Source organism: Staphylococcus sp. HMSC06C11 (genome assembly GCF_001808345.1).
In the GTDB taxonomy this organism is placed as follows: Bacteria; Bacillota; Bacilli; order Staphylococcales; family Staphylococcaceae; genus Staphylococcus; species Staphylococcus capitis.
Map to the genome: position 1 here is coordinate 1 of NZ_KV793047.1, position 57671 is coordinate 57671.

53 protein-coding genes and 1 riboswitch (1 of these 54 running past the window's edge) are annotated in these 57671 nt (G+C 32.1%); of the genes, 32 read left to right on the plus strand and 21 right to left on the minus strand.

Annotated elements, in window-relative coordinates; translation table 11 throughout:
- Positions 1-220: 220 nt before the first annotated feature.
- From HMPREF3154_RS08405 to HMPREF3154_RS08420, 4 genes are all read right to left on the minus strand, one after another.
- The gene (locus HMPREF3154_RS08405) at positions 221-787 is read right to left on the minus strand and encodes an LOG family protein (RefSeq protein ID WP_070474715.1); all 567 of its coding nucleotides are present in this window, start codon (positions 785-787) and stop codon (positions 221-223) included.
- A 13-nt stretch (positions 788-800) separates the two neighbouring features.
- The gene (locus tag HMPREF3154_RS08410; protein WP_030059130.1) at positions 801-1247 is read right to left on the minus strand and encodes a YaiI/YqxD family protein; all 447 of its coding nucleotides are present in this window, start codon (positions 1245-1247) and stop codon (positions 801-803) included.
- Positions 1248-1253: 6 nt separating this feature from the next.
- Entirely contained in the window at positions 1254-1940 is a 687-nt protein-coding gene (locus tag HMPREF3154_RS08415; RefSeq protein ID WP_030059127.1) for a hypothetical protein, read from the minus strand.
- Positions 1941-2215: 275 nt separating this feature from the next.
- Positions 2216-3088 (minus strand): undecaprenyl-diphosphate phosphatase, encoded by an 873-nt coding sequence (locus HMPREF3154_RS08420; protein WP_002433118.1) that lies wholly within the window; start codon positions 3086-3088, stop codon positions 2216-2218.
- A gap of 225 nt (positions 3089-3313) precedes the next feature.
- On the opposite strand from HMPREF3154_RS08420, the gene HMPREF3154_RS08425 reads away from it, so the two are divergent.
- Positions 3314-4942 (plus strand): ABC transporter ATP-binding protein/permease, encoded by a 1629-nt coding sequence (locus HMPREF3154_RS08425; RefSeq protein WP_002433172.1) that lies wholly within the window; start codon positions 3314-3316, stop codon positions 4940-4942.
- Between the two features lie 2 nt (positions 4943-4944).
- On the plus strand, positions 4945-6636 hold the full coding sequence (gene cydC, locus HMPREF3154_RS08430; RefSeq protein ID WP_030059125.1) for a thiol reductant ABC exporter subunit CydC: 1692 nt from the start codon (positions 4945-4947) through the stop codon (positions 6634-6636).
- A 106-nt stretch (positions 6637-6742) separates the two neighbouring features.
- Here the strand turns inward: cydC and mgrA are convergent, their stop codons facing one another.
- Positions 6743-7183 (minus strand): global transcriptional regulator MgrA, encoded by a 441-nt coding sequence (gene mgrA / locus HMPREF3154_RS08435; RefSeq protein WP_002433445.1) that lies wholly within the window; start codon positions 7181-7183, stop codon positions 6743-6745.
- Between the two features lie 224 nt (positions 7184-7407).
- On the opposite strand from mgrA, the gene HMPREF3154_RS08440 reads away from it, so the two are divergent.
- From HMPREF3154_RS08440 to HMPREF3154_RS08460, 5 genes are all read left to right on the plus strand, one after another.
- Positions 7408-8334 (plus strand): CobW family GTP-binding protein, encoded by a 927-nt coding sequence (locus HMPREF3154_RS08440; protein WP_030059123.1) that lies wholly within the window; start codon positions 7408-7410, stop codon positions 8332-8334.
- Positions 8335-8351: 17 nt separating this feature from the next.
- Positions 8352-8636 carry a hypothetical protein gene (locus HMPREF3154_RS08445; RefSeq protein ID WP_002433193.1) on the plus strand — a complete coding sequence of 95 codons (285 nt, stop codon included), beginning with the start codon at positions 8352-8354 and terminating at the stop codon, positions 8634-8636.
- A 142-nt stretch (positions 8637-8778) separates the two neighbouring features.
- Positions 8779-9720, plus strand: coding sequence for a malate dehydrogenase (gene mdh / locus HMPREF3154_RS08450; protein ID WP_023350692.1), 942 nt, complete (start codon positions 8779-8781; stop codon positions 9718-9720).
- Between the two features lie 203 nt (positions 9721-9923).
- Positions 9924-11480: an SLC13 family permease gene (locus tag HMPREF3154_RS08455; RefSeq protein ID WP_030059120.1), complete on the plus strand. Its 1557-nt coding sequence runs from the start codon at positions 9924-9926 to the stop codon at positions 11478-11480.
- 140 nt (positions 11481-11620) lie between these two features.
- Positions 11621-12994 (plus strand): cryptochrome/photolyase family protein, encoded by a 1374-nt coding sequence (locus HMPREF3154_RS08460; RefSeq protein WP_030059118.1) that lies wholly within the window; start codon positions 11621-11623, stop codon positions 12992-12994.
- A 90-nt stretch (positions 12995-13084) separates the two neighbouring features.
- On the opposite strand, the gene HMPREF3154_RS08465 is transcribed toward HMPREF3154_RS08460, so the two are convergent.
- Complete coding sequence (locus HMPREF3154_RS08465) at positions 13085-13363, minus strand: hypothetical protein (RefSeq protein WP_002433221.1); 279 nt, start codon at positions 13361-13363, stop codon at positions 13085-13087.
- Positions 13360-13977: a DUF1361 domain-containing protein gene (locus HMPREF3154_RS08470; protein WP_002433397.1), complete on the minus strand. Its 618-nt coding sequence runs from the start codon at positions 13975-13977 to the stop codon at positions 13360-13362. Before HMPREF3154_RS08470 ends, HMPREF3154_RS08465 begins: the two co-directional genes overlap by 4 nt.
- 804 nt (positions 13978-14781) lie before the next feature.
- Between HMPREF3154_RS08470 and norA the strand changes: the two genes are divergently transcribed.
- From norA to HMPREF3154_RS08520, 10 genes are all read left to right on the plus strand, one after another.
- Positions 14782-15951 carry a multidrug efflux MFS transporter NorA gene (norA, locus tag HMPREF3154_RS08475; RefSeq protein ID WP_002433129.1) on the plus strand — a complete coding sequence of 390 codons (1170 nt, stop codon included), beginning with the start codon at positions 14782-14784 and terminating at the stop codon, positions 15949-15951.
- A 258-nt stretch (positions 15952-16209) separates the two neighbouring features.
- The gene (locus HMPREF3154_RS08480; protein ID WP_070474644.1) at positions 16210-16689 is read left to right on the plus strand and encodes a hypothetical protein; all 480 of its coding nucleotides are present in this window, start codon (positions 16210-16212) and stop codon (positions 16687-16689) included.
- A gap of 139 nt (positions 16690-16828) precedes the next feature.
- The gene (ybaK, locus tag HMPREF3154_RS08485; protein ID WP_030059113.1) at positions 16829-17311 is read left to right on the plus strand and encodes a Cys-tRNA(Pro) deacylase; all 483 of its coding nucleotides are present in this window, start codon (positions 16829-16831) and stop codon (positions 17309-17311) included.
- Between the two features lie 219 nt (positions 17312-17530).
- Positions 17531-18289, plus strand: coding sequence for a DeoR/GlpR family DNA-binding transcription regulator (locus HMPREF3154_RS08490; RefSeq protein ID WP_002433491.1), 759 nt, complete (start codon positions 17531-17533; stop codon positions 18287-18289).
- Entirely contained in the window at positions 18286-19206 is a 921-nt protein-coding gene (gene pfkB / locus HMPREF3154_RS08495) for a 1-phosphofructokinase (protein ID WP_030059112.1), read from the plus strand. Before HMPREF3154_RS08490 ends, pfkB begins: the two co-directional genes overlap by 4 nt.
- A gap of 5 nt (positions 19207-19211) precedes the next feature.
- Complete coding sequence (locus tag HMPREF3154_RS08500) at positions 19212-21194, plus strand: PTS fructose transporter subunit IIABC (protein ID WP_037548336.1); 1983 nt, start codon at positions 19212-19214, stop codon at positions 21192-21194.
- A 200-nt stretch (positions 21195-21394) separates the two neighbouring features.
- Entirely contained in the window at positions 21395-22576 is a 1182-nt protein-coding gene (gene nagA / locus HMPREF3154_RS08505) for an N-acetylglucosamine-6-phosphate deacetylase (protein WP_049428796.1), read from the plus strand.
- Positions 22577-22812: 236 nt separating this feature from the next.
- Positions 22813-24165: a hemolysin family protein gene (locus tag HMPREF3154_RS08510; RefSeq protein ID WP_002432987.1), complete on the plus strand. Its 1353-nt coding sequence runs from the start codon at positions 22813-22815 to the stop codon at positions 24163-24165.
- A gap of 199 nt (positions 24166-24364) precedes the next feature.
- Entirely contained in the window at positions 24365-25204 is an 840-nt protein-coding gene (locus tag HMPREF3154_RS08515; RefSeq protein ID WP_070474647.1) for an aldo/keto reductase, read from the plus strand.
- Positions 25205-25419: 215 nt separating this feature from the next.
- Positions 25420-26529 carry a glycosyltransferase family 2 protein gene (locus tag HMPREF3154_RS08520; RefSeq protein WP_023350684.1) on the plus strand — a complete coding sequence of 370 codons (1110 nt, stop codon included), beginning with the start codon at positions 25420-25422 and terminating at the stop codon, positions 26527-26529.
- 52 nt (positions 26530-26581) lie between these two features.
- Here the strand turns inward: HMPREF3154_RS08520 and HMPREF3154_RS08525 are convergent, their stop codons facing one another.
- The 8 genes from HMPREF3154_RS08525 to queC form a co-directional block, all read right to left on the minus strand.
- The gene (locus tag HMPREF3154_RS08525; protein ID WP_030059107.1) at positions 26582-27631 is read right to left on the minus strand and encodes a sensor histidine kinase; all 1050 of its coding nucleotides are present in this window, start codon (positions 27629-27631) and stop codon (positions 26582-26584) included.
- A 2-nt stretch (positions 27632-27633) separates the two neighbouring features.
- On the minus strand, positions 27634-28323 hold the full coding sequence (saeR, locus tag HMPREF3154_RS08530; RefSeq protein ID WP_030059105.1) for a response regulator transcription factor SaeR: 690 nt from the start codon (positions 28321-28323) through the stop codon (positions 27634-27636).
- Positions 28298-28771, minus strand: a complete 474-nt coding sequence (locus HMPREF3154_RS08535) for a DoxX family membrane protein (protein ID WP_002433139.1) — start codon at positions 28769-28771, stop codon at positions 28298-28300. The genes saeR and HMPREF3154_RS08535 overlap by 26 nt, the downstream gene beginning before the upstream one ends.
- A 51-nt stretch (positions 28772-28822) precedes the next feature.
- Positions 28823-29260, minus strand: coding sequence for a DM13 domain-containing protein (locus HMPREF3154_RS08540; RefSeq protein ID WP_030059103.1), 438 nt, complete (start codon positions 29258-29260; stop codon positions 28823-28825).
- Positions 29261-29540: 280 nt separating this feature from the next.
- On the minus strand, positions 29541-30140 hold the full coding sequence (locus HMPREF3154_RS08545; protein WP_002433459.1) for a hypothetical protein: 600 nt from the start codon (positions 30138-30140) through the stop codon (positions 29541-29543).
- A 99-nt stretch (positions 30141-30239) separates the two neighbouring features.
- A complete protein-coding gene (gene queE / locus HMPREF3154_RS08550) occupies positions 30240-30953 on the minus strand; it encodes a 7-carboxy-7-deazaguanine synthase QueE (protein WP_030063457.1) in 714 nt (237 codons plus the stop codon).
- A 3-nt stretch (positions 30954-30956) separates the two neighbouring features.
- Positions 30957-31376 carry a 6-carboxytetrahydropterin synthase QueD gene (queD, locus tag HMPREF3154_RS08555; protein WP_002433142.1) on the minus strand — a complete coding sequence of 140 codons (420 nt, stop codon included), beginning with the start codon at positions 31374-31376 and terminating at the stop codon, positions 30957-30959.
- Between the two features lies 1 nt (position 31377).
- Positions 31378-32049, minus strand: coding sequence for a 7-cyano-7-deazaguanine synthase QueC (queC, locus tag HMPREF3154_RS08560; protein WP_002433505.1), 672 nt, complete (start codon positions 32047-32049; stop codon positions 31378-31380).
- A 141-nt stretch (positions 32050-32190) separates the two neighbouring features.
- Positions 32191-32237: riboswitch (PreQ1 riboswitch) on the minus strand.
- 118 nt (positions 32238-32355) lie between these two features.
- Here queC and HMPREF3154_RS08565 point away from each other — a divergent pair.
- The 6 genes from HMPREF3154_RS08565 (at position 32356) to ltaS (ending at position 39189) form a co-directional block, all read left to right on the plus strand.
- The gene (locus HMPREF3154_RS08565) at positions 32356-32943 is read left to right on the plus strand and encodes an anthranilate synthase component II (RefSeq protein ID WP_049428783.1); all 588 of its coding nucleotides are present in this window, start codon (positions 32356-32358) and stop codon (positions 32941-32943) included.
- Entirely contained in the window at positions 32933-34087 is a 1155-nt protein-coding gene (gene pabB / locus HMPREF3154_RS08570; RefSeq protein WP_030063462.1) for an aminodeoxychorismate synthase component I, read from the plus strand. The genes HMPREF3154_RS08565 and pabB overlap by 11 nt, the downstream gene beginning before the upstream one ends.
- Before the next feature lies 1 nt (position 34088).
- Positions 34089-34691: an aminotransferase class IV gene (locus HMPREF3154_RS08575; RefSeq protein WP_070474649.1), complete on the plus strand. Its 603-nt coding sequence runs from the start codon at positions 34089-34091 to the stop codon at positions 34689-34691.
- 270 nt (positions 34692-34961) lie between these two features.
- Positions 34962-35672, plus strand: a complete 711-nt coding sequence (locus HMPREF3154_RS08580; protein WP_002433099.1) for a 5-oxoprolinase subunit B family protein — start codon at positions 34962-34964, stop codon at positions 35670-35672.
- Complete coding sequence (locus HMPREF3154_RS08585; protein WP_002433206.1) at positions 35656-36660, plus strand: 5-oxoprolinase subunit C family protein; 1005 nt, start codon at positions 35656-35658, stop codon at positions 36658-36660. Before HMPREF3154_RS08580 ends, HMPREF3154_RS08585 begins: the two co-directional genes overlap by 17 nt.
- Positions 36661-37248: 588 nt before the next feature.
- Positions 37249-39189 carry a polyglycerol-phosphate lipoteichoic acid synthase LtaS gene (gene ltaS, locus HMPREF3154_RS08590; RefSeq protein ID WP_002433215.1) on the plus strand — a complete coding sequence of 647 codons (1941 nt, stop codon included), beginning with the start codon at positions 37249-37251 and terminating at the stop codon, positions 39187-39189.
- A gap of 178 nt (positions 39190-39367) precedes the next feature.
- On the opposite strand, the gene HMPREF3154_RS08595 is transcribed toward ltaS, so the two are convergent.
- Positions 39368-40183, minus strand: coding sequence for a ZIP family metal transporter (locus tag HMPREF3154_RS08595; RefSeq protein WP_002433109.1), 816 nt, complete (start codon positions 40181-40183; stop codon positions 39368-39370).
- A gap of 121 nt (positions 40184-40304) precedes the next feature.
- Here HMPREF3154_RS08595 and HMPREF3154_RS08600 point away from each other — a divergent pair, with 121 nt between their 5' ends.
- The 6 genes from HMPREF3154_RS08600 to HMPREF3154_RS08625 all read left to right on the plus strand — a co-directional run bounded on the left by HMPREF3154_RS08600 (position 40305) and on the right by HMPREF3154_RS08625 (position 48643).
- A complete protein-coding gene (locus HMPREF3154_RS08600) occupies positions 40305-42194 on the plus strand; it encodes an ABC-F family ATP-binding cassette domain-containing protein (protein ID WP_172969465.1) in 1890 nt (629 codons plus the stop codon).
- Between the two features lie 10 nt (positions 42195-42204).
- Positions 42205-43986 carry a DNA helicase RecQ gene (recQ, locus tag HMPREF3154_RS08605; protein ID WP_176744663.1) on the plus strand — a complete coding sequence of 594 codons (1782 nt, stop codon included), beginning with the start codon at positions 42205-42207 and terminating at the stop codon, positions 43984-43986.
- A gap of 292 nt (positions 43987-44278) precedes the next feature.
- Positions 44279-45256 (plus strand): ABC transporter ATP-binding protein, encoded by a 978-nt coding sequence (locus tag HMPREF3154_RS08610; protein WP_030063472.1) that lies wholly within the window; start codon positions 44279-44281, stop codon positions 45254-45256.
- Positions 45249-46763 carry an ABC transporter permease/substrate-binding protein gene (locus tag HMPREF3154_RS08615; RefSeq protein WP_070474656.1) on the plus strand — a complete coding sequence of 505 codons (1515 nt, stop codon included), beginning with the start codon at positions 45249-45251 and terminating at the stop codon, positions 46761-46763. The genes HMPREF3154_RS08610 and HMPREF3154_RS08615 overlap by 8 nt, the downstream gene beginning before the upstream one ends.
- 146 nt (positions 46764-46909) lie before the next feature.
- Complete coding sequence (gene hisC / locus HMPREF3154_RS08620; protein ID WP_049428777.1) at positions 46910-47965, plus strand: histidinol-phosphate transaminase; 1056 nt, start codon at positions 46910-46912, stop codon at positions 47963-47965.
- A gap of 144 nt (positions 47966-48109) precedes the next feature.
- Positions 48110-48643 (plus strand): 5' nucleotidase, NT5C type, encoded by a 534-nt coding sequence (locus tag HMPREF3154_RS08625; RefSeq protein ID WP_002433463.1) that lies wholly within the window; start codon positions 48110-48112, stop codon positions 48641-48643.
- Between the two features lie 174 nt (positions 48644-48817).
- Here HMPREF3154_RS08625 and HMPREF3154_RS08630 read toward each other — a convergent pair whose 3' ends face one another.
- The 4 genes from HMPREF3154_RS08630 to HMPREF3154_RS08645 all read right to left on the minus strand — a co-directional run bounded on the left by HMPREF3154_RS08630 (position 48818) and on the right by HMPREF3154_RS08645 (position 53089).
- Positions 48818-49744, minus strand: a complete 927-nt coding sequence (locus HMPREF3154_RS08630; RefSeq protein WP_002433375.1) for a diacylglycerol/lipid kinase family protein — start codon at positions 49742-49744, stop codon at positions 48818-48820.
- Between the two features lie 143 nt (positions 49745-49887).
- Positions 49888-51393 (minus strand): peptide MFS transporter, encoded by a 1506-nt coding sequence (locus HMPREF3154_RS08635; protein ID WP_030064705.1) that lies wholly within the window; start codon positions 51391-51393, stop codon positions 49888-49890.
- Between the two features lie 314 nt (positions 51394-51707).
- Complete coding sequence (gene queF, locus HMPREF3154_RS08640) at positions 51708-52208, minus strand: preQ(1) synthase (RefSeq protein WP_070474659.1); 501 nt, start codon at positions 52206-52208, stop codon at positions 51708-51710.
- Positions 52209-52222: 14 nt separating this feature from the next.
- Complete coding sequence (locus HMPREF3154_RS08645) at positions 52223-53089, minus strand: DMT family transporter (protein WP_002433090.1); 867 nt, start codon at positions 53087-53089, stop codon at positions 52223-52225.
- Positions 53090-53876: 787 nt separating this feature from the next.
- On the opposite strand from HMPREF3154_RS08645, the gene nrdI reads away from it, so the two are divergent.
- The 3 genes from nrdI to nrdF all read left to right on the plus strand — a co-directional run bounded on the left by nrdI (position 53877) and on the right by nrdF (position 57424).
- Positions 53877-54275 carry a class Ib ribonucleoside-diphosphate reductase assembly flavoprotein NrdI gene (gene nrdI / locus HMPREF3154_RS08650; protein WP_023350668.1) on the plus strand — a complete coding sequence of 133 codons (399 nt, stop codon included), beginning with the start codon at positions 53877-53879 and terminating at the stop codon, positions 54273-54275.
- The gene (gene nrdE, locus HMPREF3154_RS08655) at positions 54238-56343 is read left to right on the plus strand and encodes a class 1b ribonucleoside-diphosphate reductase subunit alpha (RefSeq protein ID WP_070474664.1); all 2106 of its coding nucleotides are present in this window, start codon (positions 54238-54240) and stop codon (positions 56341-56343) included. Before nrdI ends, nrdE begins: the two co-directional genes overlap by 38 nt.
- Positions 56344-56455: 112 nt before the next feature.
- Positions 56456-57424 carry a class 1b ribonucleoside-diphosphate reductase subunit beta gene (nrdF, locus tag HMPREF3154_RS08660; RefSeq protein ID WP_002433452.1) on the plus strand — a complete coding sequence of 323 codons (969 nt, stop codon included), beginning with the start codon at positions 56456-56458 and terminating at the stop codon, positions 57422-57424.
- A 156-nt stretch (positions 57425-57580) separates the two neighbouring features.
- Here the strand turns inward: nrdF and HMPREF3154_RS08665 are convergent, their stop codons facing one another.
- A protein-coding gene (locus HMPREF3154_RS08665; protein WP_030064710.1) for a CHY zinc finger protein crosses the window boundary here: on the minus strand, positions 57581-57671 show its 3' end. The gene runs 224 nt beyond the window's last position; only the last 91 of its 315 coding nucleotides appear in the window; the start codon falls outside the window, past its right edge — the gene reads right to left on this strand; its stop codon occupies positions 57581-57583.

A 57671-nucleotide genomic window follows, 5' to 3' on the forward strand; every position in this document is an offset into this window, starting at 1 on the left:
ACAAAGTGAAGGTTAGTAGTTCTTAGTGCAATTGGGAGCGAGACAGAAATCAGTAAATATTGATTTCGTTGTCTTGCCCCCGCAAGTGCGATTAGGTTTTGAAGTACCATTTCTAAATGTGCTTCAAAGCCAATCGCATACTGCGATACAAACATAATAAGATGAAACCTTTTTAATATCAAAACGCGTCTATAGAATAACCTATAGACGCGTTATTTATTTAATCGTATGTACGTACGCCAAGTGGTTTGTAATTATTGAGACCTTCTAACAGCGCTTCTTTAGTATCAAATAATGGTGCTAATTTTTGATATTTTTTATCAATAAAGCCTTCTTTTATCATATGGTCAATGAATGCTTGTAAAGGCTCAAAGAAGCCATTTAAATTAAAGACACCTATAGGTTTTTGATGAATACCAATTTGCGCCCAGCTATACATTTCGAAAAATTCTTCAAGAGAACCAGCACCTCCAGGAGCCATAACAAAGGCATCTGCTAATTCTGTCATTTTATTCTTTCTTTCATGCATTGAATCCACTAAAATAAGTTCACTTACTTTTTGACTCGTGATTTCTCGCTCATCTAACATCCTAGGCATAACACCAATAGCTTTACCGCCGTGATCTAGGACACCATCTTGAATAGCACCCATTATTCCTACTGATCCAGCTCCAAATACAAGTTCGTAGCCTTGTTCTGCCATATACTTTCCTAACTCATAAGCTTCTTTTACATATGAAGGATCTTTACCTTTGCTTGCTCCACAATAAACTGCAATTCTTTTAATCATGTGAGACCTCCTAAAGTTGTTTAATAACATTCGTAAATGTTTGTTCAAATTTTAATCTGTCATTCTTAGTAAAAGGCGGAGGACCTTTATGTCGGCCACCTTGCTTTCTAATTTGTGCATTAAGATAACGTTGGTCTAACAGAGTTTGAATATTATCAGCACGATATATACTTCCTTTATGATGCATTACAATATGTACTTTGTCTATAAGTAAACTAGCTAGGCCATAATCTTGAGTAATGACAATATCTTCCTTTCTAGCTAATTGTACAATTTTATAATCAACAGCATCTGTCCCATCGTCAACATACACAGTTTTTACATGTTCAGGCTGAATTTGATGAGAAAAGTGACTAAAACTTCTTAAAACGTTAACAAAAATGCCTGTCCCTTTAGTTAATTCAATCACTGAATTAACAACAGGACAAGCATCTCCATCTATGATTACTTTGACCATTAACAACTAACCTTGAGTGTTATCAGATTCTTTATTTTGTTTTACAACGCTGCCAGCCACGTAATCATCATATTTTTTAAATTCTTTTTTTCTAGCCTTTTTCTCTGCTTCTTGTTGTTTTTCTTCTTGTTTGTGACGTTTTTCAATATTTTTTTGAAGCTTTTTATCTAATTTTTTTACATCTTTACGATTATCTTTTTCAAGTTTTTCGCCTTTTTTCTCAGTTTTATCGTCCAACTTGCCTGGAGTAAGACCTACTTTTTCTTCGTACTTTTGAGATTTTTTCATATCTTTAATACGTTGCTTTTTATTTTCTTCACGTTGCTTTTCTTCTTCTTTATGACGTTTCTCAATATTTTTCTGAAGTTTTTTATTCATTTTTTCTGCTTCTTTACGATTTTGTTTAGCTAGCTTTTCGCCTTTTTTCTCGATGTAAGCAGGGTCGTTTTCTTTGGCGATTTTCTTCAATTCACGTTTGTTATCAAATTCTTGTTTTTTATCGCCCACATATTCTTTAACATCTGAAGCCTTGTTTGAAATAGTTGAAGTAGCTTTTGATGTAGCTTTAGTTGTAGCATCAGTAGCTTTACGTACATCAGGATGTTCTTTAATACGTTTACGTTCAACGACTAACGGTACAATAACAATAGGTAATACATTGATTAAAGTCTTAATGAGTCTCTTTTTGTCCATACTCGTTGCCTCCATTAATTTTACTATTCTTTTCCATACCCTATGATACATCATACTAAACGATTGTTATCAATGGAAACCGATAATTTAATTTTGGAAAACTAAAAAACACTAGCGAGTTTAATATAAACCTACTAGTGTTTATTGAAAATTATTAAATGAGTACTATCTAAAGTTAGCAACACTAAGGATTAAAAATCCAAGTGAATAGAGGATTACAATGAACAGAGTCCATTGCATAAGCAACACTAAGGATTAAAAATCCAAATGTTGCTTCAAATTCCTTTGCCAATGCCAAAACCAAAGTAAAGGATTGCAATAATTACAACTAATACGATTCGGTAAATCGCAAATGGAATTAATTTAACTTTATTTATTAAATGTAAGAATGTCTTAATAGCAATTAAACCAACTATAAATGCTGCTAAGAATCCTAGTAAATAGAAAGGTACATGAGCTAAGTGAATATACTCATAGTGTTTTAGTAAAGATAAACCACTTGCTGCAAGCATAATTGGTACTGACATTATAAATGTAAAATCTGATGCTGCTTTATGATTTAATTTCATAAATACACCAGTTGAAATCGTAGAACCAGATCTACTGAAACCTGGCCACATTGCTATAGCTTGCGAGATACCAATGACAAATGCTTGGAAATAATTAATTTGATCTACTGTTTGAGGGTGTTGAACCTTCTCAGAATATTTATCAGCTAAAATCATGTAGATTGCACCAATGAATAAGCCAATCATTACAGTAGGAACACTGAATAAATATTTTTCAATTAAATCATCAAATAAGAACCCTAAAATACCCGCTGGAATCATACCTACTAATACATGCAATAAGTTCAAACGCTTAGGTTGGGAACGTCGTTGAACACTGCCTTCATTTTCGGGTTTATGATGACCTATATGTAATATTTCTAAGAAACGATCACGAAATACCCATGCCGCTGCAAAGACAGACCCAAGTTGTATAACAACTTTGAAGGTAAACGCAGATTGTTCACCTAAAAATTTAGTGGACTTTAACCACATATCATCAACTAGTATCATATGTCCTGTAGAAGATACAGGGGCGAACTCAGTAAGTCCTTCGACGATACCTAAAATGATGCCTTTTATCAATTCAAGTAAAAACATAATTTACCCACTTTCGTAAAACATTTATTTATTCTTTCATTTTTCAAAATTACCATATTATCATAGCATATTAAATTAATATGGTGGTAACCTAATCATCAACACTGGACCAAAGTATGACATAATAATTATTTTAATAATTGAAACAAAATACTCAAAAAAAGAATGAGCGTATTAATTTAAATTTCTAACAAACCTTTTATAATGAAAGTAGGTGAGATTATTGTGAAAAAACTAACAAATTTAGTATTCAAATATAAAATATATCCCGCACTCATGTTAATCATGAGCGTTTTTTTATCTATATCGGTAGTTATTCAAAATGTTTCTATTGCCAAATTACTAAATCATATGTTGTACCATCATAAGCATTCACTTATAGGACTTTTTATACTGATTTTAGTTATTCTTCTAGCACGTGCAACTTTCAATATGTTGAATCAACGTATCGGTGATCATATGGCTACTAAAGTGAAATATGATTTAAGACAACAAGTGATAAATAAAAATAGTACACGAGCAATTGGAGAACAAATGAATATTTTAACAGAAAGTATTGATGGTATTGCACCATTCTTTCAAAGTTATTTGCCACAAGTATTTAAATCAATGATGATTCCAGTCGCGATTATAGTCGCTATGTGTTATGTACACTTATCAACTGCAATAATTATGATGGTTACAGCTCCATTTATTCCTATGTTTTATATCATTTTTGGTTTGAAAACAAGAGATGAGTCAAAGGACCAAATGACATATTTAAATCAATTTAGTCAAAGGTTTTTAAACACTGCCAAAGGTTTAATTACGCTTAAATTATTAAATCAAACTAAGAATACTGAAGCGCGCCTTTATGAAGATAGTACTAAATTTAGAGATTTAACTATGAAAATTTTAAAAAGTGCATTCTTATCAGGATTAATGCTTGAATTTATTAGTATGTTAGGTATTGGTCTTGTGGCGCTTGAAGCGGCGTTAAGTCTAGTCGTATTCAATAAAATTAACTTCATTACAGCGGCTATTGCAATCATTCTAGCTCCTGAATTTTATAATGCTATTAAAGATTTAGGACAAGCGTTCCATACTGGTAAACAAAGTGAAGGTTCGAGTGATGTTGTTTTCGAGTTCTTAGACTCTGAAAATAAACCACCACACCCACATCCAAATATAGAGGCTTATCAAAAATCACAGGTCAAAGTAGAAGACGTGTCATATCAGTACTCAAATAGTAATCAGAACGCTCTTACTCATATTAATATGGTGATACATTCAGGTGATAAAATTGCAATTGTTGGTCCAAGTGGTGCAGGTAAAACTACGTTAGCTCATATTCTAAGTCAAATTAAAACGCCAACAGAAGGCAGTGTATCATTTAATAATGAAGATACACGTATCGGATTTCTGAGCCAAAATCCTTATATTTTTACAGATTCCATTAAGAATAATATAGCGATGTTTAATAATGAAATTTCTGATAAAACTATTATTCAAGTTTTAGAAGAAGTCGGTCTAAAAGATAAAGTGTTATCTCTGAAAGATACTATTTATACACCAATTGGAGAAGGTGGCGAAATGCTATCTGGTGGCCAAATGAGACGAATAGAGTTGTGTCGGTTATTAGTGATGAATCCAGATTTAGTTATATTTGATGAGCCGGCTATTGGTCTAGACATTGAAACAGAACGTACAATCCAAAATGTAATTCAAAATCATTTTAAAGATACTACGATGATCATTATTGCTCATCGTGATTCTACAATTAACAAAGCTCAACGTCGTATTTATCTAGAAGATGGGCATCTTATAAAAGATGACACGACGATATCAGTATCGCAAAGTGAGGTGGATGAATAAGCATGAAATCACAAATTCATTTTCGAAAAGATAAAGATTTACTTCTAGCTATTTTGGTTGGGGTAGTAGGTGGACTTGTGGCGTTAGCAATGTTCTTTTTAAGTGGTTATATGGTGACACAAAGTGCATTAGGCGCACCCTTATATGCATTAATGGTTCTAGTGGTTTCTGTAAAAATGTTTGGCTTCCTAAGAGCGATTACACGATATATTGAGAGATTGTTATCACATAGAACGACTTTTACTATGCTAAGAGATGTAAGAGTACAGTTTCTTAAAAAATTAATTCCAGCAGTACCTGATATCTATCGGAAATTTAATTCTAGCGACTTAATTTCTCGTATGGTAAGCCGAGTAGAGGCGTTACAAAATATTTATTTAAGAGTTTATTATCCCCCAATAGTGATAGGTTTAACTGCAATCGTGTCTGTAATTACATTTATTTTCATTTCACCGATGCATTCATTTCTTATTACGTTAAGTATGATCCTCACTCTTTGTATAGTTCCATGGCTAAGTGCTAAAAAAGCACGAACACTCAAAAGACAGGTAGCTCTACATCAAAGTCACTTTCTACAGCGTTTTTATGATTATAAAGAAGGTGATGATGAATTAAGACGCTTTCGCCAAAGAGATGAATTTAAAACAGATGTCTTACAACGTTTGAAACAATATGACACTATGCAATCAAAAGAACGTCGTTTTCTATCTTTATATGATTATATGTTAAATATTATAGCGATGATTTCAATATTTCTTAGTTTAGTTATTGGCGTGCAACAGATTCAATCTGGACATTTGGATGTCGTTTATTTAACTAGTATTGTTCTAATGATATTAACTTTATTTGAACAGGCAGTACCAATGAGTAATGTTGCATATTATAAAGCTGATACTGATCAAGCGCTTGATGAAATAAATGATGTTATCAGTGTCCCTCAATCTAATGAGTTACATTCATTGAATCATGCAGATACGACAACGCCATTGTTTGAAATAAATGATGTCACCTTTGGTTATTGGAACCAACAAACACCAGTGCTCAACAATATTGATTTAACTATTCAAGAAGGTGAGAAAGTAGCTATCATTGGTCCGTCAGGTTCCGGGAAAAGTACTTTACTACAAGTCATGTTAGGTCTATATCATGTTGATCAAGGTACTGTAAAATTAAAACACCAAATAGTTACTGATATTAATGAGGAAGACAAGTATTATAAGATGAATGGTATGTTACAGTCTCAACATATATTTGATGGGACGGTACGAGATAATTTATTTTCAGAAAAAGAGGATGCTATATTAAAACAAGCTCTTCAATCTGTAGGACTTGGGTACCTGGATCTAGAAAGAAATGTAACATTAGATGGAGAAAATTTATCTGGTGGCGAAAAACAAAGGTTGAGCTTAGCTAGACTTTTACTCAGAGATTCAGCTGATATATGGATTTTAGATGAACCAACGACTGCATTAGATTTAGAAAATACTACTAAAACGATGAATTTAATTGAAGCATCTTCAAAAACGTTAGTTATTGCCACACATGATTTAGATGTGCTTCCACGTTTTGATAAAATTATAGTTATGATTGATGGAGAAATTAAAGAAAGTGGTTCTTATGAAAGTCTATTAGAAGGTAATGGCTATTTATCTCAGATGATTGAGATCAACCATAGTTCTAAAAATGTACATTAATAGCAAATAAAGTCGTATCGGTAATCGATACGACTTTGTCTGTTGTTTCATTAAAATGTATATTAATTCCTTAGTTTAACTTTAATTTCATGACAGAAACTTTCTATTATTCTTTCGTTTCAGTAAATGCATCGATGACTTTACCTAATAAGCGATTAAGTTCTTTGACTTCTTCTTTAGATAAAGATGAAGCTGTTGCAACTTTCTCCGATGCTGTGCTTAATTCAGGTCTAATTGTTTCGCTCTTATCTGTTAAGTGAATAAATACTTCACGTTGATCCACTTCAGAACGTTCGCGTTTAATTAAATCAACTTGTTCCATTCGTTTAAGTAATGGTGATACAGTCCCTGTATCTAGTGCTAATTCTGTAACGACTTTTTTGACATTAACAGGTGACTCGTCCCATAAAATCGTTAATACAAGAAATTGTGGGTAAGTTAGGTTGTACTTTTTAAAGACTTTGTTAGAGTAGTAGCGATTAACTTGTCTTTGAGCATTGTACAAACTAAAGCATAGCTGCTCTTTTAAATTATGTTGATCAGACATTAAAGTTCTCCTCCAGACATTCTATCCGTTTTTTCTCTTTTTCGGATTGGAATCCGTCTATGTTGTACAAAATATAATTTATACAACACTTTGATTCAATGCCATGCTAAAATTAAAGTATGCTTAAAGTTTAGAAGATATCTTACATTAAATCAAGTAAAAAGATAATTAAATATATATGTTATCATTTTCAAAAATGCTTGTAATAGAAAAGGGAATATAATATGAGAAATAATAAAGATGAAAAAATAACAATTTCTATCATTAGCGGATTTTTAGGTAGTGGTAAAACTACTTTACTGACACATTATATTAGTGAAATATTAAAAACTGATGAGAAAGTTAAAGTTATTATGAATGAATTTGGCTCATTAGACGTTGATGGTAATCATTTAAGTAATATCGTAGATGTACGTTCAATATTGAATGGCTGTGTTTGTTGTGATTTAAAAATAGATTTAGTGAATCAAATTGAATCACTTGTACAAGGTAATGAAACGGATCATATCATTATTGAAGCTACAGGTATCGCACATCCTATTGAAATTATAATGGCCTGCCAAGACCCACGAATTGTAAAGTATGTACGCCAACCACAAGTCATTGGTGTCGTTGATGCAGAGCGCTTTATAAATAGAATGCAGTATTCGGAGTCAACGATGAGATTAATGGAAGAACAGCTTGAAGTGAGTCATATATTAATTGTGAACAAAACAGATTTGATTAGCGAAGACAAACAGCAACAATTAAAAGATGAATTAAATCTAATCAATGCACAGGTTCCAATTATTTTAACAAGTTATGGAAAGGTAAACATCGATGAAATATCACAATTTCGTGACGATCTCGTAACGACACACACACATTCACATCATCATGGTATAAATAGTATGCAATATACGTTTAGTGGACCAATTGATCGGCAACTTTTTTATCAATTTATTTTACGCTTACCTGATAACGTTTTACGTTTGAAAGGATACGTTCAATTCCGTGATACACCAAATGAAACTTATGAATTCCAGTATGCATATGGTATGCCAGATTATGGAGTTATTGATAAAGATTTGCCTCTAACCATTGTAATTATTGGAGAGCAATTAGACGTTAATAGGCTAAAAAATAAGCTCGATATGATACAATTTTCATAATTAAGGAGAGTATGGTTATGAATAATGAAGATAAACGTGAACAACAAATTAAATTTGAGAAAAACTTAATCACATTTCCTTATTTAGGATTTGCTATAGTTGTGTTGTTATTTAATATTTTTTATCCAGATATTAAAGTATCTATGGCTCTATTTGGATTATTCTTTGCATATAATTTAGGACTACTATTTATTGCTTTCATCAGACATTTCAAACGCACGTTAATTTTAACTTTAGTATTAACTGTTCTAAGTGGTGCAGCTTTCTTCACATTATTATATGTGTTTGGTTTAAGACATTAATTGTTGTTTAATCAAAAGTTTATTTAGTAAAAATGAATAATGATATTTGAGAAGTTTTGTTATTTCAATGTTATACTTTAATTGAAATAACAAAGCTTTTTATTTTTTAGATAGATAAATATAAATTAGGAGGCTATTGTTCATGAATACTAGAAGAAAAGTTTCAATCATTGGAGCAGGAAACACTGGATCAACTTTAGCTTTTGTATTGGCTCAAAAGGAATTAGCAGATATTGTAATGATTGATCGTCCGCAATCAGAGGGATTTGTTAAAGGAAAAGCATTGGATATTTTAGAAAGTGGACCTATTTTTGGATTTGATACAAACGTTCAAGGTTCTGTTGAAATTGAAGATATTCAAGATTCAGATATCGTCGTGATGACTGCAGGAATACCACGAAAACCTGGAATGACAAGAGATGATTTAGTCCAAACAAATGAAGAAATAGTTTATCAAACATCTCTTAATATAGCGAAGTACGCACCTAATGCTACGATTATTGTATTAACCAACCCAGTAGATGCTATGACTTATACTGCATTAAAAGCCTCAGGTTTTCCAAAAGAACGTGTAATTGGACAATCTGGTGTTCTTGATACAGCTCGCTATCAAAGTTTTATTGCTGACGAATTAAATGTTTCAGTAAAGGATATTAATGGTCTTGTGCTTGGAGGACATGGAGATACAATGGTGCCACTTGTGGAATCAACTCAAGTTAATGGCGTACCAGTCAAAGATTTAATTGCGGAAGATGTTTTAGATCGTATTGTAAAGCGAACAAGAAAAGGCGGAGCTGAAATTGTAGAATTATTAGGTAAAGGTTCAGCATATTATGCACCAGCTACGGCTATATATGAAATGATAGAAGCTATTTTAAAGGATCAAAAACGCTTGTTGCCAAGCATTGCATATTTAGAGGGTGAATATGGATTCTCAGATATTTGTTTAGGTGTTCCAACTATTCTTAGCAAGAAGGGTATAGAAAAAATTGTTGAAGTCAATTTAAATGACAAAGAACTAGAACAATTAAAATATTCAGCTGAGTCAGTCGAAAATGTGAAAAATGCATTAAAAAATAAATAGGAAGTTGAAATAAGCCGCTTTTGCATGGTTTCTAATCTTGCAAAAGAGGCTTATTTATCATTTTGATTTTAAAATTTGTGCTAGTTATTTATTACAATTTACAAATATTTTGATGATTATGTGTATTTTATCACAACAGTAACTTATTAAAGCGCTTTCTTGATATAATCTAAGTGAAATCATAGTTCAAGGAGTTGATAGGGATGACTAAAGCGAAACCACAAACACATTCACAAAATCAGAATCAAAACACTCAAAGTAACAAGGGTTATAAACCTATATGGATTATTATAAGTTTTGCTTTACTGATTGGAATCTTACTATTACCAACGCCTTCTGGTTTACCTATTATGGCGAAAGCAGCGTTAGCAATATTAGCATTTGCTGTGATTATGTGGGTGACAGAAGCGGTTTCGTATCCAGTATCTGCCACACTCATATTAGGTTTAATTATTTTATTACTGGGATTTAGCCCTGTTCAGAACTTATCTGAAAAGTTGGGGAATCCTAAAAGTGGAGATGCTATTTTAAAAGGAAGCGAATTATTAGGTACAAACAACGCGCTTACTCATGCTTTTAGTGGATTTTCAACATCTGCAGTTGCACTGGTAGCTGCTGCATTATTCCTTGCCTCAGCTATGCAAGAAACCAATTTACATAAACGTTTAGCATTAATAGTTCTTTCAATAGTTGGAAATAAAACCCGGAATATTGTTATCGGTGCGATAGTAGTATCTATTGTTTTAGCTTTCTTCGTACCTTCAGCTACCGCTCGTGCTGGCGCTGTAGTACCTATTTTATTAGGAATGATTGCAGCTTTTAAAATGAGCAAGGAGAGTAAGCTTGCTTCTCTACTAGTTATTACTGCAGTACAAGCAGTATCCATATGGAATATTGGTATAAAAACTGCCGCTGCTCAGAACATTGTAGCTATTAATTTTATCAATCAAAATTTAGGGCATGATGTTTCTTGGGGAGAGTGGTTTTTATATGCAGCACCATGGTCTATTTTAATGTCTGTAGCGTTATATTTCATTATGATTAAAGTAATGCCTCCAGAAAGAGATTCAATAGAAGGTGGAAAGGAATTAATCAAGAAAGAATTAAATGAACTAGGTCCTGTGAGTGCTAGAGAGTGGCGTTTAATCGCTATTTCAATTTTATTACTCTTCTTTTGGTCTACTGAAAAGTTATTACATCCGATTGATTCAGCATCAATTACGTTAATTGCATTAGGGATTATGTTAATGCCTAAAATCGGGGTTATTACTTGGAAAGGTGTTGAAAAGAAAATTCCTTGGGGTACCATTATAGTCTTTGGTGTAGGAATTTCTCTTGGTAATGTTTTATTAAAAACTGGTGCGGCACAATGGTTAAGTGACCAAACATTTGGGTTAATGGGGCTTAAAGGATTACCAATTATTGCAACAATTGCTTTAATCACATTATTTAACATATTAATTCACTTAGGGTTTGCCAGTGCGACAAGTCTATCATCTGCTTTAATACCAGTATTCATTTCATTAACATCAACACTTCATTTAGGCGATCATGCAATTGGCTTTGTGTTAATTCAACAATTTGTAATTAGTTTTGGTTTCTTGTTACCTGTAAGTGCTCCGCAAAATATGCTTGCATACGGTACCGGAACATTTACAGTCAAAGATTTCTTGAAAACGGGGGTACCTTTAACGATTATTGGTTACATTCTAGTAATAGTGTTTAGCTTAACCTACTGGAAATGGTTGGGCTTAGTTTAAAAGATAAATTATAAAAAATAAGTAACATTTTATAGGCTGAGGCAAATGATTGTCTCAGTCTATTTTAATGAAATTCTCGTTGTGTTCAAGTCCTCTTTTCAGGGTAAATTAATAAAAAATTATGTTAGGTGGTAACAATCATGGCATTAGGAGTCATCTTAAATAGAGTCTTTAGAACGGATAACAATCCTTTATTTGAATATGTCTATCAAAATATAGAAGATATAGATCAATGCTATTACATTATTCCTAAAGAAGATTTTGGTAATGAAGCAAAAATGAAGCGTAATTATTATTATGGAACATTACAAAAATTTGTTCATGCGCTCTATGAAAACGATATTCAACCATTTCTAATGGATTATGATGAATTGGTTGATTTCTTTAAAGAAAAAGGAATCAATGAAGTGGTTATTGCTGGCGATATAATGAGTTATCACAAGGAAGAGTATGACATTTTACATCAGAGAGAAAATTTTAAAAAAGAAGATATATCGGTAACAACAATAAGAGCAAATCATTATTTTAAACCAAGTAAAACACGAAATAATAAAGGTGAACCTTATAAAGTATTTACGAGTTTTTATAAAAAATGGCGCCCTTATTTAATGAAAAGAACAGTTTATAATTATGATATTAAAGATTTAGCTAAAGTAGGGGTTAAATCAAAACAAAAATTAAAAGGGGACTATAGTCAAAGTGGTATAAGTGAGGAAACTGCCCAGTACAAATGGTCTGATTTTCTAGATAAAGACATAGAAGATTACGATTCAAATCGTGAATACTTGCCTGAAGTCCTTACGAGTCAATTAAGTATATATTTAGCATATGGAGTGCTCGATATTATTCAGATATTTAATGACTTACTAGATGGTTATGATAAAGATGAACAAAATTATGAAGCATTTATTCGTGAATTAATTTTTAGAGAGTTTTATTATGTCTTGATGACTCAATATCCTAAGACAGCACATATTGCATTTAAAGAAAAATATCAAAATTTGAATTGGTCTTATAATGAAGATAATTTTGATTTATGGAGAAAAGGTATGACAGGATTTCCGATTATTGATGCTGCAATGGGAGAACTTAACACTACAGGATATATGCATAACCGAATGAGAATGGTTGTGTCACAATTTCTTACAAAAGATTTATTTATTGATTGGACGTGGGGCGAAGAGTATTTTAGACAAAAGCTAATCGATTATGATGCTGCTTCAAATGTGCATGGTTGGCAATGGTCTGCTTCAACAGGAACAGATGCTGTGCCATATTTTAGAATGTTTAATCCAGTGCGACAAAGCGAACGTTTTGATAAAAAGGCATTATATATTAAAAAATTTATACCGACACTTAATGATGTTGATGCTAAATATTTACACGATACCTATAAACATGAGCGCCAAATTAAAGAACAAGGTATTGAGTTAGGAAAAGATTACCCAAAACAAATGGTAAATCACAGTGAGAGCCGAGATCATGTAATGTCGGAATTTAAAGCAATGGAATAAAAAAGTGTAAACAATTGAAAAATCACTCCATAAATGAACTTTATGGAGTGATTTTATGTAATTTCTGAGTTTTTCACACGTGCCTTTGTGTTAGCTTAATCTAAAAAGACAAATATAAACTGCTACATATTCAAAGAAAGTAATAATATACATATATTTGAGTCTAAGCTTAACTTTGAAAGGAACATCCCAATTTGGATAATGTCTTTCATAGTAAGCAATCTGCATGATAAATAGTCCTATACCTAATGGTAAAAACATGAGTTGAATACTTTTACTATAATTAAATCCAACGTCGTGCCAGAAATGACCAATAATGAGCTGTAAAATGATGAGAATGACGATTAATAATATAATACTGAATATCATTTTTGTAGTCTCACCCCTTTTACAAATAGAACAATCGTACTTTGCATGATTACCATTAAAAGTACAAACATGAACGTTTTAATATTAAACACAGAGAGTACTTGGGTAAAAATCTTTAAAGGTTCATCAATTAAATAAACCGTATGAAGTCTTAAAAATCGGCCGATATATATGCCTAATCCATTTAAGAACATAAGTACAATGATAAGTGTACGATTTAACCATAAGTGAGAAGTTAAATGTCCTATTTCCATAAAGATTAAAATCATAACATATATCGCTAAGAAAACGCCTAACATGAGGTAAGTAAAGTATACCCATTCAGTGAGATTCAACCCTACAAGAAAATTAAATTGAAATTGGTTCAAATGTATTAAATCTGTAATCATATAAAACGTATTAGGTACTAAAAGTAAAAATATCAATCCAAAGACAATAAATAATGGCCATTCGAATGCTTTCTTTGGTTTAAATAATTTTAAAAGTAAGCAAAGTTCAAAGGGCACATAGGCTAAAAATAAATTTAATGTCATGAAATTAAAAACTCTTGTTTCAGCAAGAGAAATAATAAATAAAATTATAAAGTATATCCTTGCAATGTAACGTGGTTGCATTATCATGCACTACTTTCTTAAAGATTTTAATAATTAATTGAATTGTCGAGTTTTAATGGTAACTGTAAATGCTTGTCATATCAAATAATATGAGGTTCACATAAAAATGTAGCCACAAATTCTTTCTAGAACTTGTAGTATACGAGTATTATAGATTTAATAAATTAAGTCCTATGACTAAATGATGTTTTAGATTAATAGCTATAGATGTCATTGTCATCATTCTTTATGCAGTAGTTGATATTTTAGCTATATAGAGATATACACGATGTGATTCATAGGTTTAAGGTATGAAAGTAGCTTATAAATGAGCAAATAGTTTATCATCAATAAATGAGTTATTATGTGATAAAGTAATTCATTCTAAATTTCATTGATATCTTTAGATTCTTATTTTTGAGCCTTAAAATTAAAAGTTTAAAGTCACCTTATCGTACTTGCTTCTAAATGACTCACTGCTCATAATCTTTCATTTTATTGTGCAATGTCAGTGATTGAACCTACACTATTTTCATCTCTCTAATCAAAGTACATGGTACTGCTATTCATTTGATGTTCCATCATTATAGACTTTTATTTATATTTATAGCAACTTAATTATACTAAACACAATTGCAAGGCGCTTAAAACATTAGGAATATTTATTGTAAAATGTTAATGAAATATTATACAATGTAGAAACTTTAAGTTAATTAAACAAGACGCATTAATAAGTACATTTTTAATTTGATAGATAACAGATATTTTCAAACGTCGTGAATTAAAATGAGTTTTCAGTCTTACATGTAGAGAGGAGGGCATCTTATGAGAAAGCAATTATTTACATTGTACTTTAATATATTTCTAATTTTCTTAGGAATTGGCCTTGTTATCCCAGTATTACCAGTTTATTTAAAAGATTTAGGTTTAAAAGGGAGCGATTTAGGAGTATTAGTTGCCGCATTTGCACTGTCACAAATGGTTATTTCTCCATTTGGAGGTACTTTGGCGGATAAATTAGGCAAGAAACTCATCATTTGCATAGGCCTTGTTTTATTTTCAATTTCAGAATTTATGTTTGCTGCTGGACAGACTTTTACTATTCTTATGATTTCACGTGTGTTAGGTGGATTTAGTGCAGGAATGGTAATGCCAGGCGTCACAGGCATGATTGCTGATATTTCTAAAGGCGCAGATAAAGCTAAGAATTTCGGGTATATGTCAGCCATTATTAATTCTGGCTTTATATTAGGACCTGGGTTTGGTGGATTTCTAGCTGAAATCTCACATAGATTGCCGTTCTATTTTGCAGGATCTTTAGGAGCTATCGCGTTTACAATGTCTCTCGTTTTAATTCATAATCCTAAAAAAGAAACGACAGATGGCTTTCATCAATATCAACCTGAATTATTTACTAAAATCAATTGGAAAGTGTTCATTACACCCGTTATATTAACGTTAGTTTTGGCATTTGGTTTGTCAGCTTTTGAAACATTATTCTCATTATACACTTCTGAGAAAGCCAATTATTCACCTAAAGATATCTCAATTGCGATTACGGGTGGGGGCATCTTTGGTGCTGTATTCCAAGTTTTCTTCTTTGATAAATTTATGAAGTATATGACTGAACTTAATTTTATAGCAAGCTCCTTACTCTATTCAGCAATAGTTCTTGTGATGTTGATACTAGCCAATGGTTACTGGACAATTATGGTAATTAGTTTCATTGTATTTATAGGTTTTGATATGATTCGTCCAGCTTTAACGAATTATTTCTCAAATATTGCAGGTGATCGCCAAGGATTTGCTGGAGGTCTTAATTCCACTTTTACCAGTATGGGTAATTTTATTGGACCTTTAGTAGCAGGAGCCTTATTCGATGTAAACTTAGAGTTTCCATTATATATGGCTATAGCAGTTTCTTTAAGTGGTATTGTAATTATCTTTATTGAAAAGTGGCTAAGAACTAGGCGTAAGCAATCACAATCTTCATAAAAATATAAATCATTAAACACTCTAAGATTACGAAAAACGTACAACTTAGAGTGTTTTGTTAATTTATAGACATTGAGAACCGTAAATTTTAAGTACCTAAATAAGTTTATATGCGTCTTTTATGTAACAAAAGTAACAACTTCATTAATATAAATGTTACAAACATTACAATCTATTTAAATTGTAACCTACATATCTTTTTTCAAAAATTAATATGTTAAGATAGATGAAAATCTTAAGAGAAATGTGGGTAAGGGGATGAATTTGAAAAATATATTATTGAGTGTTGTAGCCGTAATACTATCAATTTGTTTAGTAGGATTAATTTTCCTAGCTACAAACCAAAATGCTTTAGCAAAAGTATATCAAACGATATGTACATTTTCAAAAGTAAATAAAGTCTCTTATATCGAAGATACATTTAATTTACATTCAAACTATACGGCTAAAGCATCTGAAAAAGATAAGAACGATAAAGATAATGAGATAACGTATAATAAATTCAATAATAAAACTACAAACAATCAAACATCTTATAAATTCACACCACAAGAATGCAACGTGATAGCTTTAAACTACGCAGATCATCATTTGAAAACTAATTATAAAATTGACCATATGCAGAGTGAATCACCTAAAGCTAAATATTCATTCTCAGATGCTAATGGTAAACAACACACAAATATTTCAGTAGATGAAGATGGCCATGTAAATAATGAACAATCTCATTCGAGATAATAATTCACTCTTTCAATAATTCTAGAAAGAGTGAATTTTTATATATGCAGAAAATATAGCAATTCGTTTAAAGAATACGAATTGTTGTTGGACATGTTAAAATATATTGAATCAAAGCTACAATATTGAGGGTGGAAAGATGGCTAAAACTAAAAAAACAAATGCGATGCGTATGCTTGATCGCGCAAAAATTAATTATGAGATGAATACGTACGAAGTCTCGGATAAACATCAACATGGTGAACAAATTGCTAAATTGGTTGGTGCAAATGTTGAAGAAGTCTATAAAACACTTGTGCTTGAAAACGCGAATCATGACCACTACGTCTTTGTAATTCCAGTCAATGCGTCATTAGATATGAAGGAAGCGGCTCATGTAGTAAACGAGAAAAAACTTCACTTAATGCCATTAGAGCAACTAAAACAAGTTACTGGCTATGTAAGAGGTGGTTGCTCACCTATAGGTATGAAACATTTATTTCCAACTACTATTGATGTTTCTGCCAAAAATTTAGACAAACTATATGTTAGTGGTGGTCAACGTGGTATGCAAATCATCATCCAAGTAGACGATCTTATAGAGATAACTCAAGCGCAAGTGGCACATATTACACATAAATAAGAGGGGATATGTGTAATATTATGATTGGTTTTGAAAGAATAGATTATTGATACTAAACTCCCGTATTTACGCGTTCATATTGATTATTTATAAAACATCTATTAATTTAGATGTTTTTTATTTTGTCACAAAATGAATGTTTTTGATTGTTTATGATAATTTATGATTGAAAAATGTAAGCGCACTCATTATAATGATAATTGAGATGGGGTGATAAAAGTGATTTCAGAAAAACGTCACGATTTGATATTGCAAGAATTAGCTAAAAAAGACTTCTTAACACTCCAAGAATTAATAGATAGAACAGGGTGTAGTGCTTCAACGATCAGAAGAGATCTATCCAAACTACAAAAGATAGGTAAATTGCAACGTGTTCATGGCGGGGCAACCCTTAATCAAAATCGTGTAGTAGAACCTGGATTGACTGAGAAATTGACACAGAACCTACGAGAAAAGCAAGAAATTGGTAAACGTGCCGCTCAAGAAATCCAAGACAACGAATGCATTTTCTTAGATGCAGGTTCATCTACTTTGGAAATGATTCAATATATCGATGCGAGAGATATCATTGTTGTCACGAATGGGATGACACATGTGGAACAGTTATTAAAGAATGGGATAAACACTTTAATGATTGGTGGACAAGTGAAAGAAACAACAATGGCAACTGTAGGTGCAAATGCATTGGAAACGTTAAGAAGATATTGCTTTGATCGTGCATTCATCGGAATGAACGGTATGGATTCTAAGTATGGTTTTACAACACCAGATGAACAAGAAGCTTTAATTAAAGAGACGGCAATGAAATTATCTAGTGAGAAATATGTACTTGTCGATCAAACGAAATTTAACCAAGTTTATTTTGCAAGAGTACCATTACTAGATGGAACTAAAATCATTACTTCACAGAAGGCGCTAAAAAATAAAGTCACTGAAGCGTACACCAATCAATATCATTTTTTAGGAGGACAATCATGATATATACAGTTACATTTAATCCCTCAATTGATTACATCATGTTTACAGATGGTTTCGAATTAAAAGGATTAAATAGAGCAAAAGAAACGTATAAATTTGCAGGTGGTAAAGGGATAAATGTTTCAAGAGTACTAAAAACTCTAGATGTTGATTCAACTGCACTTGGTTTTGCTGGTGGTTTTCCAGGAAAATTTATATCAAAAACTTTAGAAGAAAGTAAAATTCATACAGATTTTATTGAAGTAGATGAGGATACTCGTATTAATGTAAAACTCAAATCTGGTCAAGAGACTGAAATAAATGCTCCAGGTCCTAAGGTGACACAAGAGCAATTTCAAGCTCTGATAACTCAAATCAAAAATACAACTAGTGAAGATACAGTTATTGTAGCTGGTAGTGTTCCTAATAGTATTCCAAGTGATGCTTATGCTCAAATTGCTGAGATAACTAAAAACACAGGCGCTAAGCTTGTAGTAGATGCTGAAAAAGATTTAGTTGATACTGTATTACCGTACCGACCACTATTTATTAAACCAAATAAAGATGAGCTTGAAGTAATGTTTAATACGACTGTATCAAGTGATCATGATGTTGTTAAATACGGTAAAGAAATTCTTAAAAAAGGTGCACAATCCGTGATCATTTCTCTAGGTGGCGACGGTGCGATTTATGTGGACGAACACCAAAGTATTAAAGCTGAGAATCCACAAGGTAAAGTCATTAATACTGTAGGCTCTGGAGATAGTACTGTTGCTGGAATGGTAGCAGGCTTAGAATCAGGATTGTCTATCCAAGATGCTTTTAAACAAGCAGTGGCTTCAGGAACAGCAACTGCGTTTGAAGAAGATTTAGCAACTAGGGATGCTATAGAAAAAATTAAATCTCAAGTTACGGTTTCTGTACTTGATGGGGAGTGAATTTAATGAGAATCACAGAATTATTAACTAAAGATACAATTGCAATGGATTTATCTGCATCAGATAAAAATGGGGTTATAGATGAATTAGTCAATCAATTAGATAAAGCAGGAAAACTTAGTGATGTTGCTTCATTTAAAGAGGCTATTCATAACCGTGAATCACAAAGTACAACGGGAATTGGTGAAGGTATTGCGATTCCTCACGCAAAAGTTGCAGCTGTAAAATCTCCTGCAATCGCATTTGGTAAATCTAAAGAAGGTGTAGATTATCAAAGTTTAGATATGCAACCTGCACATTTATTCTTTATGATTGCTGCTCCAGAAGGTGGCGCACAAACTCATTTAGATGCACTTGCTAAACTTTCAGGCATTTTAATGGATGAAAATGTACGTGAGAAGTTAATTAATGCTGAATCTCCTGAAAAGGTATTACAAATTATAGATGAAGCTGATGATGAAGCTACTAAAGAGGAAGAAGCAGAAGCGCAAGAAAATGAAGCAAATGCTTCAGGTGCTGTGGCAAGTACCTCAGCAAGTGAGCATGCTAATGATAGTAATGAGCCATATGTTCTAGCTGTAACTGCTTGTCCAACGGGTATTGCACATACGTATATGGCTAGAGATGCTTTGAAAAAACAAGCTGAAAAAATGAATGTTAAAATTAAAGTAGAAACTAATGGTTCAAGTGGTGTGAAAAACCATTTAACTGAACAAGATATTGAACGTGCAACTGGTATTATAGTTGCGGCAGATGTTCATGTAGAGACTGATCGCTTTAATGGTAAGAATGTTGTTGAAGTGCCAGTGGCAGATGGAATAAAACGTCCTGAGGAATTAATTAACACTGCATTAGACACTAGTCGCAAACCATTTGTTGCTCGTGGCGATAGTGCAAAAGAGAATGACGATAAAAACGAAGAGAAACTTAGCCCTGGTAAAGCATTCTATAAACACTTAATGAATGGTGTTTCTAATATGTTACCACTTGTAATTGCTGGTGGTATTTTAATGGCGATAGTATTCTTATTCGGGCCAAATTCATTTAATCCTAAAAGTTCTGAGCACAATGCGTTTGCAGAACAATTATGGAACATTGGTAAAAATAGTGCCTTCGCATTAATTATTCCAGTTTTAGCAGGTTTCATCTCTCGTAGTATTTCAGATAAACCAGGTTTTGCTGCCGGTTTAGTTGGTGGTATGCTAGCAATTTCAGGTGGTTCAGGATTTATCGGTGGTATTATTGCAGGTTTCTTAGCGGGTTACTTAACTCAAGGAATAAAATATATTACACGTAAATTACCGCAAGCAGTAGAAGGGTTAAAACCAACTTTAATCTATCCAGTGCTTTCAGTAACAATTACTGGTCTTTTAATGGTTTATGTCTTTAATCCTCCAGCTTCATGGCTTAATCATTTATTATTAAATGGTTTAAATAGTTTATCAGGTTCAAACATCATGTTATTAGGACTAGTTGTAGGTGCGATGATGGCAATTGATATGGGTGGACCATTCAATAAAGCTGCATACGTATTCGCTACTGCAGCATTAACTGAAGGAAATGCTGCGCCAATTACAGCAGCTATGATTGGTGGTATGATTCCGCCACTAGCTATTGCTACAACAATGTTAGTCTTTAGAAAGAAATTTACGAAAGAACAAAGAGGTTCAATCGTTCCGAACTATGTAATGGGATTATCATTTATAACTGAAGGTGCAATTCCGTTTGCTGCAGCTGATCCGTTACGTGTGATTCCATCAATGATGGTCGGTTCAGGAGTTGCAGGTGCAATTGCACTAGGTCTAGGCTCTCGAATTAACGCACCACATGGTGGTATTATCGTAATTCTTGCAACTGACTTCAGTCATGTCTTACAAACTATACTTGCATTAGTTGTAGGTACGTTAGTTTCAGCACTATTATACGGTTTCTTAAAACCAAAAGTTACTAAAAATGAAATCCAAGCATCTAAAGCTATGGATGAATAATATAAATTATGAAGAGCTCTTGCTAGAACATTGTTGTTTGGCAAGGGCTTTTTTAATGCATTTTTCTAAGTAGAGAAAATGCATTTAATATGAGATAGGTATCAGGTATAAATAGAAATGAATGATAAGAGGCGCTAATAAAGATATAATAAAATAGCTGAAGAACAATATGACAATATAAAGAAAAGAAGGTTTAAAGAATGTCAGAATATGTAATAACGAATGGGAAAATATACACAGAGGAACAAACGATTGACAAAGGTTTCGTTCACATTAAAGAAGGCAAAATCTTAAGCGTCGGGTCCGGGCATTTTCAAGAGGAAGAAACAGATACTAATGAATCAATTCAATATATCGATGCTAAGGGACAACATATTTTACCAGGATTTATAGATATACATATACATGGTGGATATGGCGAAGATGCAATGGATGCCTCATATGACGGACTTAAACATTTAGCAGAATCACTACTATCTGAAGGTACCACTTCCTTCTTAGCGACAACAATGACTCAATCTACAGAGAATATTAACCGAGCTTTGAAAAATATTGTGACTTATAAAGCACATCAAGACATTGCTAACGCAGCAGAAATAGCTGGAGTTCATTTAGAAGGACCATTTATTTCAGAACATAAAGTAGGAGCGCAACATCCTAAATATGTTCAGCGTCCTTCCGCCGATCAAATTTACGCTTTCCAAAAAGTGGCAGATGGTTTAATTAAAATCATTACATTTGCCCCAGAGGTTGAAGGAGCACAAGAAACGTTAAAGGCCTTAAAGGATAATATTATATTTTCTATTGGTCATACTGTAGCGACGTTCGATGAGGCTAATGAAGCTGTTATGAGTGGCGCTAAACACGTGACCCACTTATATAATGCTGCTACTGGATTTGCTCATCGTGATCCAGGTGTTTTTGGTGCTGCGTGGTTAAATAAAAATTTGAAAACTGAAATGATTGTTGATGGTGTACATTCACATCCTGCTTCTATCGCTCTTGCTTACCAACTTAAAGGTAATAAGAATTGCTATCTAATTACTGATGCGATGCGAGCAAAAGGTATGCCGGAGGGTGAATATGATTTAGGAGGTCAAAACGTTATTGTAAAAGATAAAGAAGCACGTTTAGAAAGTGGCGCGCTTGCTGGCAGTATCTTAAGAATGAATGACGGCCTACGAAATTTGATTAATTTTACAGGAGACAGTTTAGAACGTTTATGGCGCGTAACTAGTTTAAATCAAGCTATTGCTTTAGGCATAGACGATGTTAAAGGAAGCATTGAGATGGGTAAAGATGCAGATATTGTTATATTAGACGATGAGTGCAATGTAAAAACAACAATTAAAAACGGTGTGCCACATCATTTTGGAAAGTAATGTGTAACATTGATTAGGACAATTGTTTTGATTATAATATAGCATTGAGTTTATATTTAACATTCTAGAAACGATGTATGATAAAATAGAAGAAATTACATTTTTTTCGGGGGGTGTCACGATGGGAAGGTCTTAACATGTAGTCGTCACTTATTTAATAACGATGATTTTAAAAACGTGTTACCTATGCGTGACACATATAATATGGAGGTGAATCCCTAGAAATAGGGAATTAATTGGAAACTTCGACCATAATTAGTTTAATCACATTTTTTCTTTTGATTGCATTAACTACGGTATTCGTTGGATCTGAATTCGCACTTGTTAAAGTGAGATCGACGCGAATTGAACAATTAGTTGAAGAAGGAAATAGAAGCGCAAAAATAGTCAAAAAAATGATAGCTAACTTAGATTATTACCTATCTGCATGTCAGTTAGGTATCACAGTTACATCATTAGGTTTAGGTTGGTTAGGGGAACCCACTTTTGAAAAGTTATTACATCCTCTATTCGACTTATTGCATTTACCTGATGCATTAACTACGACAATTTCATTTGTTATATCATTTATTGCTGTGACTTATTTACACGTGGTATTAGGTGAATTAGCACCTAAATCATTTGCGATTCAACATACTGAACAACTCGCATTACTTTATTCAAGACCGCTTTATTACTTCGGTAATATCATGAAACCATTAATTTGGTTAATGAATGGTTCGGCACGTGTGATTGTAAGAATGTTTGGTTTCGATCCAGACGCTCAATCGGATGCGATGTCAGAGGAAGAAATTAAAATTATTATAAATAACAGTTATAACGGCGGAGAAATCAATCAAACAGAGCTTGCATATATGCAGAATATCTTTTCATTTGACGAACGCCATGCAAAAGATATCATGGTACCACGTACGCAAATGGTTACACTCAATGAACCATTTAACGTGGATGAGTTACTTGAAACGATAAAAGAACATCAATTTACCCGTTATCCTATCACTGAAGATGGGGATAAAGACCATGTAAAAGGATTTATAAACGTTAAAGAATTTTTAACAGAATATGCTTCAGGTAAACCGATTAAAATTGCAAACTACATTCATGAGTTGCCAATGATTTCAGAAACTACTCGCATAAGTGATGCGCTTATAAGAATGCAAAGAGAACATGTGCATATTAGTTTAATCATTGACGAATATGGTGGCACAGCTGGTATCTTGACTATGGAAGATATTCTAGAAGAAATCGTTGGTGAAATTCGTGATGAGTTTGATGATGATGAAGTGAATGACATCGTTAAATTGGACGATTCAACATATCAGATTAATGGTCGTGTACTATTAGATGATCTTAATGAACAATATGGTATCGAATTTGAAGATTCTGAAGACATAGATACAATTGGTGGTTGGCTTCAATCACGCAATACGAATTTACAAAAAGATGATTATGTTGATACTGAGTATGATCGTTGGGTTATTACTGAAATCGACAATCATCAAATTATTTGGATCAATTTAAAATATGAATTTAATAATCATCGACCATCTGTAGATGAAGAAGATGAAAGTGAAAATTCTGATTCATAATGCTTTTAAGACGCTTAAACTTAATGTTTAAGCGTCTTTATTTGTATCTCATATAGGCGATAAGTTATGCTTAATGACACAATTTAAAAGAAATATTTCAAATCATTCATGATGGAAGAGAACTACAAAATTAATTTTAATAAATTATATTTTTGTTCCAAACCTATGAAAAGTTTGGATAAAAAGGAGAGAAATATAAATGGTAAATGATACACAAGTTTTAAATAATGGATATCCAATGCCTTCAATTGGTTTAGGTGTTTATAAAATTACTGATGAAGATATGGAAAATGTAGTGAATACTGCTATAGAAACAGGTTATCGTGCTTTTGATACTGCATATTTTTATGGAAATGAAGTAGCATTAGGTAAAGCTTTACAGAATTCAGGAGTAGATAGAGAAGATTTATTTATTACATCTAAATTATGGAATGATTATCAAGGATATGACAATACGATTGAATATTTTAATCAGTCCTTAGAAAACTTAGGTTTAGACTATATTGATCTATTTCTAATTCACTGGCCATGCGAAAAAGATGGTTTGTACATAGAATCTTATAAAGCCTTAGAAAAACTATATGAAGAAGGTAAAATTAAAGCTATTGGAGTTTGCAACTTTAAAAAGCATCATTTGGAAAAGTTAATGAAGGAAACGGAAGTAGTTCCTCAAGTTAACCAAATAGAATTACATCCTTATTTCAACCAGGAAGACGTTCAAGCATTTTGTGATGACCATGACATTAAGGTAACTGCATGGATGCCTCTAATGAGAAATAGAGGTTTATTAGATGATCCGACAATAGTAGATATAGCGAAACGTTATGATAAAACGCCTGCTCAAATTGTTTTACGCTGGCATTTAGCACATAATCGAATGATTATACCTAAATCTAAGACACCAGAACGAATTGAAGAAAACTTTGATATATTGGATTTTAACTTAGAACTCACAGATGTTGCGGAAATTGATAGTTTAAATAAAGGTGCACGTCAAGGTAAAAACCCCGATGAGGTGAGTATAGGAGATTTGAAATAGTATCAAGCATAGTGATGATTGACTGCGTAAACTTTAAAAAGTTCTATTTTTTACATTATTTTTGAAGAAAATATATTTATTAATTTATAATAAAGGGTAGAAATAAGTATTGAGCTAAAGTTAAGATTATGTAAATAAATAGTTTTGGCTAGAATATACTATTAAGAAATTGATAAAATATTATTAAATCAATTTATAGAAAAGGATGTAATCAGATGAAAGTCAGAGTCATCGTTCCTTGTTATAACGAAGGCGAAGTCGTATTAAAAACTTATGACAAATTGACTGAAATTATGTCGAAGGATAGTTCAGTTAAAAACTATGAATACGATTTATTATTTATTGATGATGGTAGCAAGGACACTACGATTGACCATTTACAAAATCTTGCTGCTTACGATAGCCATGTTAAGTTTCTATCATTTAGTAGAAATTTCGGAAAAGAAGCTGCAATGATTGCTGGTTATCAAAATAGCACTGATCATGATGCTGTAGTGATGATTGATGGCGATTTACAACATCCTCCTGAATATATACCTCAAATGGTTGAAGGATATTTAGAGGGATATGATCAAGTTATTGCTAAAAGAGACCGTAAAGGTGAAAACTTCGCTCGCAAATCTATGTCTCGTTTTTATTATAAAATGATCAATACTTTTGTAGAGGATATTCAATTTGAGGATGGTGTGGGTGACTTTAGATTACTAAGCCAACGTGCGGTGCAAGCCTTAACATCACTTGATGAGTATAATCGTTTTTCGAAAGGATTATTTGAGTGGATAGGTTATAATACTAAGATATTCACTTATGAAAATGTGACACGTGAAGCAGGCGAATCGAAGTGGACATTCAGAAAACTATTAAATTATGGTATTGATGGTTTGATTTCATTTAATAATAAGCCATTGCGTATGATGATTTATTTAGGAATGTTTACTTTCTCAATTAGTATTTTATATATCGTCTATTTATTTATTAATATTTTAATTTCAGGTATTAACATACCTGGTTATTTCACAACTATTGCTGCGATCCTCCTATTAGGGGGGATACAACTTATATCTATTGGCGTGATAGGTGAATATATCGGTCGTATATACTATGAAGTTAAACATAGACCGAAATATATTGTACAAGCGACTAATCTTAAACCTATTGATAATGAATCTAGTCAGAAACAAACACATAATAAAGTTGAAACACCACAATATAAAAATAGAGATGACTATTATAAATTGAGTACTTATCGTAGGGAAAGTGCGCAAGTTAAGTCTAAAACCCAAGCTAGTCAGCAACAAGATCGTTATAAAGAACATGTTTATTAAAGGAAAGAGAGTATCAAAACAAAATTAGTTTTGATACTCTCTTTTGTAATTTTTACGAAAAGTTAAACTTTTTTAATGTAAGCATCATAGTTGTTCCCACATTAAGTTCACTTTCTACTGATATTGAGGCATCGATTTGTTGTGCAAGTTCACTGGCAATGTATAATCCTAGTCCCGAACCACCTGTTTTCGTATTTCTTGAATCTTCTACTCTAAATGTTCTTTCAAAGATGCGAGATTGAAGTTCATGCATAATACCAATGCCTTCATCTTTAATAGCTATATTAATGCTATCTTTATTAGCATTTTCAGAAATAATAATATCAATTCGACTTCCATAATTAGAAAATTTTAATGCGTTATCTAATAAATTAGTCAAAATACGCTCTAAAGGAGGACGATATTGATAAAAAGCGTCAATACGACTACAGAAATTAACTTCCAATGATCGATGTTCAAGTTTAATACGTTGTTCGTAGGTTTGTAATATATTTACAAGTAACTGATCCAATTGAATTAATTCTAATGGATAGGAACGACCTGTGTTAAGTGATATCACATGTGTCATATCATCAAATAAGGTGGATAGACGGTTGGCCTGTTTAATTAACGTCTCATAGGCTGCATGTACTTCTTGATGTTCTTGGATGACTCCATCACGTAAACCTTCAGTATATGAAATAATTCCTGCAAGTGGTGTCTTTAAATCATGGGCAAGATTTTGAATAATTTCAGTTTTTTCCTGTTGTTCATTTTTAATCATGTCCATTTGTTTAGTGATTTCATCTGCCATTTTATTGAATGAGTCATTTAATTCTCTAATTTCTCTGGGTGATTGGAAAGTATCATCATCTATTAAATGCTCACCGTTGACGAACTGTTTCGTCTTAATGTTGAATTGTTTAATTTTCTGGATTAAAGGATTAATAAAGATACTGCATATTAATAGTGTTAAACAACTTGTAATCATTGTCGTAATGCTTAAGCTTAAGGTCATGTGACCATTGAACCACATAAGTTTATACGCAATGACCAGTATAATGGTTGTTAAGAGTACACTGGAAATAACGCCGATAGCGATTTGGCTACGAATAGAGAACATGCTTATCGGCTCCTTTCAAATTTATATCCTAACCCCCATACCGTTGTTATTGTATATGAGATGAAATGATGTTTCTCTAATTTTTCTCGTATGCGATGGATATGAACATTAACAGTATTTGCATCCTCGTAGTAATCATATCCCCAAACATTTTCTAAAAGTTCTGACTTGGAAATGACTTCATTTTCACGAGAGGCAAGGTACCATAATAATTCAAACTCTTTAATACGCATAGGAATTTCTTCACTATTTATGGTTAATGTTTTACTTTGATTTTTCAAAATGAGACCGTTAAATTCAAGTTGCTCGGTCTGATGATTAGATTGATATTTACTAATACGTGCAAGTAAATTATTTGTCCGTAATACTAGTTCTCTAGGGCTGAATGGTTTCTTAACATAATCATCAGCGCCTAATGTTAAAGCGTAAATTGTGTCGTGTTCTTGTGTCTTAGCTGTTAAGTAAATAAAAGGAATATCAAGTTGCTGTGCTTTCATTTCTTTTACAATATCGTAACCTGAAACTTCAGGCATCATAATATCTAAAATCATGACATCGATTTCTGATGACAGCAATTTGATGGCTTCTCTACCATTTGTTGTCGTTGTTACTTGATAACCTTCATATTCAAAATAAGTCTGACAAATATCTACAATATCTTGCTCATCATCTACGATTAGTAAGTGGGTCATGCTTGTCTTCACCTCGGTTGTTACGTACTCTTAATTGAGTGATAACTTCTTTAAGTGAAATCTTATTAATTAGTGAGTGACTCATTAATAAGATTATAAAGAATGCTAATTGTAAAGGGTACGTAAAAATCATATCTGCTAAGATATAATTTATCATAACAAAGGCACCAAAGAAACTTGCAGTATAAGCCAAAACGCCTAAGATTAAACCTAGACCGATTGCCATTTCTCCTAACGGGATAATGAAGTTAAATAAACCTGTGGAATGGGAGACAATATTTTCGAAAAACCATTTATACCATTGCGGAGAATCTGTATTATCGCGAATGACAGGTACTAGACCATTAAGTGTGAAATCGCCTGTAAACTTCTCCAAACCTTGCCGGAAAATGACAATTCCAGAACCTACGCGAATGATAAAAATTATTAATAAACTTAACTTGTTCATAGTTTTTCCTCTCTCTTTCTCTCAATACAAACATATGAATATGTGATTAAGTTATTTTAATTTTGCGCCACCGAAAATGACATGAGCCTTTTCACAATAAATTGTTACTTCGTTGTATTTATTTAAATCAATGTTTTTTAAATTAAATGTTTGTTGAGATTTGTTGTAATCCACTGTTGAAATTTTCTTTCCTGATTTAATATTGCCATCTTTCGTTAAGTATACATATAGGTCTGGTCCTTTAGATGACTTATAGTCTTTAAGCATCAATTTGCCATTTTCAATTTTTGCTGTACCTTCGACCTTTTCGCCATTTTTAGATTTAAATGTACCAGATAATTTTTTTGATTTATCAGTTTTAACTTTGCTTTCTTCTTGTTGTTTATCTTTGTCGTGAGCATGTTCATTATTTGAATTAGAATTTCCACAAGCTCCTAAAGTAAGGGATGTCACAATTGCGCTTACTGCTAATAAATATTTGGTATTCATGATGTATTCCTCTTTTCTATTTGTATTTAAGATAAGTTTAATCGGAGTAACAAATATAAACCATTAACTTTTTATTAACTACATTTAAAAAAGAATTAAATCAAAATAATTTTTATTTATAGATTTAAGTATTAATGTGATTTTAAAGATTAAAATGAAAAGTGGAGGATTAGAAGGTAAAAAAAGACTGAGATAACAATGATTATCTCAGTCCAAATATAGATGTTGGAAATAGGTGAGGAAATTAAGAGTTCTTATTACGATTAACAAAGTATAAGTATTATAAGTTTCCTTTCACAAAAAAGATACCTTGCCACAAAATATATGCTATGAATAGGAAGTAAATAATCACAAATACATACCAAAATGGTGTCAAAATCATCATTAAAGTCAATGATAAAATTATAATAATTGTACCAGTGGTGATAGGTCTTTTAACTTTTCGCAATAAAGACAGGTGTTCGATTTCAGATAACTTAAAGGTTCCTACAAATAGTAATACAGCGCCAATAATAAATATCGCTGGGGCTAAATAAGGTAAAGACATGTATACAGATTGTTCACTAGAAATATCAGTGATAAATTGAGCTAAACTGATGACTATGGCAAATATAGTAGCGATAAATTTTTGTTCTTTTATCAAAAATGGATATAATTTGTGATTTAAATATATCTGTAAAAATGTCCATACTAAAAATAAAATTGTAGTGAATAAAGTTATGAAATTAAACTTATCAATCACAAATATATCAATCACACAGTTGATTGATATTGATAATAATATGGAGCTAAACTTAAGTTGTTTGTATTGATGCCGATATAAGTCTAAACCGGTAACGAGTATGACAACGGCAATATTAATTAATATAAATATAATCATGTTGAACTCCTATCCATAATTCTTCATCTCAACATTATATCAATTAACATAAACTTAATCATTACATAACACTCAAGAAACTTTAACTTATTAATTATTTTAAACTCCTTTTTTATTACTCCACAATAATGTATGTAATTGTGGAAGTACATAAACATGGTTCATCTCATCACTTTCCATCACTCTGTCTACTAGTTCTTCATATCTTTCTAATAATTTATCAGTATGGTTTTCGACTTCATCTTCTAAATAGGGATTACCCACTTGAAGGTAAAATGGAATTGAAGGGTAACGATGGTGAATCATTGTTGCAAATTCATAATCTTCTTCATTAAATATAACAACTTTTAAATTAAGTGTGTCATGTACACATTGATCAATAACTGAATCTAATGTATTTAAATTTGGTTTCATCATTGAACTAGGTGGTTTAGGACTAATGGTTAAATCATTAATTTGAGTCATCCAGGGTTGGAATTTACTTCCTTGTGTTTCTAATGCTGTATAAATATTTTTCTCTTCAAACAAATCTACTAAATCTTGAATTCCTTTAATTAGGGCTGGATTACCTCCTGAGATAGTGACATGATTAAAATGGTTGCCACCTACTTCGAGTAATTCTTCATAGATTTCTTCAGCCGTAAGTAGACGGATATCTTCCTTAGCACTACCATCCCAGGTAAATGCTGAGTCGCACCAACTACAACGATAATCACAACCAGCTGTACGCACAAACATCGTTTTACGGCCAATTACACGACCTTCGCCTTGAATCGTAGGTCCAAATACTTCTAAAACAGGAATCTTAGCCATAAATTACTGAGCATCCTTTGGTCTATAAACTACATAGCTTGTTGGTGTTTCACGTAAGAATACTTGAACACATTTAGGCTGATTATCACGTTTACTCAAGTAGTCTTTTACCATAGTATAAATTGTTTGTGCGACAATTTCTGTAGATGGATTTTTGCCTTTAAATGGTTCTAAATCATTTAATAAATGATGATCGAATTGATTGTGGATTAACTTTTTCAAATCGGCAAAGTTTACAAGGAAACCATTATGATCTAATTCATCCCCAGCTATAGTTATGTTTACGAAATACGTATGACCATGTGTCCTCATACATTTACCAGCATCTTCACAGGGGATATAATGTGCAGCAGAAAAATTAAAGTCTTTATTTAATTCGAATTGGTAGGGGTGCTCTACACTTGGATAGATTTGTTGTAACATATTACTCGACTCCTTTACTTTCTAAATAATGATGTAAACCACGTGCTCTTAACTTGCAAGCAGGACACTCTCCACATCCATCTCCGATAACACCGTTATAACACGTTAGTGTATTATGGCGTACATAATCTAATACACCTAATTCATCACTTAATTCCCATGTTTGAGCTTTATCTAGCCACATTAATGGAGTATGAATGACAAAATCTTTATCCATTGAAAGGCTCAATGTCACATTCATTGATTTAATGAAACTGTCTCTGCAATCTGGGTATCCTGAAAAGTCAGTTTCGCATACGCCAGTGATGATGTGTTTAGCATTAAGTTGGTAAGCTAAGGCTCCGGCAAATGATAAAAACAATAAATTACGTGCAGGAACAAATGTATTAGGTATACCATCATCATTTTCTTCAATCTCTAAATCATGTTGTGTTAATGCATTAGGTGTGAGTTGAGATAAAAGAGACATATCTAAGATATGATGTTTTAAATTTTGTTCATTTGCAATTTTTTTAGCGACTTCAATTTCAGTATCGTGTCTTTGACCATAGTTAAATGTGACAAGTTCTACTTCTTTAAAATGTTTTTTTGCATAAAATAAACAAGTCGTACTGTCTTGACCACCACTAAATACTACGATAGCTTTGTCTTTGTCTAAGGTACTTTTAGTCATAGCAATTACTCCTCATCATTAAAATTTGACATAAAAAAAGTCTATCTCTATAAAAAAGATAGACACGAGGATGTAAGAACACATATAGTTTTAATCAAATAACCAAAAGTATATGTATACTCACATTCATTGGAGTTGAATACTCGTCTAGTTTTTTATAGAGGGTTTCGGCTAGGAACCTCTTTTTTATTAATTTTGTACGCAAAATAGAATAAACGATATACTGTATAAAATCAAGTCACGTTCTGTGATAATAGAGTGACAAATATAATAAAATAATAAAATTTAATTTTTCGGAGCAAACTTATGATTGTAATGATAGATAACCATGATTCTTTTACTTATAATTTAATAGATTATCTTAAAGTTCAAACGACTGATGAGGTTAAAGTTATATCAGTTGATGAAGTATCAATTACAAAGCTTAAAAAGTTGAGTCCTAAAGCTATTATTATTTCACCTGGGCCCGGTAAACCAAGTGATTATCCGGTACTTTCAACCATTATTTCTCATTATGACCAACTTATTCCAATTCTTGGCGTTTGTTTAGGCTTCCAACTCATTGTTGAATATTATGGTGGTCGTATTATTCATAGCCCTAAACCTATACATGGTCATACCACTACTCTACGCCATACCAATGAAGGTATTTTCAAAGGACTTCCTCAAGAGTTTAACGTGATGAGATATCACTCATTAATGGTAGATTCAGAATACATACCAAACACTTTAAAGGTCACTGCGACTAATGACGAGAATGTTATTATGGCAGTTCAACATCAATATTTATCCATTTACGGTGTGCAATACCACCCAGAATCTATTTTAAGTGAATATGGTCATGACCAACTTAAATTATTTTTAAATGAGGCAGGCGTTGAATATGCATGTTGAATTCAATTACCGATATTTTGAAGATGAAGAAAGTTGTACGGATTATCATATTCTGATGGAAGAATATCTAGATTCTAAGATTGCATACAGTGTTGAGGAAGTGGGGAATGTTATTCATTTTGCTGAAAATGAACAGCAAAAAGGTTACTATGTCGCAGTATATATAGCGTATGAAGCGGCTCCCTATTTTAATAAGCATATGTGTGTAAATACAACAGGGGAAGCAAAGATTTTAGCAGCTGCATATTCTTTCAAGTGTGGTCGAGATGTAGAGAGAAATCGTCGTCATGATGGTGCTCATACAAATAATGCTTTATCGCATCATTTTAAATTCATAGAAAGTGATGAAGCAATGATTGACAAAATAAAGCACATTCAAAAAGCCATAGTAGATGGCCATACATATCAAGTTAACTACACTACGCGATTAATTTCAGATATTCAGTTACCTATTAAAGCACTATATGACAAACTGAATAATCAACAAAATGGTAGTTATACAGCTCTAATCGATACACCAGATATAAAAGTAGCGTCTATTTCTCCAGAGTTGTTCTTTCAAAAAGGAAAATTTAAAGGTAAGAGCAACATCATTGTTAGTAAACCTATGAAAGGAACTATGCCCAGAGGTCGAACTATAGAGGAAGACGAAACATTATATAATAAATTAATACATTCTGATAAAGATAGAGCCGAAAATGTCATGATAGTAGATTTGTTAAGAAATGATATTTCTCGAATTTCACAAAGTGGCACAGTTAATGTATACAAACCATTTATGATTGAGCGTTATAACACAGTATTTCAAATGACGAGCATGGTTACTGGACAGCTGGAGTCAGAAATGAAGCTCATAAATATTTTAACTGCTTTATTTCCTTGTGGATCAATTACAGGCGCACCTAAATTAAGTACCATGAAATATATTGAACAATTAGAATCATCCCCTCGCTCAATATATTGTGGAACGATAGGTATGTTACTACCAGAAGGACGTATGATTTTTAATATTCCAATACGTACGATTGAATATAGAAATCAAAGTGCAATCTATGGCGTTGGCGCTGGTATTACTATTGATTCTATCCCTGAAAATGAAGTTCAAGAATTTCACGACAAAACTAAAATCTTGGAGAATTTGTAAGATGCAATTATTTGAAACAATGAAACTTGAAGATGGTTGTATATATAGAGAAGTTTATCATTTAAAAAGAATTACAGAATCAAGCAAAGAGTTAAAATTTAATTTTGATCAACAGCAATGGTATGAGTTAACTCAAATGATAAAGACGACATATCCAAATGGCAAATATCGTTTGAAGTTAACTTTAGAACAAAATGGGCAATTAAATTATGTACTCGCACCTTTAGCAGATAAGACATTTTTTACAGCAAAAATGGTTCAAAGATCTCATCTAGTAAAAGAATCGATTATCGTTAATAAAACTTCTGAACGTCATTATCTAGAACATAGTCATGAAACAGATTTAATACTTTTATATGATGAAAATGGAAAAATTTTGGAATTTGACATTGGCAACATTATGATCGAGGAAGGAAATGAATGGTACACACCATGTTATAACGATGACTTTCTACGAGGTTGTATGCGTCAATCACTTATTGATCAAGGTAAATTAAAAACGAAGAATATAGATGATTTTAGAAAGAAATTACAAAGAAAACAAATTAATGTCTATTTAATCAATAGTCTACGAGAGGTTGCCGATGTCAAAATTTATCTATAAAATTAATATGAAAGAAATTTGAATATTTAAAAGAAGAGGTAGCCTATGACAATCTTATGGTTAGTTATCTTAGTTGTGCTCGCAATTTTAAATAAATATATTGTTCAAAAATTGTTATCGCAAAATAAAATGCTTTACGCACGAATTTGTGCAACGATAACTAGCCTATGTGCATGTCTATTGGTTTATCTTTTAATAAAATCGTTGATGCCGCATGTCATTGATTTAATGAATGTGTTTTATCATTACTAATTTGTATGAGGTGGAAATATGAAAATATACAGTCAAGGCGACCAAGCTATTGTTGTATCTATTGAAAAAGATGTATCTCAAAACCTTACAGAGGATTTATTAGCATTAAGATCATATTTAATTGATAAAGCATATCCATTTATTACTGAAATTGTACCTACAGAATCTGATTTGATGATTTGCTATGATGCTAGAGACATGATTAAACATCACAATATTCAATCACCATTTTTATATATGAAAGCTTTAATTGATTCAATACAAATGGAAATTAACCACCATGAGGGTGAACAACAACTTATTGAGGTACCCATCGTATATGGTGATGAATTTGGTCCAGACCTCCCTGAATTATTGAAGCATCTTAAACTTAAATTATCGGACTTTATACAATTACATACCGGTGCGAACTACTTTGTTTCAATGATGGGATATTCTCCTGGATTTCCATATTTAACGGGTATGCATAAAAAGTTACATGTTAATCATACGAGTAAACACAAAAAATTTATCCCAGCTGGTTCAGTTATTCTTGAGGGGAAAAAATGTGGAATTGTAACTACTGATACGTATAACGATTGGTTGGTCATAGGATATACACCACTTAAATTATTCTTTCCTAATCAAGAAGATTTTACGTTATTTAAATTAGGGGACAATGTAACTTTCAAAGCGAAAGAGAAAAACGATATAGAGCTAGGAGATTTTAAACATGTCAATCATAATTGAAAATAGTGGGCTATTTAGTAGTTTTCAAGATTTTGGGCGAGATGGTTATGAACATGACGGCGTAATACCTGGTGGGGCTTTAGATGATTTAGCTCATGAAATTGCAAACCGACTTGTAGCCAATGACAAAAATGAAGCTACGCTTGAAATGACACATAAAATGGCAACGATTCGTTTTACTGAACCTGCGTTGATTGCTTTAACTGGTGGTAATTTCAAAGCCGAAACTCAAAATATAAAAGTATACCCTAATAAATTATATCTTATAGAAAAAGGGGAAGTACTTAAATTTAAAGAAACAAGTCGCACCTCACGTGTATATCTAGCAATTGGTGGAGGATTTAAGTTAGATAGATGGCTTGATTCTACGTCTACAGATTTTAATGTTAAAATAGGTGGTTTTAGAGGGAGGAAATTGGAAAACGGGGATGAAGTAGAATTAAAACGCGACTATTCTAAACGTCATATTAAATTATTTGAAAACTTAGCTAAAACACGGACAACGGATTGGGGAATAGATGGATATGCACTATCCTTTAACTACATTTCAGACGTATTTCATGTAGTTAAGAACAAAGGTACCGAGGATTTTAAGAAGGATGCTATTCAACGTTTTACGTTAACTGATTATAAAGTATCTAGTAAAACGAATAGAGTAGGAATGTTATTAGATGGTCAGAAAATCAAAGCCTATTATGATGATATGCCGGCACATCAATCAGTTAAAAAAGGAACAATACAAGTTAAAAGAGATGGTACACCTATCGTCTTATTAAATGATCACTATACATTAGGAAGTTATCCTCAAATTGGAACAATAGCAAGTTATCATTTAACAAAGTTAGCTCAAAAACCTCAAGGGTCTAAATTAAAATTCCAATTTATAGATATTGAAACAGCGGAGAAGAATTTGATTAAGTATAGTAACTGGTTAAACCAGCTGTTTCATGGTATTGAGTATCGTATGCAACTTGAAATGATGAAATAGCTAGTTGAAGAGGATAAATTAAAGTTTTTTATTAGCTAGTACTAAAGTATGATGAAATGATTGGGATAAATAATTATAATTAGATATTGTTTTATAAAATCTTTGAGTCGCACAACTATTTGATTTATTTGTATTAGTGACAATAACATACTTTTATATCGTGTTTTTACTTGATATTTGTAACACATTACTATATATTTATAAATTGAACTATGTATTATTGTTACAATATGATTACAAACATCATAATTTCTTAATAAAAAGTTAACATCTTTAAAGAATGAGTTAGTACTAAACTTTATTACGAACTAGCTTACATTGAATTATTAATAATGAATTTTATAAAATGAATAAATAGTTATCAAACACTGAGCCAATGGAACATTAAAGGAAATAAAAATAACCAGTAAATATTGAATTGTCGGAAAGCGACAATATATCATTTTGATAATTAAGTATTAAATCCAAAGTACGTATTAAGTTTTATAATTAATTTCTGATTATCAACTTTGAAATTTTTTATTTGATTATTAAACATTGTGATAAATGTATAAAAATGATTTATTACTATTAACGGAGGAAACAAACATGAGTTTACCCAAAAAGAAAATTAGTCTTTTTGCGTTCTTCTTATTAACGGTATTCACGATTACCTTGAAGACGTATTTTTCATATTATGTTGATTTTTCTTTAGGTGTTAAGGGATTAGTTCAAAACTTAATATTACTTATGAATCCTTATAGTTTAATTGCACTAACTTTGAGTGTGTTCTTATTCTTTAAAGGTAAGAAAGCTTTCTGGTTCATGTTTATTGGGGGATTCCTATTAACGTTTCTACTTTATGCAAACGTTGTGTACTTCCGATTTTTCTCAGACTTTTTAACATTTAGCACATTGAACCAAGCAGGTAACGTTGAATCAATGGGTGGCGCTGTCGGAGCATCATTTAAATGGTACGACTTCGTTTATTTCATTGATACGATTATTTACCTTATTATTTTAATTTTTAAACGTAATTGGTTGGATACAAGAGCATTTAGTAAGAAATTTGTTCCAGTTGTAATGGCAGCTTCAGTGGCATTATTCTTTTTAAACTTAGCATTTGCAGAAACAGATAGACCTGAATTATTAACTAGAACATTTGACCATAAATATCTTGTTAAATACTTAGGTCCTTATAACTTTACTGTTTATGATGGCGTGAAAACAATCCAAAACAATCAACAAAAGGCACTTGCTTCTGAAGATGATTTAACCAAAGTTTTAAATTATACAAAGCAAAAGCGCACTGAACCAAATCAAGAGTATTATGGTGTAGCGAAAAAGAAAAATATTATTAAAATACACTTGGAAAGTTTCCAAACTTTCTTAATTAACAAAAAGGTAAACGGTAAAGAAGTTACCCCATTCTTGAATAAATTATCAAGTGGTAAACAAGACTTTACTTATTTCCCTAACTTCTTCCATCAAACTGGACAAGGTAAAACATCCGATGCTGAGTTTACTATGGATAATAGTTTATATGGATTACCACAAGGTTCTGCATATTCACTTAAAGGCGATAACACTTATCAATCATTACCAGCTATTTTAGACCAAAAAGAAGGTTACACTTCAAACGTTATGCACGGTGACTATAAAACATTCTGGAACCGTGACCAAGTGTACAAACATTTTGGTATTGATAAGTTCTATGATGCAACATATTTTGATATGTCTGATGATAATATTGTTAACCTTGGTCTTAAAGATAAACCGTTCTTTAAAGCATCAGCTGACTATCAATCTAAAATGAAAAAACCGTTCTACTCTCATATGATTACATTAACGAACCACTATCCATTCACATTGGATGAAAAAGATGCATCAATTGATAAACCTAACACAGGTGACACAACAGTAGACGGTTATATTCAAACAGCACATTATCTTGACCAAGCTTTAGAAGAGTACATTACTGATCTTAAGAAAAAAGGTCTTTACGATAATTCAGTTATTATGATTTACGGTGACCACTATGGTATCTCTGAAAATCATAACAACGCTATGGAAAAACTATTAGGTGAGAAAATCACTCCAGCTAAATTTACTGATTTAAACCGTACTGGTTTCTGGTTGAAAATACCTGGTAAATCAGGTGGTGTAAATAAAGAGTATGCTGGCCAAATGGACGTTATGCCAACAATTCTGCACCTAGTAGGTATCGACAGTAAGAACTACTTAATGTTTGGTACAGACATGTTCTCTAAACAACATAATGATGTTGTACCATTTAGAAACGGTGACTTTATTACTAAAGATTATAAATACGTAAATGGTAAGCTTTACTCAAATAAAGATAATGAATTACTAACGAAGAAACCTAAGGACTTCGACAAGAATAAGAAACAAGTTGAGAAAGATCTTGAAATGAGTGATAGCGTTCTTAACGGTGACTTATTCAGATTCTACAAAAATCCTGACTTCAAGAAAATTAACCCATCTAAGTATGAATACAAAACAGGTCCTAAAGGTAACGAGAAAAAATAATACTACACATCAATCTGGATTGAGTAGCTTAACCAAGTTTACTCAATCCAGATTTTTCCATTTCACAAAAAAAGAGGGCTATCAGATTCTTCGCGTATCGCGAAACAATTTATCTGATAGTCCTCTTTTTTATATAAGCAAAAATTAATCTAAATTAATTAATGTAACTTAAATACAACTAACCCAGAGCAACATCAAGTATCATCATAATCGTAAACCCAATCATTAAGCTCATTGTAGCTAAATCAGTATTATTACTTGATTGAGAATCTGGGATAAGTTCTTCAACGACGACAAAGATCATCGCACCAGCGGCAAAGGCTAATGCATAAGGTAAAACGGGATTTACAACTAAGATAGCAGCTGCACCAATTGTTGCAAAAATAGGCTCAACAATAGCTGAAGCTTGCCCATAATTGAAAGATTTCAATCGAGAAGCACCTGCAGCTCTGATTGGCATGGATAATGCAGCACCTTCAGGAATATTTTGAATACCAATACCTATAGCAAGACCTATTGCACCTAAGAAAGTGGCTTGTCCATTACCTGAGACAACGCCTCCAAACGCTACACCAATTGATAATCCCTCGGGAATATTGTGTAGCGTAATTGCTAATACAAGTAATGTATTTTTACCGAGTGATGTTTTCACACCTTCACGCTGTTGATTTTTATCTTGAGCATTTTGATGAATATGAGGAATAACATAATCTAATGCTCGAATAAAGAAGCCTCCAAGAATAAAACCTATTGCAGCAGGAAGCCATGGAACCGAACTTCCTTTACTCGATTCAATAGCAGGTTCTAATAAGGACCAAAAACTTGCCGCTATCATAATACCTGCTGCAAAACCTTGCATTGAGTTTAAAACTTTATCATTTACCTTCTTAAACACAAAAACAGCTGCCGCACCAAGCGCAGTTAATAACCACGTGATGATACCAGCTGTGAGTGCTTGAATATATGGTGGCAGATTTTCAAAGAATTGTGCCATAAGTATGTCTCCTTGTATCATTTAAGTCTAAAAAGGTGTATAATATATAGAACTGAATTAAGCTTAACAAAATTATTTTAAAAATTCGATAGTTGACAATATTCTTTATTTGAAAAGGAAGATAAGCATGGAAGCATATAAAATTGAACATTTAAATAAATCCTATGCAGATAAAGTCATATTCGACAATTTAAATTTATCTATCTCAGAACATGAAAGAATTGGTCTTGTAGGAATTAATGGTACAGGGAAGAGTACATTACTCAAGGTTATCGGTGGCATAGATGAAGATTTTACTGCAGATATTATTCACCCTAATCAATATCGAATACGTTATTCATCTCAGAAGCAAGATTTAGATGGAGATATGACAGTATTTGAAGCAGTATTAAGTTCGGACACACCTACATTAAGTATTATTAAAGCATACGAAAGTGCTGTAAATGCTTATGCAGCTGATCAAAGTGAAACAAAATTAAATACTATGATGCGTGCGCAAGAAGCAATGGATAGGAATGAAGCGTGGGACTATAATGCTGAAATTAAAACGATATTATCAAAATTAGGCATTAATGATACTAATAAATATGTTCGAGAGCTTTCAGGTGGTCAACAAAAACGCGTTGTTCTAGCTAAGACGCTTATTGAACAACCAGATTTATTGCTACTTGATGAGCCCACAAACCATTTAGATTTTGAGTCCATTAACTGGTTAATTAATTATGTAAAACAATACCCGCATACTGTTTTATTTGTAACTCACGATCGTTATTTCCTAAATGAAGTATCTACTCGTATCATTGAATTAGATAGAGGGAAGTTAAATGCATACCCAGGTAATTACGAAGATTACATAGCAATGCGTGCTGAAAATGAGATAATTGAACAAAAGCAACAGCAAAAGCAAAAAGCACTATATAAACAAGAATTAGCTTGGATGCGAGCGGGAGCTAAGGCGAGAACAACAAAACAACAAGCACGTATTAACCGATTTAATGATCTTGAATCAGAAGTAAAGAGTCACCATTCTCAAGATAAAGGAGAATTGAACCTTGCATATTCTAGGCTTGGTAAACAAGTTTATGAATTAGATCATGTAACGAAGTCGATTAAAGACAGAGTATTATTTAAAGATATTACTGAAATTATTCAAAGTGGGCAACGCATAGGCGTTGTAGGGCCTAATGGCGCAGGTAAAACAACATTACTAAATATACTAAGTAATGAGGACCATGACTTTGATGGAGAGTTAAAGATTGGGCAGACTGTTAAGGTAGCCTATTTTAAACAAACAGAGGAAACGTTAAATCGCGACATTAGAATGATTGATTATTTACGTGAAGAAAGTGAAGTGGCTAAAGAGAAAGATGGAACTTCGATTTCTGTCACTCAATTATTAGAGCGATTCCTATTTCCAAGTTCTACTCATGGTAAGAAAATTTATAAACTATCCGGTGGAGAACAAAAAAGACTTTATTTATTACGTCTATTAGTACATAAACCTAATGTACTTTTACTAGATGAGCCAACAAACGATTTAGATACTGAAACGCTCACTATTTTAGAGGATTATATCGATGATTTCGGTGGTTCTGTAATAACTGTTAGTCACGATCGATATTTTCTTAACAAAGTTGCACAAGAGTATTGGTATATTCATGATGGTTACATGGAAAAAATCAAAGGTACATTTGAAGATTATGAGGCTTATAAGAAAGAACAAGATAGGCAAACATCATTAGCTAAACAATCTGCACAACAATCTAAACAACAGGCGCAAACAAGAAAGAAATCAGGGTTATCTTATAAAGAAAAATTAGAATACGAAACAATTATGACACGTATTGAAGAGACGGAAGAAAGATTGGAAGTCATTGATGAAGAAATGGTAGCCGCCAGTGCGGATTATGGCAAAATCAAAGAACTAAATGAAGAAAAAGAACAACTTGAACAAACATATGAAGCAGACATCACAAGATGGAGTGAACTTGAGGAAATAAAAGAACAATAAGGGGAATGAAATCATGCAAGAAACTTTATCGCATTATTTTGGTTACGAAACATTTCGACCTGGACAAAAGGAGATTATAACCAAAATATTAGACCATCGCAATACGCTTGGAGTTCTTCCAACCGGTGGCGGTAAATCAATATGCTATCAAGTACCAGGACTAATGCTTGGAGGCACGACGATTGTTATAAGTCCACTTATTTCATTAATGAAAGACCAAGTTGATCAGCTCAAAGCGATGGGCATCAAAGCTGCTTATTTAAACAGTAGTCTGACTCAGAAGCAACAAAAAGAGGTTGAACAAGAACTTAAGCAGGGTGACATTCAATTCTTATATGTAGCACCTGAGAGATTTGAGAACTCTTATTTCTTAAATTTACTTCGAAAAGTTAATATTCATTTAGTTGCATTTGATGAAACACATTGTATTTCTAAATGGGGTCATGATTTTAGACCAAGTTATCAAAGTGTTATTCACAGAGTATTTTCTTTACCTCAAGATTTCACGATTGTAGCGTTAACAGCTACCGCTACGGCTGAAGTTCAACAGGACATTATGGAAAAGTTAAACATCGGCAAAAATGACGAAATTAAGACGAGCACGAAACGTCGCAATTTAATTTTCAGAGTGAACCCAACGTACCAACGTCAAAAATTTGTAGTGGACTACGTGACTAGTCATGAAGGACAAGCAGGTATTATTTATTGTTCAACTCGTAAACAGGTTGAAGAGTTAAATGAAGCTTTAGAAAATGAAAACGTTAAAAGTACAATTTATCATGCTGGTCTCACAAATAAAGAACGTGAAGAAGCGCAAAACGATTTTCTATACGATCGTGTAGAAGTGGTTGTCGCAACAAATGCCTTTGGAATGGGAATAGACAAATCAAATGTGCGCTATGTTGTTCATTATAATATGCCTGGAGATATAGAATCTTATTATCAAGAAGCTGGACGTGCTGGTCGTGATGGTTTAAAAAGTGAATGTATCCTATTATTTAGTGAACGAGATAAGGGCTTACATGAGTATTTTATTACTGTTTCACAAGCAGATGAAGATTATAAGGATAAAATGGGTGAAAAACTCACTAAAATGCTTCAATATACAAAGACTAAGAAATGTCTCGAGGCAACGATTGTGCATTACTTTGAACCAAATGAAAATTTAGAAGAATGCGATCAATGCAGTAACTGTATACAAGAAAATAAAACATATGATATGACACGTGAAGCTAAAATGATAATAAGTTGTATAGCTAGAATAAAACAACAAGAGAGCTATAGCGTTATTATTCAAGTATTAAGAGGCGAAATTACAGACTATATAAAATACAATGATTACGATCAACTTACAACTCATGGGTTGATGAAAAACTACACTACATCTGAATTAGCGCATTTAATTGACGAGTTACGTTTTAAAGGTTATCTCAATGAAAATGATGAAATCCTCATATGTGATAATTCAGTTAAAGATTTACTTAATGATAGTACGAAAGTTTATACTACGCCGTTTAAACAAAAAAGCAAAGAAAAGGTTTATATCAATACGGTCGAAGGTGTCGATCGCGCACTTTATAGTGAACTTGTTGAAGTACGTAAACAACTTAGTGATAAATTAGATATCCCTCCAGTGAATATTTTTTCTGATTATACACTTGAAGAATTTGCGAAACGTAAACCAGAAACTAAACAAGAAATGATTTCAATAGATGGAGTAGGAAGCTATAAATTGAAGCATTACTGTCCAAAGTTTTTAGAAAAAATACAGACCTATAAAACAAGTATATAATACATTATCCTAACAACGACAAAGTCTATCTTATCTAGATTTTGTCGTTGTTTTTAAATTAACGCGTAATTTTTGAACTATTGATGATATCACTTTTGCAAAAATAAAATACTCTCTTCTAAAACGCCCATAAATATATTTGATTCATATACTATTTTTAATAAGTGTAGAAAATTTAAAAAATTCAATAATATAAAGCTTAATAAAATGTTATTTTCTCATTAAAAGTGATTTAATAGGGAATATAGATTAAAAATTGTCTACTTTTAGTAGAATGAACGAAGGTGAAATTGTGATTAAATTTAAGAATGTTACGAAACGATATGGGAATAATACAGCAGTAGATAATGTAAGTTTTAATATCAAAGAAGGGGAATTTTTCGTGTTAATTGGACCATCAGGGTGTGGAAAAACGACAACACTTAAAATGATTAATCGCTTAATTCCATTAAGTGAAGGATATATTTATTTTAAAGATAAACCTATTAGTGATTACCCTGTATATGAAATGCGTTGGGACATTGGATACGTCTTACAACAAATTGCTTTATTTCCACATATGACTATAAAAGAGAATGTTGCACAAGTACCTCAAATGAAGAAATGGAAAGATAAAGATATCGATCAACGTGTAGACGAATTATTAAATATGGTTGGTTTAAAGCCTGAAAAATTTAAAAACCGAAAACCTGATGAATTGTCAGGTGGACAGCGCCAACGAGTAGGAGTGGTAAGAGCTTTAGCAGCAGATCCTCCTGTTATTATTATGGATGAACCATTTAGTGCCTTAGATCCTATAAGTAGAGAAAAATTACAAGATGATTTAATTGAGCTACAAACTAAAATTAAAAAGACTATTGTCTTTGTTACACATGATATTCAAGAAGCAATGAAATTGGGAGATAGAATTTGCCTATTAAATGATGGTCATGTTGAACAAATTGATACACCACAAGGTTTCAAAGATCATCCTCAAACTGACTTTGTAAAACAATTTATGGGAAGTCACCTTGAACAACAATCTCAAAACAGACTGACTAATATAAAAATTAAAGAATTAAATATACATCGTCCTTTAGAAGGAATGTCAGATACATCAAGTTATCCTGAAGTGAATGAGAATCAGAAAGTAGAGGACATTTATCATCTTCTAGCACAAACAGATGCTGTTATTGTTAATGATAGTAACAATCAAAATCAGTATTTACTAAAACGTGAAGACATCTTCAACTATTTAGCTGAAAGAAAGGAGAACGTCACACATGCATGAGTTTCTAAATACGTTAAGTGGTAGAAAAGGACAACTTCTTTCTACGATTATTGAACACATCCAAATTTCATTTATCGCATTATTAATTGCAACTATTATTGCAGTACCTTTAGGAATACTATTAACGAAAACTAAAAAAATATCAGAGATTGTAATGAATATCGCTGCGGTATTACAAACTATCCCTTCTCTAGCATTATTAGGTCTGATGATACCAATATTTGGGATTGGACGAGTGCCTGCAATCATTGCTTTAGTTGTATATGCATTACTGCCTATATTGCGTAATACATACACTGGTATAGAAGAAGTAGATCCATCTTTAGTTGAAGCGGCTAAAGGTATTGGCATGAAACCAATTAGAAGACTTACGAAGGTAGAGCTACCTATTGCGATGCCTGTTATTATGGCAGGTATACGTACTGCAATGGTATTAATTATCGGAACTGCTACTTTAGCAGCACTTATTGGTGCTGGTGGTTTAGGGGATCTTATTTTACTAGGTATAGATCGTAATGATAGTTCACTTATTTTAATTGGTGCGATTCCAGCAGCGTTATTAGCTATTATTTTCGATTTAATATTAAGATATATGGAGAAGCTTTCATATAAGAAAATAATAATTACTCTTGGTGCAATTGTACTAGTTATTTTATTAGCAATTGTAATTCCACTGTTTGCACAAAAGGGTGATAAGATTACACTTGCGGGTAAATTAGGTTCAGAACCTTCAGTTATTACTAACATGTATAAAATCTTAATTGAAGATGAAACAGATGACACTGTTGATGTTAAAGATGGGATGGGTAAAACATCGTTCTTATTTAATGCCTTGAAATCTGATGATATAGATGGTTATTTAGAGTTTACGGGTACTGTGTTAGGTGAGCTTACTAAAGAAGACTTAAAATCTAAAAAAGAACCAGCAGTATATCAACAGGCAAAGACAAGCTTAGAGAAGAAAGATCACATGACGATGCTTAAACCAATGAAATATAATAATACGTATGCGTTAGCAGTTAAACGAGACTTTGCAAAGAAAAATAATATTAAGACGATCGGCGATTTACAAAAGGTTGAAGATAAACTTAAACCAGGATTTACATTAGAATTTAACGATCGTCCTGATGGTTTTAAAGCCGTTAAAAAGGCTTATAATCTTAATATTTCTAATGTGAAAACAATGGAACCAAAGCTGCGTTATACAGCTGTTGAAAAAGGAGACATTAATTTAATCGATGCGTATTCAACAGATGCTGAATTAAAACAATATAATATGGTTGTGTTGAAAGACGATAAACACGTATTCCCACCTTACCAAGGTGCACCAATGTTTAAAGAAAAATTCCTTAAAGAACATCCTGAAGTTAAGAAACCACTGAATAAATTAGCTGGAAAAATTACAGATGAACAAATGCAAGAAATGAACTACAAAGTAACAGTTAAAAAGCAAGATCCTTATAAAGTAGCCAAAGATTATTTGAAAAAAGAAGGGTTAATTAAATAATATTTATTGAATTCCTGACACGATGAAATGTCAGGAATTTTTATTTATCAGCCATTAAAGGTTCATTGATTTTAAAATGCATTATTGTTTATAATTAATATTAAGTTTTTGAAAATTTCAGTCAATTTAGAGGGGGATGCTCAACTATGAAAAGTCAGTTAAATCAATTATGTGCATATGAACCTGGTCTTTCTCCAGAAGCATTAAAAAAAGAGTATGGTATTGAGGGTGAATTATTCAAATTAGCATCAAATGAAAATTTATATGGACCTACGCCAAAAGCCAAAGAAGCAATCAAGCAACATTTAGATGAGCTATATTATTATCCCGAAAGTGGCTCACCAAGTCTAAGAAAAGCTATTAGTAAACATTTAAATGTCGACGAATCACGTATTTTATTTGGGGCCGGCCTTGATGAAGTAATATTAATGATTTCAAGAGCGGTGTTAACACCTGGAGATAAAATTGTGACGAGTGAAGCTACTTTTGGACAGTACTATCATAATGCTATCGTCGAGTCAGCCGAGGTTGTTCAAGTTCCACTTAAAGAGGGTGGGTTTGATCTAGAAGGTATCCTACAAAGTATTGATGATCATACAGCTCTAGTTTGGTTATGTAATCCTAATAACCCAACTGGTACATATTTTGATCAAGAAACGCTAAATGATTTCTTGGAACGTGTGCCGAGTCATATTCCGGTATTAATTGATGAAGCGTATGTTGAATTTGTAACTGCACCAGATTTTCCTAACACTTTAGAGTTACAAGAAACATTTGAGAATGCTTTTTTACTGCGCACATTTTCTAAAGCTTATGGCTTGGCTGGATTAAGAGTAGGTTACGTAGTTGCTTCTTCTGATGCTATTGAAAAGTGGAACATCATTAGACCACCATTCAACGTTACTAGAATCTCAGAATATGCAGCAATTGCTGCACTAGAAGACCAAGCGTATTTGAAAGAAATTACTCATAAAAATGCTATAGAACGTGAGAAATTTTATCAAATTCCTCAAAGTAAGCACTTTTTACCAAGTCAAACTAATTTCATCTTTGTAAAAACCAACAATAGTAAAGCGTTATATGATGAGTTACTAAAGGTAGGATGTATTACTAGACCTTTTCCGGATGGTGTAAGAATTACGATTGGATTTCCTGAACAAAATAAGAAGATGTTAGAAGTATTAAAAGACTTCAATTATTAAGATGTTCTAATATTTATATATTTAAAAGTTAAAAGGGTGTAGTGCAGAATGAAGATTTTTGAATGAATACTGTGCTACACTTTAATATTTGCTATACTAAATCATGTATTTAAGTTTCAAAATCATTAGGGAGTGTACTTTAGAATGTCTCGAAAGAAAATAGCTATAGATATGGATGAAGTCTTAGCTGATACGCTAGGTGAAATTATTGATGCAGTAAATGAGAGAGCAAATCTTGGGATTTCCATCGAATCTTTAAATGGTAAAAAATTAAAACATATGATGCCTGAACATGAAGGATTAGTGACTGAAATATTAAGAGAGCCAGGTTTCTTTAGACGTTTGAAAGTGATGCCACACGCTCAAGACGTAGTTGAAAAATTAAATCATCATTATGACGTATATATAGCTACAGCAGCAATGGATGTGCCAACATCATTTCATGATAAATATGAATGGTTATTAGAATTCTTCCCATTCTTAAACCCACAACACTTTGTATTTTGTGGGAGAAAAAATATTGTGAATGCTGATTATTTAATAGATGATAATCCAAAGCAACTTGAGATTTTTGAAGGTAAATCAATTATGTTTACAGCATCTCATAATATAAATGATGATAGATTTGACCGTGTAAGTGGTTGGAAAGACGTTGAAGATTATTTCTTAGGTAACTAGAATTTCTTTATAAAACATATAAACGGCAACTTCTAATTGTTATTTCAATAGAGGTTGCCGTTCACTATTATTCAAAACTTTATGTTTTCTTATTTAAAATTGATTTATATTCATGAAGTTGCGAGTAAATAATTAACTTTATTTAAATCAAATACTTAGCCTAAATAAATCAACTTATGATTTACCAAATTCTGGAAAAGTAAGAAGTTGTATTGCTTTAGGTAAAACTTCAATTTCAATAGGTGTTTCTAAACTAATCTCACCATCTATATCGACTTTCATATTAGGTTCAGTGGATAGAGAAATATGTTGACCTGGAATATGGTCTATGCCCTCAGTAATTTCATTCCAATTCATACTATCTCTTTTCTTAAAAATATCATTTAAAATACTAAAACTTTGATCATCGAATATAAACGTATCAACTTTTCCATCTTGAGGAGAGAGGTCAGTTAAAGGAACGCGTCCGCCACCGATATTTGGGCCATTAGCTATAAGAAGCATAGAGGTATTACCAGTTTCTTCTCTTCCATCAACGTTGAGCTTAAAGTTGAATTTACTAGGATTCATTAGTGTTTTTACTGTTGATCCAATATAACTTAGCTTGCCAAAAACATCCTTAGAACCTTCTTGGACATTCTCAGCATTTTGAACTATTAGCCCTAAACCAACAAAGTTAAGGACAAATGTATCATTAACTTTCATTACATCATATGAACCAACTTGTGCTGAAAGTAATTGGGAACTTGCATTTTTAAAGTTAGAGTCTAAGTTTAATGTTTTAGTGAAGTCATTAAATGTTCCACCTGGGATAATACCCACTGGTAATTGTAAATCGTGTTGCATGACACCGTTTACCAGTTCATTAACAGTACCATCTCCACCTAAAATAAATAATATATCTATTTCTGAACCATATTTATCATTCTTAATAGATTCACAGTATTTGATAATGTCGCCTTCGTTTTCACTTAACTGAATTGATAAGTGCTTACACATTGAACTAAGTGATTTAGTCACCTCACCAAGTCCTTCATATATATCTTTTAAGCCACTATGTTCATGATAAAACAAGACACCATGGTTATATTTATTTTCCATTTTGAATGCCTACTTTCGTAAAATTCTCTTAGTTTAAGGGTTACCCTTTTTCGAGTAACAAAAGCAAATAATTAGAAATTATAACTATTATAAAATAAAAAAACCACAAGTCGAAAATAATCGACTTGTAGCTAGAGATACGATTAACGAATGCCTTTCATCGCTTTTATAATTTTAGGACTGAAAGCAAGAATAATAAATGTAATTATAGCTGTAGTAACACCTAAGAAAATGAAGTAATTCGTTTGACCCAATGGATCTATTAATTTAACTAATGTACCATTAAATGCTTGAGCAGATGCGTTTGTTAATAACCATAAACTCATCATTTGAGCATTGAATGCTTTCGGTGCTAATTTTACTGCTGCACTATTACCAGTAGGAGAAAGACACAACTCACCAACGACACATATGATGTATGAGAGAATTACCCAGTTTACTGAGAAATGCGTGTTTCCGTAAATATTACCAATAATACCCATCATAATATATGATGCGCCAGCCATTAAAGCGCCTATAACAAATTTCATTGGTAGGCTAGGTTGACGTTTACCTAATTTTTGCCAAACTGCAGATACGACTGGTGCAAATAATAAGATAAACAAAGGATTTATTGATTGGAAGATGGCTTCACCGAAGTTTGTTTTCCAACCAAATAAATTTAATTTCATATCTGAATGCTCTATACCATAAATATTTAATACGTTAGAGCCTTGTTCTTGTATTGCCCAGAAAAGCATACCTAAAATAAATAAAGGAATAAAAGCTTTTACACGTGAACGTTCAATATCAGTTACTTCTTTACTACGAATCATAGTAGTGAAATAGATTATTGGTAATGCAATACCTAAAACGAGTACTGAATTACTAACTAAATCGAATGATAATGTATGAGTTATGTAAGAAATGATAACTACTATCGCTATAACTACTGTAATCATCGCTATAATTATACTGTATTTTTTCTTTTCAGTTGGTGATAGTGGATTTGTTGGTTTCATGCCTACACTACCTAAATTTTTGCGATTAAATAATACGTACCAAACTAAACCTAATGCCATACCAATAGCAGCAATTAAGAATCCGCCATGGAAGTTTTTAACATTAATGAAGTGTTGCAAAATAATAGGTGAAACAAGTGCGCCAAAGTTAACAGACATATAGAAGATTACAAATCCTGCGTCCATTCTCACGTCATTTTGTGGATACAAACGACCTACAATATTTGAAATATTTGGCTTCATTAAACCTGAACCAACAATAATAAAGAACATAGAAGCGAATAGGCCAAACATTGCAAATGGTAAACTTAAACAGATATGTCCGATAATTATTAAAACTGCACCTATTAAAGTTGCACCACGTGTCCCTGTAATTCTGTCCGCAATCCAACCTCCTGGAATAGAAGACATATATATTAAAGCCCCGTATACAGACATGATAGACATTGCCGTAGTTTTATCGATTCCAAGTCCATGATCTTGTATCGCAAAATACATATAAAAAATAAGCATCGCTCTCATGCCGTAGTAGCTAAAACGCTCCCAAAACTCTACGAAAAAGAGTACGCCTAAACCTCGAGGATGCCCAAAGAATCCATGTTGAGGTATTTCTTGAACTGCTTGCTCATGGGAATTATTCGTTGTCATAATATCATCCCATCCTTTCTTCCCCTAATACCATATTTAATTGTTTAAAAACGATTGTACTATTGTAAATAATAAGTTTCAACAATTTTCAAAAAATAATATGAATATTCAGTCAATTTATAGATTTTACTACATTTATAAGATAATATGTGTCTTTATTTGATTAATTATAAGCATGTGTAGAAATAAATCAATATAAATAAAATACGCTTTAACGCGTCAAAGTGCAATACTTTTTTTATCAAATTTGAAAATAATTTTTTATAACAAAAATCCTCCATTAAACATTTAATTTTAATGGAGGATAGTGGTATTTATCGATTATCAATCTTTTCAGGATACATATCGTGATTCATCAAACGATGTTCAGCCATCTTTTCATATTTAGAATTAGGACGGCCATAGTTTGTATATGGGTCAATTGAGATGCCACCTCTAGGTGTGAATTTACCCCAAACTTCAATATAATGAGGATCCATAAGTTCAATCAAATCATTCATAATTATATTCATACAATCTTCGTGGAAGTCACCATGGTTTCTAAAGCTAAATAAATATAGTTTCAATGATTTAGATTCAACCATTTTGACATTAGGGATATATGAAATATAAATTGTTGCAAAATCTGGTTGGACTGTAATAGGACATAACGATGTAAACTCTGGACAATTAAATTTGACGAAGTAGTCACGACCTTGATGCTTGTTATCAAAGGTTTCTAGAACATCTGGTCTGTAATTAAAATCATACGTATTGTTTTGATTTCCTAGTAAAGTAATATCTTGAAGTTCATCTTTTTGACGTCCTTGTGCCATTTAATTTAGCTCCTTTAACTTTCTTTTATATTTGATTCTCGTCGTGCCTTTTCAAACATATAGTAACTTGCGCTAATAATAACAACATAACCTAAAGTAGCTAACATATCTGGTGTTTCTCCGAATAAGATGAAACCAAATAATGCTGTGAATATTATAGAAGCATATGTGAAGATTGAAATGTCTTTAGCAGGCGCAAAGCTATATGCAAGTGTGATACCTATTTGTCCAACAGCTGCAGATAAACCTGCACCAAGCAAGTATAAAACTTGGACAGTTGTCATAGGTTCAAATGTGAAAATTGAGAATGGTATTAAGACAACAACTGAGAATAATGAGAAATAGAATACAATTGTATAAGGTTTTTCACGTGTACTAAGTGCACGAACACATGTGTAAGCTGACGCAGCAAATATACCTGAAAATAAGCCGGCTATTGATGGAATCACTGATGATGAAAATTCAGGTTTAACAATGAGTAACATACCTAATATAGCGATAATCATCGCTGATATTTGATATTTACGAACCTTCTCATGTAAAAAGATTAAACTTAGGAGAATTGTCCAGAAAGGATTCAATTTCATTAGTGTATCGGCATCACTAAGTACCATATGGTCAATAGCGTATATATTCAGTAATACTCCTATGAGACCTAGTGTAGAACGTGAAATCAATAAAGGTTGGCTACTCAGTTTACCAAATATAGGTTGCTTATATTTTATGATAAAAAATAGAGGTATAAACATAGCTACTAAATTTCTAGCTAAAGATTTTTGGAAGACAGGTAAGTCTCCAGCAAGTCTGAAGAATACAGACATAAAACTAAATCCAATAGCAGAAATTAAGATAGCAATAATACCTTTTACTTTTGGATTCAATATTATCGCCTCAATACAATAAGTTTAACGTAACTATATTAGCATAAATAAAGGAGCTATGCATGAGTACTTGCAAATTAAAAAGAGACGTTTTATAATAATAACACGAACACATGTTCTGTTAGTAAGTGCTAGACTATTAAGCAACTCAATTGTGGGTAATGAAAGTGATTAATATTCAAATTGGTATATATATGTTGCATACTATCATATTGAGATTTTACCAGGTCACACAATGAACAGGTACGTCTAAATTTTAGTAAAATGCAAGCAAAGAAACTTGAAAAAATTTTTTTATTCAGAATATTAGTCTTTAAACACGTAGTGGTGCACTTTCTAAAAATTTTAGTTTTTTCGTCATTAAACTTTAACTTTCATTAAACATTCTACTTATGTATAATGAAACACAGAATATAGTATGAACTTTTAAAACCAAACACTATATATAGTGTTTGGAGTTTAAAAGTTCATACTGGGAAATTAATAAATTTTAATGCAAAATCACACTAATTCAAATGATAAATCATTGCAAAATTAGTAATCAGTTACAAATAAAGCAATTTATCATTTAGTATTATTTAAGTTTTAAGTACTATATGTAGTGGTTATAAACTTAAAGACATACTAAAGGCATTAAAATAAATTTTCTTTTACAAGAAATAAGAATATTTAGAAATTAAAAATCAAAACGGTTTACACCTCTATAGTAGTGGTGCTTTTATTTTTTGAGTTTGTGAATGCTCAATATAGACACGACAACTAAAGATTGAAGAAAGAAGGTGATCCAATGAAAGTAGTATATTTCTCATTTTCTGGAAATGTTAGACGTTTTATAAAGCGAGCAGAAATTGATGACACGTTAGAAATTACTCAAGACAATTGTACGGAACCAGTAAATGAACCATATATATTAGTTACTGGCACTATTGGATTTGGAGAAGTGCCACAACCTGTTCAATCTTTTTTAGAAGTTAATCACGCTCAATTACAAGCGGTAGCTGCAAGCGGAAATCGTAATTGGGGGCAAAATTTTGCTAAAGCAGGCCGTACAATCTCAGAGGACTATGATGTTCCTCTACTTATGAAATTTGAAGTACAAGGTACGAACAATGATGTAATTGAATTTAAGGATAAGGTGGGTAATTTCAATGAAAACCATGAACGAGAAGAAATACAATCATATTGAACTAAATAATGAAGTAACGAAGCGGAAAGATAATGGTTTCTTTGATTTAGAGAAGGATCAGGAAGCATTAAAAGTTTATCTTGAAGAAATCCACGATAAAACAATTTATTTCGATGATGAAATTGAACGTTTACATTACCTTGTGGATAATGACTTTTATTTCAATGTATTTGAGAAATACTCTGAAGAAGAATTACGAGAAATTACTGAATATGCTAAGTCAATCTATTTTCAATTCGCTAGCTACATGTCTGCAAGTAAGTTCTATAAGGACTATGCTTTAAAAACAAACGATAAAAGTCAATTTTTAGAAGACTATAATCAACATGTTGCAATTGTTGCCCTTTATTTAGCTAATGGTGATACTAAACAAGCAAAACAATTTATTTCTTCTATGGTTGAACAACGTTATCAACCAGCAACGCCTACTTTCTTAAACGCAGGTCGTGCACGTCGCGGTGAGCTCGTTTCATGTTTCTTATTAGAAGTTGATGATAGTTTAAATTCTATTAACTTTATTGATTCAACAGCGAAGCAACTAAGTAAAATTGGTGGCGGTGTCGCTATTAATTTATCAAAATTACGTGCCCGTGGAGAGGCAATCAAAGGTATTAAAGGTGTTGCTAAAGGTGTATTACCAGTAGCTAAAGCACTTGAAGGTGGATTTAGTTATGCCGATCAATTAGGTCAAAGACCTGGTGCAGGTGCTGTATATTTAAATATTTTCCATTATGATGTGGAAGAATTTTTAGATACTAAAAAGGTCAATGCTGATGAAGATTTACGTTTATCTACAATTTCAACAGGTCTTATTGTTCCTTCTAAGTTCTTTGATTTAGCTAAAGAAGGTAAAGACTTCTATATGTTCGCCCCACATACTGTAAAACAAGAGTATGGTGTGACATTAGATGATATTGATTTAGAGAAATATTATGATGATATGGTTGCTAATCCTAACATTGATAAGAAGAAAAAAGATGCACGTGAAATGTTAAATACAATTGCACAAACTCAACTACAATCTGGTTATCCGTATTTAATGTTTAAAGATAATGCAAATAAAGTACATGCCAACTCCGATATTGGTCAAATTAAAATGAGTAATTTATGTACAGAAATTTTCCAATTACAAGAGACATCTATTATCAATGACTATGGTACACAAGATGAGATTAAACGTGATATTTCTTGTAATCTTGGCTCTCTAAACATTGTTAATGTTATGGAATCAGGTAAATTCAGAGATTCTGTTCACACTGGTATGGATGCACTTACTGTAGTGAGTGATGAAGCTAATATACAAAATGCTCCAGGTGTTAAAAAAGCTAATAGTGAGTTGCACTCAGTAGGTCTAGGTGTAATGAACCTTCATGGATATTTAGCAAAAAATAAAATCGGTTATGAGTCTGAAGAGGCGAAAGACTTTGCTAATATATTCTTCATGATGATGAACTATTATTCTATAGAACGTTCAATGGAAATAGCTAAAGAACGCGGAGAAAGCTATCAAGATTTTGACCAATCAGATTATGCTAATGGCAAATACTTTGAATTCTATACTTCACAAGAATTTGAGCCACAATTTGAAAAAGTTCGCCAGCTATTCGATGGTTTAAATATTCCAACATCAGAAGATTGGAAAGCTCTACAAAAAGAAGTAGAACAATATGGTCTTTATCATGCTTACCGTTTAGCTATTGCACCTACTCAAAGTATTTCATATGTGCAAAATGCAACAAGCTCTGTAATGCCTATTGTAGATCAAATTGAGCGTCGTACTTATGGAAATGCTGAAACATTTTATCCAATGCCTTTCCTATCACCTGAAACAATGTGGTATTACAAATCAGCATTTAATACTGATCAAATGAAATTAATCGATTTAGTTTCAACAATACAAACACATGTAGACCAAGGTATTTCAACAATTCTATATGTAAATTCAGAAATTTCTACACGTGAACTTTCAAGATTATATGTTTACGCACACTATAAAGGACTAAAATCACTTTATTATACACGTAACAAATTACTTAGTGTAGAAGAATGTACAAGCTGTGCAATCTAATATTTTAAATTAAATAAAATGCTAGAAATTTCAATCACTGCTAATTATGTTTATCATATTTAGTGTGGTTGAAATTCTCTATGCAATACATAATAATGACAGGAGGATTTACATGAAAGCGGTCAACTGGAACACCCAAGAAGATATGACGAATATGTTTTGGCGTCAAAACATCTCACAAATGTGGGTCGAAACAGAGTTTAAAGTTTCAAAAGATATAGCAAGTTGGAAAACATTGACAGATTCTGAAAAAGAAACATTTAAAAAGGCTTTAGCAGGATTAACAGGGCTAGATACTCATCAAGCAGACGATGGAATGCCTTTGATTATGTTACATACGACTGATTTAAGAAAAAAAGCTGTATACTCATTTATGGCTATGATGGAACAAATTCACGCTAAAAGTTATTCTCATATCTTCACAACATTACTTCCGTCTAGTGAAACGAACTATTTGTTAGACACATGGGTAATTGAAGAACCTCATTTAAAATATAAATCAGATAAAATTATCGACAACTATCATAAGCTTTGGGGAAAAGAAGCATCAATTTTTGATCAATATATCGCAAGAGTATCAAGTGTATTCTTAGAAACGTTCTTATTTTACTCTGGTTTCTACTATCCGCTATACCTTGCTGGTCAAGGTAAAATGACGACTTCTGGTGAAATTATTCGTAAAATCTTATTAGATGAATCAATTCACGGTGTTTTCACTGGTTTAGATGCTCAAAGCTTACGCAATGAGCTGTCAGAGAGTGAAAAGCAAAAAGCAGATCAAGAAATGTATAAGTTATTAAACGAACTTTATGATAATGAAGTATCTTATACACACTTATTATATGATGATATTGGTTTAACTGAAGATGTACTTAACTATGTTCGTTATAATGGTAATAAGGCTTTATCTAACTTAGGTTTTGAACCTTATTTTGAAGAACGTGAATTTAATCCAATTATCGAGAATGCTTTAGATACATCTACTAAGAACCATGACTTCTTCTCAGTAAAAGGTGACGGCTATACGTTAGCATTAAATGTTGAAGCGTTACGAGATGAAGACTTTGTATTCGATGAATAATAAATATTAACCTAATAAGAAGAAAAACCTTTAGTTTACAATACTTACCGTGTTGTATAACTAAAGGTTTTTTGATTTTTATATAATAAAAAGGTTAAGCAAACTCAATTGCTTAACCTTAGTTACAAAATGACTATTAAAAACTTTTAAAGTAAGTTATATTTCAAAATACAAATGATAGTGAAATTTACATCTACTATTAAAATGTGCTTTGCATTTAGGACACACTTCAACCATCATGTAGTCG

Coding starts and splice junctions, on each gene's coding strand:
- HMPREF3154_RS08625 (WP_002433463.1), top strand. CDS start 48,110: ATGTCTCGAAAGAAAATAGCTATAGATATGGATGAAGTCTTAGCTGAT.
- queF (WP_070474659.1), bottom strand. CDS start 52,208: ATGGCACAAGGACGTCAAAAAGATGAACTTCAAGATATTACTTTACTA.
- HMPREF3154_RS08515 (WP_070474647.1), top strand. CDS start 24,365: ATGGTAAATGATACACAAGTTTTAAATAATGGATATCCAATGCCTTCA.
- HMPREF3154_RS08410 (WP_030059130.1), bottom strand. CDS start 1,247: ATGGTCAAAGTAATCATAGATGGAGATGCTTGTCCTGTTGTTAATTCA.
- HMPREF3154_RS08455 (WP_030059120.1), top strand. CDS start 9,924: ATGACTAAAGCGAAACCACAAACACATTCACAAAATCAGAATCAAAAC.
- HMPREF3154_RS08480 (WP_070474644.1), top strand. CDS start 16,210: ATGAATTTGAAAAATATATTATTGAGTGTTGTAGCCGTAATACTATCA.
- HMPREF3154_RS08445 (WP_002433193.1), top strand. CDS start 8,352: ATGAATAATGAAGATAAACGTGAACAACAAATTAAATTTGAGAAAAAC.
- HMPREF3154_RS08540 (WP_030059103.1), bottom strand. CDS start 29,260: ATGAATACCAAATATTTATTAGCAGTAAGCGCAATTGTGACATCCCTT.
- HMPREF3154_RS08500 (WP_037548336.1), top strand. CDS start 19,212: ATGAGAATCACAGAATTATTAACTAAAGATACAATTGCAATGGATTTA.
- pabB (WP_030063462.1), top strand. CDS start 32,933: ATGCATGTTGAATTCAATTACCGATATTTTGAAGATGAAGAAAGTTGT.
- mdh (WP_023350692.1), top strand. CDS start 8,779: ATGAATACTAGAAGAAAAGTTTCAATCATTGGAGCAGGAAACACTGGA.
- HMPREF3154_RS08460 (WP_030059118.1), top strand. CDS start 11,621: ATGGCATTAGGAGTCATCTTAAATAGAGTCTTTAGAACGGATAACAAT.
- HMPREF3154_RS08545 (WP_002433459.1), bottom strand. CDS start 30,140: ATGATTATATTTATATTAATTAATATTGCCGTTGTCATACTCGTTACC.
- HMPREF3154_RS08440 (WP_030059123.1), top strand. CDS start 7,408: ATGAGAAATAATAAAGATGAAAAAATAACAATTTCTATCATTAGCGGA.
- HMPREF3154_RS08525 (WP_030059107.1), bottom strand. CDS start 27,631: ATGTTCTCTATTCGTAGCCAAATCGCTATCGGCGTTATTTCCAGTGTA.
- HMPREF3154_RS08465 (WP_002433221.1), bottom strand. CDS start 13,363: ATGATATTCAGTATTATATTATTAATCGTCATTCTCATCATTTTACAG.
- queC (WP_002433505.1), bottom strand. CDS start 32,049: ATGACTAAAAGTACCTTAGACAAAGACAAAGCTATCGTAGTATTTAGT.
- HMPREF3154_RS08580 (WP_002433099.1), top strand. CDS start 34,962: ATGAAAATATACAGTCAAGGCGACCAAGCTATTGTTGTATCTATTGAA.
- cydC (WP_030059125.1), top strand. CDS start 4,945: ATGAAATCACAAATTCATTTTCGAAAAGATAAAGATTTACTTCTAGCT.
- HMPREF3154_RS08615 (WP_070474656.1), top strand. CDS start 45,249: ATGCATGAGTTTCTAAATACGTTAAGTGGTAGAAAAGGACAACTTCTT.
- HMPREF3154_RS08535 (WP_002433139.1), bottom strand. CDS start 28,771: ATGAACAAGTTAAGTTTATTAATAATTTTTATCATTCGCGTAGGTTCT.
- ybaK (WP_030059113.1), top strand. CDS start 16,829: ATGGCTAAAACTAAAAAAACAAATGCGATGCGTATGCTTGATCGCGCA.
- nagA (WP_049428796.1), top strand. CDS start 21,395: ATGTCAGAATATGTAATAACGAATGGGAAAATATACACAGAGGAACAA.
- HMPREF3154_RS08470 (WP_002433397.1), bottom strand. CDS start 13,977: ATGCAACCACGTTACATTGCAAGGATATACTTTATAATTTTATTTATT.
- HMPREF3154_RS08635 (WP_030064705.1), bottom strand. CDS start 51,393: ATGACAACGAATAATTCCCATGAGCAAGCAGTTCAAGAAATACCTCAA.
- saeR (WP_030059105.1), bottom strand. CDS start 28,323: ATGACCCACTTACTAATCGTAGATGATGAGCAAGATATTGTAGATATT.
- HMPREF3154_RS08575 (WP_070474649.1), top strand. CDS start 34,089: ATGCAATTATTTGAAACAATGAAACTTGAAGATGGTTGTATATATAGA.
- HMPREF3154_RS08415 (WP_030059127.1), bottom strand. CDS start 1,940: ATGGACAAAAAGAGACTCATTAAGACTTTAATCAATGTATTACCTATT.
- norA (WP_002433129.1), top strand. CDS start 14,782: ATGAGAAAGCAATTATTTACATTGTACTTTAATATATTTCTAATTTTC.
- mgrA (WP_002433445.1), bottom strand. CDS start 7,183: ATGTCTGATCAACATAATTTAAAAGAGCAGCTATGCTTTAGTTTGTAC.
- nrdF (WP_002433452.1), top strand. CDS start 56,456: ATGAAAGCGGTCAACTGGAACACCCAAGAAGATATGACGAATATGTTT.
- queE (WP_030063457.1), bottom strand. CDS start 30,953: ATGGCTAAGATTCCTGTTTTAGAAGTATTTGGACCTACGATTCAAGGC.
- HMPREF3154_RS08520 (WP_023350684.1), top strand. CDS start 25,420: ATGAAAGTCAGAGTCATCGTTCCTTGTTATAACGAAGGCGAAGTCGTA.
- hisC (WP_049428777.1), top strand. CDS start 46,910: ATGAAAAGTCAGTTAAATCAATTATGTGCATATGAACCTGGTCTTTCT.
- nrdI (WP_023350668.1), top strand. CDS start 53,877: ATGAAAGTAGTATATTTCTCATTTTCTGGAAATGTTAGACGTTTTATA.
- HMPREF3154_RS08630 (WP_002433375.1), bottom strand. CDS start 49,744: ATGGAAAATAAATATAACCATGGTGTCTTGTTTTATCATGAACATAGT.
- queD (WP_002433142.1), bottom strand. CDS start 31,376: ATGTTACAACAAATCTATCCAAGTGTAGAGCACCCCTACCAATTCGAA.
- HMPREF3154_RS08595 (WP_002433109.1), bottom strand. CDS start 40,183: ATGGCACAATTCTTTGAAAATCTGCCACCATATATTCAAGCACTCACA.
- HMPREF3154_RS08585 (WP_002433206.1), top strand. CDS start 35,656: ATGTCAATCATAATTGAAAATAGTGGGCTATTTAGTAGTTTTCAAGAT.
- ltaS (WP_002433215.1), top strand. CDS start 37,249: ATGAGTTTACCCAAAAAGAAAATTAGTCTTTTTGCGTTCTTCTTATTA.
- nrdE (WP_070474664.1), top strand. CDS start 54,238: ATGAAAACCATGAACGAGAAGAAATACAATCATATTGAACTAAATAAT.
- HMPREF3154_RS08420 (WP_002433118.1), bottom strand. CDS start 3,088: ATGTTTTTACTTGAATTGATAAAAGGCATCATTTTAGGTATCGTCGAA.
- pfkB (WP_030059112.1), top strand. CDS start 18,286: ATGATATATACAGTTACATTTAATCCCTCAATTGATTACATCATGTTT.
- HMPREF3154_RS08565 (WP_049428783.1), top strand. CDS start 32,356: ATGATTGTAATGATAGATAACCATGATTCTTTTACTTATAATTTAATA.